Consider the following 57,671-nt stretch of genomic DNA (forward strand, 5'->3'; position numbering starts at 1 on the left):
GATCGTTTCTTGATAACTCAACAGCGTGTCGAGTGATTGATGCCAGATTTTTTGTTTGGTTGATGTTGACGAAGTTTTATCTTCTGTTGATTTCAGCTGGGATTTGATTTTGCAAGATTGTTTTTTTGGAGAGTTTGATCCTGGCTCAGGACGAACGCTGGCGGCGTGCTTAACACATGCAAGTCGAACGATGATGCTCACAGCTTGCTGTGGGTGGATTAGTGGCGAACGGGTGAGTAACACGTGAGTAACCTGCCTTTCACTCTGGGATAAGCCTTGGAAACGAGGTCTAATACTGGATATGACTCTTGACCGCATGGTTGGGGGTGGAAAGCCTTTGTGGTGGTGGATGATGGACTCGCGGACTATCAGCTTGTTGGTGGGGTTGTGGCCTACCAAGGCGATGACGGTTAGCCGGCCTGAGAGGGTGACCGGCCACATTGGGACTGAGACACGGCCCAGACTCCTACGGGAGGCAGCAGTGGGGAATATTGCACAATGGGCGAAAGCCTGATGCAGCGACGCCGCGTGGGGGATGACGGCCTTCGGGTTGTAAACTCCTTTCGCTCGTGACGAAGCCTTTCGGGGTGACGGTAGCGGGAGAAGAAGCACCGGCTAACTACGTGCCAGCAGCCGCGGTAATACGTAGGGTGCGAGCGTTGTCCGGAATTATTGGGCGTAAAGAGCTTGTAGGCGGTTTGTCGCGTCTGCTGTGAAAGCCCGGGGCTTAACTCCGGGTCTGCAGTGGGTACGGGCAGGCTAGAGTGTGGTAGGGGAGACTGGAATTCCTGGTGTAGCGGTGAAATGCGCAGATATCAGGAGGAACACCGATGGCGAAGGCAGGTCTCTGGGCCATTACTGACGCTGAGAAGCGAAAGCATGGGGAGCAAACAGGATTAGATACCCTGGTAGTCCATGCCGTAAACGTTGGGCGCTAGGTGTGGGCCTCATTCCACGAGGTCTGTGCCGTAGCTAACGCATTAAGCGCCCCGCCTGGGGAGTACGGCCGCAAGGCTAAAACTCAAAGGAATTGACGGGGGCCCGCACAAGCGGCGGAGCATGCGGATTAATTCGATGCAACGCGAAGAACCTTACCAAGGCTTGACATACACCAGATCGCAGCAGAGATGTTGTTTCCTTTTGGTTGGTGTACAGGTGGTGCATGGTTGTCGTCAGCTCGTGTCGTGAGATGTTGGGTTAAGTCCCGCAACGAGCGCAACCCTCGTTCCATGTTGCCAGCACGTAATGGTGGGGACTCATGGGAGACTGCCGGGGTCAACTCGGAGGAAGGTGGGGATGAGGTCAAATCATCATGCCCCTTATGTCTTGGGCTTCACGCATGCTACAATGGCTAGTACAGAGGGTTGCGATGCCGCGAGGCGGAGCGAATCCCTTAAAGCTGGTCTCAGTTCGGATTGGGGTCTGCAACTCGACCCCATGAAGTCGGAGTCGCTAGTAATCGCAGATCAGCAACGCTGCGGTGAATACGTTCCCGGGCCTTGTACACACCGCCCGTCAAGTCACGAAAGTTGGTAACACCCGAAGCCCACGGCCTAACCACCTTGTGTGGAGGGAGTGGTCGAAGGTGGGATTGGCGATTGGGACTAAGTCGTAACAAGGTAGCCGTACCGGAAGGTGCGGCTGGATCACCTCCTTTCTAAGGAGCGATACACCTGCGGTCGCCGAGTGTGTGGCCGGGTGTGCTCATGGGTGGAATCATCAATCATGGTGCTGTTGTTCTGGTGCTGTTCGTGTCGTAGTACTACCGGGTTGGTTCCTTCGGGGGCCGGCCGTGGTGTGGAGGCGTGCGGGTGGTGGCAGGCGGGAGTGTCGACACGCTGTTGGGGTTATGAGGAAACGATCGTTGTTTTCTCTTGTTTGGTGGCACCTTCAGGTGTCCGTTCCGCGGTTGGTGGGGCGGGGATCGGTTGGGTGTGTGTTGTTTGAGAATTACACAGTGGACGCGAGCATCTTTGTTTTTGTGGCTCAAGTTTTTAAGGGCGCACGGTGGATGCCTTGGCACCAGGAACCGATGAAGGACGTAGGAATCTGCGATAAGCCTCGGGGAGCCGATAACCAGGCTGTGATCCGAGGGTTTCCGAATGGGGGAACCCACCACGAGATATGTCGTGGTACCCGCATCTGAACTCATAGGGTGTGTGGAGGGAACGTGGGGAAGTGAAACATCTCAGTACCCACAGGAAGAGAAAACAACATGTGATTCCGTGAGTAGTGGCGAGCGAAAGCGGAAGAGGCTAAACCGTAGTTGTGTGATACCTGTCAGGGGTTGCAGCTGCGGTGTTGTGGGGCCGGTCTTTTTCATCTCTGACAGGATGGAGGACAGTAAAAAATCGCGCGTGTAGGTGAAGCATCTTGAATGGTGCGGCGTAGAGGGTGTGACTCCCGTAACCGAAACATGTGTGACTGTCTGGACTGGTACCCGAGTAGCACGGGGCCCGTGAAATCTCGTGTGAATCTGGCAGGACCACCTGCTAAGCCTAAATATTCCCTGGTGACCGATAGCGGACAAGTACCGTGAGGGAAAGGTGAAAAGTACCCCGGGAGGGGAGTGAAATAGTACCTGAAACCGTGTGCTTACAATCCGTCAAAGCCGACATGTGCGGTGATGGCGTGCCTTTTGAAGAATGAGCCTGCGAGTTAGTGCTCAGTGGCGAGGTTAACCCGTGTGGGGTAGCCGTAGCGAAAGCGAGTCCGAAGAGGGCGTATGAGTCGCTGGGTCTAGACCCGAAGCGGAGTGATCTACCCATGGCCAGGTTGAAGCGCCGGTAAGACGACGTGGAGGACCGAACCCACTTAGGTTGAAAACTGAGGGGATGAGCTGTGGGTAGGGGTGAAAGGCCAATCAAACTCCGTGATAGCTGGTTCTCCCCGAAATGCATTTAGGTGCAGCGTCACGTGTTTCTTACCGGAGGTAGAGCTACTGGATGGCTGATGGGCCTCACCAGGTTACTGGCGTCAACCAAACTCCGAATGCCGGTAAGTCAGAGCGTGGCAGTGAGACGGCGGGGGATAAGCTTCGTCGTCGAGAGGGAAACAGCCCAGATCACCAGCTAAGGTCCCTAAGCGTGTGCTAAGTGGAAAAGGATGTGGAGTTGCTGTGACAACCAGGAGGTTGGCTTAGAAGCAGCCACCCTTTAAAGAGTGCGTAATAGCTCACTGGTCAAGTGATTCCGCGCCGACAATGTAGCGGGGCTCAAGCACACCACCGAAGCTGTGGCATTCACACAGTCCCCTAGCTCCCAGGCTTTGTCCTGGTGGTTCAGGGGTGTGGATGGGTAGGGGAGCGTCGTGTGGGCAGTGAAGCGCCGGGGTGACCCAGGCGTGGAGGCCACACGAGTGAGAATGCAGGCATGAGTAGCGCATGACGGGTGAGAAACCCGTCCGCCGAATAACCAAGGGTTCCAGGGTCAAGCTAATCTGCCCTGGGTAAGTCGGGACCTAAGGCGAGGCCGACAGGCGTAGTCGATGGACATCCGGTTGATATTCCGGAACCGGCGAAGAACCGCCCATATCGAATCAGGGGATGCTAACCATCCGAACCCACCGTTTCGCGTGCGTCACCTTTCGGGGTGGGGTACGTGTTGTGTGGGGGAGCGTGGGACCCGATCTTGTAGTAGGTAAGCGATGGAGTGACGCAGGAAGGTAGCCTCCGCGTGGCGATGGTTGTCCACGTCTAAAACTGTAGGGAGTGGTGTAGGCAAATCCGCACCACACATATCCTGAGAGTTGATAGTGACCACGAATGTGGGAAGTAGGGTGATCCTATGCTGCCAAGAAAAACTTCTAGCGAGGTTCGAGCCGCCCGTACCCTAAACCGACTCAGGTGGTTAGGTAGAGAATACCAAGGCGATCGAGTGAATCGTGGTTAAGGAATTCGGCAAAATACCCCCGTAACTTCGGGAGAAGGGGGGCCCGATCCTTGAAACCCCATGCGGGTTAGGGGTGAGGGTCGCAGAGACCAGGGAGAAGCGACTGTTTACTAAAAACACAGGTCCGTGCGAAGAAGTAATTCGATGTATACGGACTGACGCCTGCCCGGTGCTGGAACGTTAAGGGGACCGGTCAGTCACTTCGGTGGCGAAGCTGAGAACTTAAGCGCCAGTAAACGGCGGTGGTAACTATAACCATCCTAAGGTAGCGAAATTCCTTGTCGGGTAAGTTCCGACCTGCACGAATGGCGTAACGACTTCTCCACTGTCTCAACCACGAACTCGGCGAAATTGCAGTACGAGTAAAGATGCTCGTTACGCGCAGCAGGACGGAAAGACCCCGGGACCTTTACTATAGCTTGGTATTGGTGTTTGGTACGGTTTGTGCAGGATAGGTGGGAGACTATGAAGCGGGCACGCCAGTGTTCGTGGAGTCATCGTTGAAATACCACTCTGGTCGTTCTGAGCACCTAACTTCGGTCCGTGATCCGGATCAGGGACAGTGCCTGGTGGGTAGTTTAACTGGGGCGGTTGCCTCCTAAAGAGTAACGGAGGCGCCCAAAGGTTCCCTCAGCCTGGTTGGCAATCAGGTTTCGAGTGTAAGTGCACAAGGGAGCTTGACTGTGAGACAGACACGTCGAGCAGAGACGAAAGTCGGGACTAGTGACCCGACGGTGGCTTGTGGAAGCGCCGTCGCTCAACGGATAAAAGGTACCCCGGGGATAACAGGCTGATCTTGCCCAAGAGCTCATATCGACGGCATGGTTTGGCACCTCGATGTCGGCTCGTCGCATCCTGGGGCTGGAGTAGGTCCCAAGGGTTGGGCTGTTCGCCCATTAAAGCGGTACGCGAGCTGGGTTTAGAACGTCGTGAGACAGTTCGGTCCCTATCCGCTGCGCGCGCAGGAAACTTGAGAAGACCTGTCCCTAGTACGAGAGGACCGGGATGGACGAACCTCTGGTATGTCAGTTGTCACGCCAGTGGCACGGCTGATTCGCTACGTTCGGAAGTGATAACCGCTGAAAGCATCTAAGCGGGAAGCACGCTTCAAGATGAGGTTTCCATCACCCCTTGGGGTGTGAAGGCACCCAGCTAGACTACTGGGTTGATAGGCCGGATGTGGACACACCGTAAGGTGCGTAGCTGACCGGTACTAATCTGCCGACAACTTGACACCACAACCAAAACTTTAAGAGCTTGCTCGCGTCCACTGTGTGATTCTGGAACAACACACCCACCCCACCACCACCCATTACAGGGCGGTCGGTGGCCGGCAGGTCGAATAGTTCCATAGTGTTACGGCGGTCATAGCGAAGCGGGAAACGCCCGGTCCCATACCGAACCCGGAAGCTAAGCCCTTCAGCGCCGATGGTACTGCACACGGGAGTGTGTGGGAGAGTAGGACACCGCCGAACTACCTTTATCAATGCGGGGGTGCGAGATAACCGAACGGTTGTCTTGCACCCCCGCATTCTTTTTGTCTGTCCCGTTCCCGGTGGGAACGTGGGTTGTCGGCCCACGCGCGGGGCGACCGGCGGGCTCACGCGATCTCGTTGTCGCACTAGGGTGCAGACGAGCGATCTATCAGAAGGCAGGTGTCGGCGATGCCCGACGAGGACCAGAACCCCGGAGCAGAGTCGGAGTCGACGCAGCACTCCTCTCGATGGAGTGCAGCCCGCGGTCGTGAAGAAGGCTCCGGCGACGGTTCGGGCGGCGACGACGCGACGTCGCGCAGCCGCGGTGAGCGCCCAGACCAACGTCGCACCGGTGACGGGCAGCGTCCGGACCGGACACGTTCTGGTGGTGGGCGCTCTGGCGGTGCGCCGGAGCGAGGTCGTTCTGGTGGTGGCCGTGCTGGTGGAGCGCCGGATCGGTCGCGTGGTGAGCGCGGGGCAGCGGGCGGCCGGGACGCACGGCAAGGCGGCCGGCCGCCCGGGCCCGGTGGCTCCCGGGATGGGCGCGCATCTGGTCATGCACCGCGTGCCGGTCGCGGCGATGATCGTCCTGAGCGCCGTGACCGGGGTCCGCGTAGCTGGGAGCTCAACTCGCCGGGGCGTGCCTCGGATCGTCCACGCGTGCGTGAGCCGGAGCTACCCGAGGAGATCACCGGCAAGGAGCTGGACCGCCAGGTCTGGACCCAGCTGCGGACGCTGAGCAAGGAGAACGCTCAAGGCGTCGCGCGGCACCTCGTGGCCGCTGCACAGTTCCTGGACGACGATCCGGATCTGGCACTGGAGCATGCGGAACACGCTGCCAAGCGCGCCGGTCGGGTCCCTGCTGTGCGTGAGGCCCTCGGCCTGGTGCGTTACCGGCGTGCGGAATTCGCCGATGCGTTGCGCGAGTTCCGGACGGCTCGCCGGTTGTCCGGCTCGAACCACCTGATCGCCTACATGGTCGACTGCGAGCGTGGCCTCGGCCGTGCCGACCGTGCGCTGGAGCTCGCCTCGTCCGCGGACGCCAGGAATCTGGCCGAAGCCGACAACATCGAGTTGGCGATCGTGGTGTCCGGGGTGCGGCGCGACCTGGGTCAGGCGGACGCCGCGGTCATGGGGCTGCGAATTCCGGCTCTGGACCGCGCCACCAACCAACCGTGGGCGGCGCGGTTGTTCTACGCGTACGCCGACGCGCTGCTGGCGACCGGGGACGAGGAAGGGGCCCGCACCTGGTTTACCAAGGCGATGGAGGCCGACACCGAGGACGAGACGGACGCTGCGGAGCGCCTCGGAATCGGATCCGACGTCGAGATGACCGACCTGCTCGACGAGTCCGACGCATCCGATGACGAGTACGACGCCGTCGGGCGGGAGCGATTCGAAGAGGAGTCCCCGCAGCAGCATCCGTGACTTCAGCGGCTGGGGGCGGTTGCTTCGTACACATCCCCCGACCGCGGCGCCGGCTGTGCACACCCGCGTTCTGATCGCTGTGCCTTCGTCTCTGCTGCGTTCACTCTGTGAGCACAGCAGAGGGACGAGGAGCGGGACATGGCACAAGCAGCGAATGAGGGACCGGGCGCCGGATCGGTGCTGAACGACGTACAGCTGATCGGTCGGATCAGCGCGCCGGCGGAACGCCGGGTGATGCCGAGCGACGATGAGCTGGTCAGTTTCCGACTGGTCGTGGATCGCGACCGGCTTGGCAAGCCCGTGACGGATCGCAAGAGACCGACCGTCGACGTCATCGATGTCGCGTGCTGGACCGCCAGGACCCGCAAGGTGGCGCTCGCGTTGCAGCCTGGAGACGTCGTTCGGGTGCAGGGAGCCCTTCGGCGGCGCTTCTGGAAGGCCGGCGGCGGCGCCGTCAGCCGCCATGAGGTGGAAGCCGCGTCGGTGGCCAGGGTGCGCGGGGTCGGCGCGCGGCGGTGACAATGAGATATGCCCCGTGCCCTGCGTGATCTCTACCCCGGCCTCGTCTGCGACCTCGACGGGGTGGTGTACCGAGGCGCCGACGCGGTGCCGTACGCCGTCGAGGGTCTCTCGGAAGTGGCGTCGACGTCACCTGGGGGCGTCGTGTACGCCACCAACAACGCTTCCCGGCCGCCCGAGCAGGTCGCCGAGCAGCTCCGTTCACTGGGGCTGGCCGTTTCCGGCGACCACGTCGTCAACAGCTCGGTGGCCGGCGCGCAGGTGCTGGCGGGGCGTCTGGCCGCCGGATCGCCGGTATTGGCGGTCGGTGGAGGAGGCGTCGCGGATGCGCTGCGCGGCGCGGGGTTGAGTCCGGTTCTCCCTTCGGAGGTCGCGGAGACGATCAGGCCGGTCAAAGCGGTGCTGCAGGGATATGGTCCCGACGTGCGTGCCAGCGACCTGGCCGAGGTCGCGTACGCCGTCCAGTCCGGAGCGGACTGGGTCGTCACCAACGCCGACCGCACCCTTCCGACCGATCGGGGGATCGCGCCGGGCAACGGATCGCTGGTCAACGCGGTACGGAGCGCGGTCGACATCGACCCCGAGATCGTCGGCAAGCCCGGCCCGTTGATGTATCAGATGGCCGCGCAACGGCTCGGCACCGATCCTGAGCACACCCTCGGCATCGGTGACCGCCTCGAGACGGACATCGCCGGCGCGCATGCGGCGGGAATGGATTCACTGCTGGTGTTCACCGGGGTGCACGGTGTGGCCGATGTCGTCGCAGCCGACCGGCACCTGCGTCCGCGGTACGTCGCGGGGGATCTTCGATCCCTCGGCGAGGTGTACGACGAACCGGTGGCCGACGGTGCCGGCTGGCGGGTGGGCGGTCTGGTCGGTGCGCTGGAGACCTCCGCGCAGCCGAACGTGCGCTTCCAAGGCAGTGATGACGGTGCTGCGCAGGGGCAGGACGGGCTACGGATCGCGTTACACGTGCTGTGGGCCGCACTGGATGACGGCCGGATCTCCCTCAAGGCGGCAGTGTCGGCCACCCAGCGCTGGCAGTAGCGTGGTCGCCCATACGGGCGCGTGCCGCACGTGCCGGACCTACCGCGAAGGAAGCCCGACATGGCATTAGACGGTCTGCGCTCGGCGCTGGCAATGATCACCGGGGTCAGCGAGGCGACCCGCGCGCGTGCGACGGAGGCCGCTGAGGGTCTGCTGGGCCTTCCGGGGATCGGTCCGACGACCGCAAGGGCCGCGCAGGTGACGGGTCAGGTCAGCGCGTTGGCCGACGAACTGGTCGCGGCCGCCGCAGCCAATCGCGCGATGATCTCCGACACCGTCCGGGCCGAGGTCGATCTGCAGTTGCAGCGCGTCGGTCTCACCACGTCCGGCGGACTCACCTCCGCGCGCGACGAGATCGACCGTTTGAAGGCTCAGGTCGCCGACCTCCGGCGGGCGCTGGCCAACCGCGCTCCCGCGACGCCGGTGGACGACGCGACGATCCCGCGCGCCGGCCGCCCGTCGCGTGAAGCGGTCGCCCGCCGTGCCGGCACGACCACCTCCGCGATGACCACCTCTGCGACGAACCGACCATCGAAGGCGGCGACGAAGTCCGCGGCACGTTCGGCGAGCAAGAAGGCGACGCCGGCCGCCGCCACGAAGGCGACGGCATCTGCAACGGCTGCGACGAAGAAGGCGACCCCGTCCGCCGCTCCCACCTCCGTCACCGCGAAGAAGTCTGCAGCGAAGAAGGCCACGAAGGCATCCACAGCGAAGAAGACCGCCACGGCTTCGGGGACGGCGTCGGCCGCGCGTTCGGCGAGTAAGAAGGCGACGCCGTCGGCCGCCACGAGGACCACGAAGACGGCCGCTGCCACGTCGGGGACGGCGAGGAAGTCTGCGGCGAAGACGGCCTCGACGGCGAGCAGGAGGGCGATGCCGTCGGCAGCGACGACCAAGGCCGCGGCGAAGAAGACGACGAAGGCCGCCGATTCCCGGACGGCGTCGGCGGCGACCACGTCGGCCGCACGTTCGGCGAGTAAGAAGGCGACGCCGTCGACCGCGAAGAAGTCCTCCACTGCCAAGAGCGCGGCAACGAAGAGCTCGGCAACGAGGAGCAACGCGGCCAAGAAGACGTCGACGTCCAGCGCGTCCCCTGCGAAGGCGGTCGCACAGAAGTCGACCGCACGGAAGTCGACGCCGTCGACTGCGAGGAAGTCCTCCGCAGCCAAGACGTCGGCTGCCAAGAACACGGCTGCCAAGAACACGGCGGCCAGGAGCACCGCAGCCAAGAAGTCTGCGACGACGTCGGCACCCAGGAAGGCAGCCACGACGAGCGCGACCAAGAAGGCAGCGACGACCAAGGCAGCCACCACCACGCCGACCCCGTCCGCCGACGCCACGAGCACCTCGAGCTCGCCCGCGACGCCGGGCAGCGGAATCCACACGCCGACCGACCCGATCGTGGAGCAGGGCAACACCCGCCATCTCGACGCGGACACGACCGCCACCGCTCCCGCGTACGGCACCGGTGCGCAGGCCCCGATGAGTCGCTCGACCGATGCCGTCGTCGAGCAGGGCAACACCCGACACCTCGACGGTGGTTCGGCCGCCGGCGATTCGGCGGAAGCGACCGGAACGGCCTCCACCGCAGACGCGCCGCGTGTCCCCGCGCCTGCTCCCTCGACCGAGCCCGCCGACGCCGCCGAGTTAGACGTCGCCCCCGCACGCACGACCGGCACGGGATCGGGTGACGACGCGTGAGCCTCGTACCGCCGAGCCCGGCCTCGATGGGCCGGCGCCCCGATGCCCTGCCAGGCGCCGGTGTGGCGGCCGATTCGCAGGGCGTCGCGTCATCCGTGGCGGACCAGTCCGAGGCGGTCCGAGCAGCGCTCGATCTGCAGATCGCTCCGGACATCGACCTCGCCGTGACCACCGAGACACTCGTGGCGGCTCACGATGCGCTGCATCGCCGGTTGAGTGACCTGTCCAGCTGACGGCGGGCCGACGACGCGCCTGGACCAGGCGCTCGTCGCCCGTGGCCTGGCCCGCTCGCGCGCCGTGGCCGCCGACCTGGTGCAGGACGGGCGGGTGCGAGTCGACGGCACGGTCGCCCAGAAGGCCTCGATGCGGGTGTGCGAGGACACCGCCGTCGCCGTCGAGGGAGAACCGGAGCGCTGGGTGGGGCGCGCGGCCTACAAGCTGGTGGCCGCACTGCAGGCCTTCGCCGTTGACCCGTCGGAGGCTCGCTGCATCGACGTGGGCGCCTCGACCGGAGGATTCACCCAGGTGCTGCTCGAGGCGGGCGCTCGCCAGGTGGTCGCTCTCGACGTCGGGCACGACCAGCTCGCCGCAGTCGTCGCGGACGACCCGCGCGTGACCGAGATGTCCGGGGTGAATGTGCGCGATCTGGATCCCGAACGGGTCGGTGGTCCCGCCGATGTCGTGGTGGCCGACCTCAGCTTCATCTCCTTGCGCCTGGTGCTCGGCACCCTGGCCCGGTTCACCGCACCCGCCGGCGACCTCGTCACGCTCGTCAAACCGCAGTTCGAGGTCGGCCGCGAACGCCTCGGACGCACGGGGGTGGTGATCTCGGCGCAGCAGCACGCGGAGGTGCTGCGCAAGGTGGTCGAGCACGCGCAGGCCGTGGCGCTGCACGTGCACGGACTGCTGCGCAGTCCGGTCGTGGGCGGATCCGGCAACACGGAGTACCTGATGTGGGCGCGACCCGTGTCGGAGGGCAAGATGACCGACGTGGCCATCGAGGATTTCGTGAGCGGCGTGGCAGGTGAGCAGCGATGAGCCGCCGCATCGTCCTGATCGGCCACCCGCGACGGGCCGAGGCACTCGACATCGCCATCAAGCTCGTACGTGACCTGGCCGCGGCCGACGTCGAGGTCACCGGCCCGGCCGACGAGCTCGAGGCGTTCGGGGTGCTGCACGAGCCCAACGTCTCGATCGCCGATTGCCGTGAATCGATGGACGGCGCCGAACTGGCCGTGGTGCTCGGCGGGGACGGCACGATCCTGCGAGCAGCCGAGCTGGTGCGCGACATCGGAGTGCCGCTCCTCGGGATCAACCTCGGCCACGTCGGCTTCCTCGCCGAGGCCGACCGCGACGACGTGCACGCCACGGTCAAGAAGATCGTCGAGCGGTCCTGGAGCGTCGAGGAGCGGATGACCCTCGAGGTCGAGGTCAGCATCGACGGTCGGGTCGTCTGGAAGAGCTGGGCTCTGAACGAGGCCTCGGTGGAGAAGCGCGCCCGCGAGCGGATGCTCGAGCTGGTGCTCGAGATCGACGACCGCCCGCTGTCCACCTGGGGAGCCGACGGCATCGTGATGGCCACCCCGACGGGCTCGACGGCGTACGCCTTCTCCGCCGGCGGACCCGTCGTCTGGCCGGGTGTCGACGCGCTGCTGCTCGTGCCCATCTCCGCCCACGCCCTCTTCGCGCGGCCCCTGGTGCTGGACCACAACTCCCACGTCGGCATCGAGCTGCTGGAGCGCACCGGCGCGCACGCCGTCGTCTGGTGCGACGGGCGCCGCTCTTTCGACATCCCGCCGTCGGCCCGCATCGACGTACGTCGCAGCGACCGTCCGGTGCGGCTGGCCCGGCTCTCCACGGCGCCGTTCACCGACCGACTCGTCGCGAAGTTCGACCTGTCGGTGTCCGGATGGCGTGGGATGGGTCCCGCGCCCGGACCCAGCGAGGCCTGATGCTCCAGGAAATCCACCTGCGGGGCCTCGGGGTCATCGAGGATGCGCTGCTGGAGCTGTCCGACGGCCTGAACGTGGTCACCGGCGAGACCGGCGCCGGCAAGACGATGGTCGTGCAGGGCCTCGGTCTGCTGCTCGGCGGCCGGGCCGACCCGGGCCTGGTGCGCGCCGGGAGCGGGCAGGCCGTCGTCGAGGGCGTGGTGCAGGTGGCCGACGGGGATCCGGCGCTGGCCAGGGCTCTCGAGGCGGGCGCCGATGGTGAGGACGCCGTCCGTGACGGCCTCGTCCTGGTGCGCAGCGTGTCCACCGCCGGCCGATCCCGTGCCCACGTCGGTGGCCGCACGGCCCCCATCGGAGTGCTCGCCGAGATCGGGGAGCACCTGGTCGCCGTGCACGGCCAAGCCGACCAGTGGCGTCTGCAACGCCCCGACCAGCACCGCGCGGTGCTCGATGAGTTCGGCGGGACGCCGCTCGCCCGCACGCGCGCCGAGTACGTGGCCCTCTACGAGGAATGGACCGCTGTACGGGCGGAAGTCACCACCCTGCGCGAGGAGTCCCGGGAGCGGGCCCAACGCCTGGAGCTGCTCACCGCGGGTCTGGAGGAGATCGCCGCCGTCGATCCGCAGCCGGGGGAGGACGATGACCTCGCCGCGCAGAGCGAACGGATGCTGCACGTCGACGCGCTGCGGGAGGCTGCCGCCGTCGCTCACGCAGCTCTGGTGGGCGACGACGACGATCCCGAGCGGGCGCCGTACGTCGTCGACCTGGTCTCGCACGCCCGCCAGTCGCTGGCAGGGGAGGGGGAGCACGACGTCGAGCTCGCAGGCCTCGCCGACCGACTGCGCGAGATCGGCATCCTCGCCGGTGAGCTGGGTGCCGACCTCGGCGGCTACCTGGCCGGCCTCGACATCGAACCTGGCCGTCTCGAAGCCGTGCAGCAGCGGCGTGCGGCGCTCGGCAGGCTGACCCGCAAGTACGGCGCCGACGTGGCCGAGGTGCTCGCCTGGGCCAAGGACGCGGCAGCGTCCGTCGACGCGCTCGCCGGCAGCGACGACCGCATCGCCCACCTCGACACCCGGCTCGGGCAGTTGGCGACCCAGCTGGTGGACGCGGCCGACGCGTTGACCGCCGCGCGTCGTACGGCGGCCACGACGTTGCAGGAGCAGGTGGCGCAGGAGTTGACCCATCTGGCGATGGGCGCGGCGCGCATCGAGGTGGTGGTGACCCCGACACCGGGGGAGTACACCGGCCACGGCGTCGACCGGGTCGAGATCATGCTGGCGGCCAACAAGGGCGCCGCGCTGCGCAACCTCGCGAAGGCCGCCTCCGGGGGTGAACTGTCCCGGGTGATGCTGGCCCTGGAGGTGGTCACCGGCTCCGGAGCGGTGCCGACGTTCGTCTTCGACGAGGTGGACGCCGGTGTCGGCGGAGCCGCGGCGCTCGACGTCGGCGCCCGGCTGCAACGACTCGCCGAGCACGCGCAGGTCATCGTGGTCACCCACCTGGCCCAGGTCGCCGCGTACGCCGACCGGCACCTGGTCGTCCGCAAGGAGAGCGACGGACAGGTCACCCAGAGCGATGTCGCCGTCGTCGAGGGCGAGGACCGGCTCGCCGAGCTCGCGCGGATGCTGGGCGGAGTGAGCGACAGCCAGGTCGCCCAGGACCACGCCCGCGAGCTGCTCGACGCGGCACAGGGCCCGAGGTCGCGCGGAACAGGCGTGTCGGCCACGCCCGTAGGACGGCGACGGCCCGTGGATAACGTAGGCTGAGAGCCCGTGGTGGACATTACGAAACACATATTCGTCACCGGAGGCGTTGCCTCTTCACTCGGCAAGGGCCTGACCGCCTCCAGCCTCGGACATCTGCTTCGGGCGCGCGGACTGCGGGTCACCATGCAGAAGCTGGATCCGTATCTGAACGTCGATCCCGGCACCATGAACCCGTTCCAGCACGGTGAGGTCTTTGTCACCGAGGACGGCGCCGAGACCGACCTGGACGTCGGGCACTACGAGCGCTTCCTCGACGTGAATCTCGCGGGCGACGCCAACGTCACCACCGGCAAGGTCTACAGCCGGGTGCTCGCCCGGGAGCGGCGCGGTGAGTACCTCGGCGACACGGTGCAGGTCATCCCGCACGTCACCAACGAGATCAAGACGCAGATGCGCGCGCAGGCCGCCGACGACGTCGACCTGATCATCACCGAGATCGGCGGGACCGTCGGCGACATCGAGTCGCTGCCCTTTCTGGAGGCCGCCCGTCAGGTGCGCCAGGATGTGGGCCGCGACAACGTCTTCTTCCTGCACGTCTCCCTCGTGCCCTACCTCGCGCCGAGCGGCGAGCTCAAGACCAAGCCGACCCAGCACTCCGTCGCCGCGCTGCGGCAGGTCGGTATCCAGCCCGATGGTCTTGTGCTGCGTGCCGATCGGGAGATCCCGGAGAGCATCAAGGCGAAGATCTCGCTGATGTGCGATGTGGACACCGAGGCGTGCGCGGCCGCGATCGACGCGCCGAGCATCTACGACATTCCCAAGGTGCTGCACACGCAGGGGCTGGACGCGTACGTCGTACGCCGCCTCGGGCTGTCCTTCCGGGACGTGGACTGGCACGACTGGGACGAGCTGCTGCAGCGGGTGCACCGCCCGCAGCACGAGGTCGAGGTCGCGCTGGTCGGCAAGTACGTCGACCTGCCCGACGCCTACCTGTCGGTCACCGAGGCCCTGCGCGCCGGCGGATTCCACCACGACGCCAAGGCGCGCATCCGCTGGGTCGCCAGCGACGAGTGCAAGACCCCCGGCGGTGCCCAGAAGGCGCTCGGGGGAGTCGACGCGGTCCTGGTGCCCGGCGGTTTCGGCGTACGCGGCATCGAGGGCAAGCTCGGCGCGCTGCGCTGGGCGCGCGAGAACAAGGTGCCCACGCTCGGCATCTGCCTGGGGCTGCAGTGCATGGTCATCGAGTACGCGCGCGACGTCGCGAAGATCGAGGGGGCATCGTCCTCGGAGTTCGACCCCGATACGCCGGCGCCGGTCGTCGCCACCATGGAGGAGCAGAAGGCCTTCGTCGAGGGCGCGGGCGACCTGGGCGGCACCATGCGCCTCGGCGCGTATCCCGCTCTGCTGGAAGAGGGTTCGGTGATCGCCGAGGCCTACGGCACGACTCGCGTGTCCGAGCGTCACCGCCACCGCTACGAGGTCAACAACGCCTACCGCGAGCAGCTTGCCGACGCCGGCCTGGTCTTCAGCGGCACCTCACCGGACGGCACACTGGTGGAGTTCGTCGAGCTGCCGCGCGACGTGCACCCGTACTACGTCTCGACGCAGGCGCACCCGGAGTTCCTGTCCCGTCCGCACCGCGCGCACCCGCTCTTCGCCGGGCTGATCGGCGCCGCGATCGACGAGCAGCGCGCCAGCCGGCTGGTCGACGTGCCCAGCACCCGACCCGCCGAGACCGCCGTCGCGCCGTGACGTTCGCTGACCGGTACGACCCCCGGCCGGTCGTCTCCTCCGAGCACTCCTTCCACGGGCACGTCTGGGACGTGCGCACCGATGTCGTCGATCTCGGCGACGCGGGCGAGGTGACGCGCGACTACATCGAGCACACCGGAGCCGTCGCGGTCGTCGCGCTGCGCGGCGAGCCGGGCGCCGAGGAGGTGGCGATGATCCAGCAGTACCGCCACCCGGTGCGCACCTACGACTGGGAGATCCCCGCCGGCCTGCTCGACCAGCCCGGTGAGGACCCCCGCGACGCGGCCGCCCGCGAGCTGCGCGAGGAGGCCGACCTCGATGCTCACCGGTGGGACGTGCTGATCGACCTGTTCACCTCACCCGGGGCGTCGTCGGAGAACATCCGCGTATTCCTCGCGCGGGACGTATTTGATGCGACCGCAGAGGGTTTCGAGCGAGAGGGCGAGGAAGCCGGTATGACGACGACCTGGATCCGCCTCGACGACGCGGTCGACGCCGTGCTCGACGGGCGGATGCACAACGGCCCCGGCGCGGCAGCGGTCATGGCGGCGTACATCGCCCGTCAGCGGGACTGGTCCGGGGTGCGCGCCTCCAACGCGCCGTGGCCGTTCCACCCGGCCTACCGGTAGGCACAGGCGTCACCGTGAGCCGCACCCCGTCCTCCCGTAGCGCAGTCGCACCCTTTCAGGTGATGCAGCTGGTGCGCGCCGCAGCGGCTCGGCAGCGCAGCCACGGCGACGCGATCCTGCTGTGCGTGGGGCAGCCGTCGACGCCGGCGCCGCGAGCTGTGCTCGACGCGGTGCACGGCGCGATCGACACCCAGGTGCTCGGCTACACCGAATCCGACGGCATCCCCGCCCTGCGTGTGGCGATCGCCGAGCACTACCAGGCGGCGTACGGCGTGCCGGTCACTGCGCAGGATGTGCTGGCGACCAACGGATCCTCCGGCGGTTTCAGCACGCTGCTGCTGGCCGCGTTCGAGCCGGGCGCGCGGATCGCGATGACCCGTCCCGGCTACCCGGCCTACCGCAACACGGTGCAGGGCCTCGGGTGCGTGCCCGTGGATCTGGTCTGCGGTCCGGAGACCAGGTTCCAGCCGACCGTCGAGCTGCTCGAAGAGCTTCCGCAGCGACCGGACGGGGTCATCATCGCGAGCCCAGCTAACCCCACCGGCACGATCATCGACGCCCGCGAGTTGGAGCGGATCGCGCACTGGTGCGAGGCGAACGACGTGCTGCTGATCTCCGACGAGATCTACCACGGCATCTCCTACGGCCGCGAGTGCGCCAGCGCGTGGGAGTTCTCCCGGGCCGGTGCGGTGATGGGGTCGATCAGCAAGTACCACTCGATGACCGGATGGCGGCTGGGCTGGGCGTTGCTGCCGCCGGAGCTGCGCACGTCGGTCGACCGGCTCCAGGGCAACCTGGCAATCTGCGCGCCGGCCGTGTCGCAGGTCGGGGCTGTGGCGGCGTTCTCCTCGGGCGCTCAGCGCGAACTGCGTTCGCACGTCGAGCGATACGCGCGTAACCGGGACGTCCTGCTGCGTCGGCTCCCAGAGCTCGGGATCACGTCGTTCGCTCCGCCGGACGGTGCGTTCTACGCGTACTGCGACATCGGGCACCTGACGACCGACTCCCTGACGTGGTGCCACGACGTCCTCGCGCGGACCGGCGTTGCGCTCGCTCCCGGCATCGACTTCGACCCGATCGACGGGCACCACTACATGCGGTTGTCCTTCTGCGGCGATACGGCCGACCTGAACGAGGCCCTCGATCGCCTCGCGGCGGTCTGCTGACCGCCTGCCCGCCTCGATTGTCCGCACTTTCGTGCAGACGGTCGCACGGATCTGCGGACACCCGGCACCGCTAGATTGCCGGTGTGGTCTACCTCGCGTACGTGCTGCTCGGCCTGGCCGCGCTCGTGCACGTCTACATCTTCCGGCTCGAGTCGTTCGCCTGGACGGCGCCGCGCACCCGGGCCGCGTTCGGCACCAGCCCCGAGGTGGCGGAGGTCACGCGTGCCCTCGCCTACAACCAGGGGTTCTACAACCTGTTCCTCGCGGTGGTGCTCGCGGCGTCGATCGTGCTTCGGATCGCGGGCCAGACCCAGGCGTCGGTGGCGCTGGCGATCGCCGGCGCCGGGTCGATGGTCGCCGCAGCGCTGGTCCTCGCGACTAGCGACCACTCCAAGATGCGCGCCGCCGCCATCCAGGGTGCCGCGCCGGCACTGGGCCTGATCGCCCTGGCGTTCACCGCCTGAGCTTCGCGCCGGCCGTACGTGGTTGTCCGCATTTTCGTGTAGACGGGGTCACGAATCTGCGGACAACCACGGTCACGAGTCGAGCAGATGCCCCACGAGCGCGACCTGCTCCGACGTCTCGGGGGAGCACCACACCACGCCGTCGTCGACCATGCGGGAGGCGAGGGGGTGAGTACGCGGGTGCGCGGGGCAGGGCGGCCAGTTGCTGCGTCCGGACGACGCTCCGGCCTCCTGGATCAACGACTCGACCCCCTCGGTGGCGGCCCGCACCTTCTCCTGGAGCGACACGTCCTCATGATGGTCGAGCCTCAAACCGACGGCGCTTCAGCTCGAGTCCCGCAGCCACCATCCTTCGAAGTCAGGAAATCCCTCGATCGCAGACCCGGGCAGGAGTCGCAGGCCGTACTCCTCCCAGATCGGCGGCGCGACGTCACGCAGGACCGCGAACTCCGGCGGGAGAGGCTCCGGCAGCTTCGCGCGGTAGTCAGCGTTTTCGTGGCGACGTCGTCGTGATCCTGCGGACAACCGGGAAGCTGTCGTCAGTCGGTGCCGGCGTCGAACGCCGCACGGTCGAGCAGGTCGTCGTCGCCGTCCGCCGCCGGGTTCGCGGAGATCTGCGCCGCACCGCCTGGCTCCATCTCGCCGATGAGCTGGGTCTGCGCACCGAGTTGACCCTGCGCCGCGTACAGCTCGAGCTTGGCGCGGGTGTCGGCGATGTCCAGGTTGCGCATCGTGAGCTGACCGATCCGGTCGACCGGGCCGAACGCCGCGTCCTGGGTGCGCTCCATCGAGAGCTTGTCCGGGTGGTAGGAGAACGCGGGGCCGTCGGTCGCGAGGATCGAGTAGTCCTCGCCGCGGCGCAGCCGGAGCGTCACCTCGCCGGTGACCGCGGAGGCGACCCACCGCAGCAGACCCTCGCGGATCATCAGGGCCTGCGGGTCGAACCAGCGCCCTTCGTAGAGCAGCCGACCGAGGCGGCGGCCCTCCTGGTGATACGACGCCAGGGTGTCCTCGTTGTGGATCGCGGCGACCAGTCGCTCGTACGCGATGAAGAGCAGCGCCATCCCCGGCGCCTCGTAGATGCCGCGCGACTTAGCCTCGATGATCCGGTTCTCGATCTGGTCGGACATACCGAGGCCGTGGCGGCCGCCGATCGAGTTGGCCTCCAGCATCAGATCGACGGAGTCCTCGAAGGCGTTGCCGTTGATGGTGATCGGGCGGCCCCGCTCGAAGGAGATGGTGACGTCCTCGGTCGGGATCGACACCGACTCATCCCAGAAGGGCACGCCCATGATCGGCTGCACGATCTCCAGGCTCGTGTCCAGGTGCTCCAGCGACTTCGCCTCGTGGGTGGCGCCGAGGATGTTCGCGTCGGTGGAGTAGGCCTTCTCCGCGCTGTCCCGGTAGGGCAGGTCGCGCGAGATCAGCCACTGCGACATCTCGTGCCGACCGCCGAGCTCGCCCACGAAATCGGCGTCCAGCCACGGCTTGTAGATGCGCAGCGCGGGGTTGGCGAGCAGGCCGTAGCGGTAGAACCGCTCGATGTCGTTGCCCTTGTACGTCGATCCGTCGCCCCAGATGGACACTCCGTCGTCCTGCATGGCGCGCACCAGCAGGGTGCCGGTGACGGCGCGACCGAGCGGCGTGGTGTTGAAGTAGGTGCGTCCGCCGGAGCGGATATGGAAGGCTCCGCACGCGATCGCGGCCAGGCCCTCCTCGACCAGCGGACGGCGGCAGTCCACGAGCCGGGCGAGCTCCGCGCCGTACTGGCCCGCACGACCGGGCACCGAGGCGATGTCGGACTCGTCGTACTGACCGAGATCCGCCGTGTAGGTGCACGGCACCGCACCGCCCTCGCGCATCCAGGCGACGGCGCACGACGTGTCGAGACCACCGGAGAAGGCAATGCCGACGCGCTCGCCGACGGGCAGGGAATTCAGAACCTTGGACACGCGCACAGGCTAACGGCGCGGTGCCACCCTCCGCCGAGCGCGTCAGATGCCGGGCGGCACCGGCGACAGCTCGATGGCCCGGTTGACCCAGGTCGAGACGATCCGCATCCCCAGATGCTCGTAGAGGGGGAGTGCGCCCGTGCGGCTGTCCGTCGCCAGAGTGGAGCGGGCCGCGCCCTGCTCCCGCAACGTCGCGAAGGTGTCGGCGAGCAGCGCCCGTGCCAGCCCGCGCCGGCGGTGGGTCGCGCGGACGGCGAGGCGCTCGACGTTGCCGGTGCCCTCCTCGAGGACCGCGTACGCCGCGCCGACCACCGTCCCCTCGGCGTCGACGATGACCCGCAGGTGCGACGGCTCGAACCCCGGCCGCCGCACGGTGCGCGCCAGGAAGTCCTCCCGCGAGGCCCTCGCGCGGTCCGACCACTCGAGGAAGGCGTCCTCCATCACCTGCCAGACGTCGTCGTAGTCGCCGGGGGCCGCCTCGCGGACGTGGAATCCGGCGGGGACCGACGCGCCGTTCATTTGCGCCGAGGCGGGCAGCTCCAGATCCCACGCGATCCAGCGCAGCCGGTACCCGTGCCGTTCCAGGAACCGGTCGGCCGCGCTGCCCTGCGGCACCTGCATGCCCACCCGCGCGGCGCCGGCCGCCCGCGCCCGCTCCTGGCACCACCGCGCGAGCGCCGTACCGATGCCCTGCCCGTGCCGGCCGGGATCGACGGCAACGTCGCAGTTGCCGGATCCCGTGTACGCGGCGTACCCGACGAGCCGCCGCTCCTCGAACACCCCGACCGTGCCGGTGGCGGGGTCGAAGCTCGGGCGCTGCCAGTCGGCGACCAGATCCGCGGTCGTGATCTCCGGGTAGCCCAGCGCGGCGGCCTCCTCCGCGCCGATCAGCGCGGCGACCTCGGGAGCGTCCGCGACGCTGAGCGGGCGGGCCGTGAGACCGACGGGCAGATCATCCACGCCGCCCAGTTATGCCGCACCGGCCGTCGGGCTGTCCATCGGTTTCTATCCTGACGACATGTCCGACCCCTGCCCGTGCGGCTCCGGCCTGCCGTACGACGACTGCTGCGGCCCCCTGCTCACCACGACCCGGCTCCCCGGGACCGCGCTCGAGCTGATGCGCTCGCGCTACACCGCGTACTACTACGGCAACGCCGAACACCTCTGGCGCACCTGGCATCCCGCGTCGCGTCCGGCGGAGGTCACCCTCGACCGCGACCTGACGTGGACGGGTCTGCGGATCCTCGACGTGGTCGACGGAGAGCCCGGGGACGACACCGGTGTCGTGGAGTTCGTCGCGTCGTACGACGGCGGGTCGTTGCGCGAGCGCAGCCTCTTCGAACGACGCGGCGGGCGGTGGCTCTACCGGGGCGAGCAGCCCTGATCGTCAGCGGATTCGTGGTGCCGGCGCCAGGAATCCGCTGACAACCGAGGTGCGAGCGGCGGATACCGAGATGCCGTACGCCGTGGGCTTCCGTACGATGGCGGGCGGCCCGCTTCGCTGCGTGCGCCCGTCCGAACGATCCTCGAATCCCCCGCAAAGGAACCCCTGTGCTTCGCACCCAGGAGGCCGGCACGCTACGTGCCGAGCACGCCGACCAGACCGTCACGCTCGCCGGGTGGGTCGCCCGGCGTCGGGATCACGGCGGGGTCGCGTTCCTGGATCTGCGCGACGCCAGCGGCGTGGCCCAGGTCGTCGTCCGCGACGAGGTGCTCGAGGAGGGCGGCGCGCACGACCTGCGCAACGAGTACTGCGTGCAGGTGACCGGGCTGGTGCGGGTGCGCCCCGACGGCAACTTCAACACCGAACTCCCGACCGGTGAGATCGAGGTCGTCGCCTCCGACATCGAGGTGCTGAGCGCGTCGGCCACCCTGCCGTTCCAGTTGGACGAGCGGGTGACCGTCGGTGAGGAGACCCGCCTGAAGTACCGCTACCTCGACCTGCGCCGCCCCGAGGCCGGTGGCGCGATCCGGTTGCGCAGCAGACTCACTCGTGCGGCACGGGACGTCCTCGACGACCGCGACTTCGTCGAGATCGAGACCCCGACCCTCACCCGGTCGACCCCTGAGGGCGCCCGCGACTTCCTGGTGCCCGCACGGCTGTCCCCGGGCAGCTGGTACGCGCTGCCGCAGAGCCCGCAGCTGTTCAAGCAGCTGCTGATGGTGGCGGGGATGGAGCGGTACTACCAGATCGCCCGCTGCTACCGCGACGAGGACTTCCGGGCCGACCGGCAGCCGGAGTTCACCCAGCTCGACATCGAGATGAGCTTCGTCGAGCAGGCCGACATCATCGAGCTGGGGGAGTCGATCGCGAAGGCCGTCTGGGCCGTCGCCGGCGTCGACCTGCCCACGCCGTTCCCGCAGATGACCTACGCCGACGCGATGGACCGCTTCGGCTCCGACAAGCCCGACCTGCGCTTCGGCAACGAGCTCGTCGAGTGCACGCAGCTGTTCGCCGACACCGGCTTCCGGGTCTTTCAGGCGCCGTACGTCGGTGCCGTCGTCATGCCGGGCGGCGCCTCCCAGCCCCGCCGTCAGCTCGACGCGTGGCAGGACTGGGCCAAGCAGCGGGGAGCCCGTGGACTCGCGTACGTGCTGGTCCAGGAGGACGGCACGCTCAGCGGCCCGGTCGCCAAGAACCTGAGCGAGGCCGAGACGTCCGCGCTCCCGGCGCACGTCAGCGCGAAGCCCGGCGACTGCATCTTCTTCGCCGCCGGTCCGGGCAAGAGCGAACGCGCCCTGCTCGGCGCCGCCCGCCTGGAGATCGGCCGCCGCTGCGGGCTGATCGACGAGTCGGCCTGGTCCTTCCTGTGGGTACTCGACGCGCCGCTCTTCGAGCCCGCGTCCGACGCGGTCGCCTCCGGCGACGTCGCCGTCGGTTCCGGCGCATGGACGGCGGTGCACCACGCGTTCACCAGCCCCAAGAAGGAGTTCCTCGACACCTTCGACACCGACCCCGGCAGTGCCCTCGCGTACGCCTACGACATGGTCTGCAACGGCAACGAGATCGGCGGCGGCTCGATCCGTATCCACCGCCGGGACATCCAGGAGCGTGTCTTCAAGGTGATGGGCCTGTCCGACGAGGACGCCCAGGAGAAGTTCGGCTTCCTGCTCCACGCGTTCGCGTTCGGCGCGCCGCCGCACGGCGGGATCGCGTTCGGCTGGGACCGCATCTGCGCGCTGCTCGCCGGGACCGACTCGATCCGCGAGGTCATCGCGTTCCCGAAGTCCGGTGGCGGCTTCGACCCGCTGACCGCGGCGCCCGCGCCGATCACGCCCGAACAGCGCAAGGAGGCCGGGGTCGACGCGAAACCGGCCGCGGCTGTGCGCGACGTGCCCGCGCAGGGTGCACCCGAGGTCAACCCCAGGCAGAGCTGACCCGCACAGCGCTTCGACCGAACCGACCACCGGACGACCCGGTGGTCGGTTTGCGTTTGCGGCCAGGACTGCCGCCCTGGCCGACGACGCAAACCGTCACCCTCGACGCAAACCGTCACCCTCGACGCGAACCGTCACCCTCGACGCAACCGGCGCCGCCGACGGACGCGGGTCAGCGGCTCAGGTCGCGGGGAAGCGAGCCGCGCCGAGCTGGCGGGACTGGGCGACCAGAGCGCCCGTGCTGTCCCAGACGGTGCAGTCCTCGTTGAAGAGTCCGCCGGCCACGTGGTCGGTGTGGGTGCGCACCTGTAGCCACCCGGGAGCGGGCCGGGCGCGCGCGTAGCCGGTGAACTCGATGGTCGGCGCCCAGCCCTGGCTCCCGAGGTCGAAGACCACGGGAGGGAACGCGTCGAGCGCGAGCAGCAACGACAGCGCGTCCGGTTCCCGGTCGTCCTGCAGGCGCAGCCAACCGCGCAGCTCGCCGTGACCGCTCGGCGCGCCGACCGCCCACCCGACCGTGGCCGGGTCCAGGCGCAGATCGAGCCGCTTCAACAGACCCGATTGCGACAGGCTCGGCGGCGCGTCACCGGCGCTCATGCATTCCGAGAGCGGTGCGGTCGGCGGCGGTGAGACGGTCTTGCGGGGTGTGTCGGTGTACCGGTCCAGGTCGCCCAGGGTCAGCAGCGCGCGGAAGCGTTCGACGTCGATCCCGTCGACGGGTTGGGTGACGACGACCTGGGCGCTGCTCATCGAGCGCCCCGTACGCAGGACGGTCGGGCGGGCGTGGATCTGCCCCGGTGAACTCGGTGACAGGAAGATCCCGCTGAAGCTCAGCGTGTCCGTGTGGCCCCCCGCCCGCTGCGAGGCGTCGCCCGTGGCGCGGGCCGCCAGCGCCATCAGCAGGCCGCCGTTGACCGCCTCACCGATTCCCCATTCGTCGGTGAGCGCGCCGACGTAGGCGCCGTCGTCGCCGGGTCCGCTGGTCGTGATTGCATCGTCGAACTCGCTCATCGGGCCATCATGTCGGGCAGGGCTTGCACCCCGGACGCGGGTCCGGGATGTCGTGGCCGGCGGATACGGTGACGGCGTGGCAGACCTGTTCTCCGACCCGGGACGCCCGCGGGGCACGGATCCCTCCGATGTGGCGGGGCTGCCGCCGCTCGCGGTGCGGATGCGCCCGCGGTCGCTTGACGAGGTCCGAGGGCAGAAGGACGTGCTGCGTCCGGGAAGCCCCCTGCGACGGCTGGTCGAGGGTGCCAGCGGGGCAGCGGGAGCGGTGTCGGCGATCCTGTGGGGACCGCCCGGCACCGGTAAGACCACGCTGGCGCACCTGGTGGCCGATGCTGCCGAGCGCACCTTCGTGCAGCTCTCGGCGATCAACGCGGGCGTGAAGGACGTGCGCGCGGTGATGGACCAGGCCGCGCGCGAGCGTGACCTCTACGGCCGCCAGACCGTGCTCTTCCTCGATGAGATCCACCGGTTCAGCAAGGCGCAACAGGATGCGTTGCTGCCCGGCGTCGAGAACCGGCTCATCGTGCTCGTCGCCGCGACGACGGAGAACCCGTCGTTCAGCGTCATCGCACCGCTGCTGTCCCGGTCGGTGCTGGTACGCCTGACGTCGCTGTCGGACGACGACATCGCCTCGCTCCTGCGCGACGCCGTCCAGGACGAGCGCGGCTTCTCGGGCGCGTTCACCCTCGAGGACGACGCCCGCGCGCATCTGGTCCGGATGGCCGGCGGAGACGCGCGCCGGTCGCTGACGGCGCTCGAGGCGGCCGCCGGCGTCGCGCAGGACCGGGCCTCGACACGGATCGAGTTGGCCGACGTCGAGCAGGCCATGGACCAGGCGGCCGTGCGCTACGACCGCGCCGGCGATCAGCACTACGACGTGGCGAGCGCCCTCATCAAGTCCATGCGCGGCAGCGACGTCGACGCCGCGCTGCACTACCTGGCGCGGATGCTCGAGGCGGGGGAGGACCCGCGCTTCATCGCCCGGCGCATCGTGATCGCCGCGAGCGAGGACGTCGGGATGGCGGACCCCACCGCGCTGCAGACCGCGGTGGCAGCGCTGCACGCCGTGGCGCAGATCGGCATGCCGGAAGCGCGGATCATCCTGGCGCAGGCCGTGGTCCACAACGCGATCGCGCCGAAGTCGAACGCGTCGTACAACGGCATCAACGCCGCCATCGCCGACGTACGCGGCGGATTCGGGGGCGCGGTGCCCGCTCACCTGCGGGGCAGCGGGTACGCCGGCGCGGCCGATCTGGGCCACGGCGCGGGGTACCGCTACAGCCACGACGAGCCGAACGGCGTGGGACCGCAGCAGTTCCTGCCCGACGATCTGTTGGGGAAGGCCGACTACTACCACCCGACGGGGCGTGGCTGGGAAGCGAGTCTGGGGGCTCGCTGGGAGGCGCTGCGCGCGGTGATCCGAGGCGAGGACTCGGCACAGTAACGGTTTGGTCACCGTCACGTCTCGGCCGGAAGCGATCGGCTCGCCGTGTGGCATGTTTCATCCCAAGGCGGCCCACCACCCCGCAGGCGGCCTCGTGTTCTGCTCGACGCATCCCTGTCGTGACTGCTCAGGAGGATCTGGCTTCGTGTTCGCGGTCCGTCAACGTCCTGACCCGTCATTCCAGATGAGCGCAGTGGCGGATCCCGTGGTCGGTTCGGTCTCCCGCGGACAGACGTTCCGCAGCACCTCTGCCTGGGTCTACACCATCGTCGTCTGGGCGTTCTGTGCGCTGTGCGCGGTGCTGGCGATCCTGCAGGAGCCGGCCCCGACCGTCGTGCGGGTGGTCCTGTCCTGCGCAACGGCGGCGCTGCTCGCATGGGCGATCCTGCTGCGCCCCCATCTGCGGGTGGGCGAGACCGGCGTCGTGGTCTCCAACGTCTGGCGCACGCACGTCATCCCCTTCGCCGCGATCGCCTACGTGCGAACCCGGGGTCTGGTCGAGGTCGTCGTGCAGCAGGAGGATCGCGAACGGGTCTATCGGTCGTGGAACGCGCCCGGCAACACCTCCCGGGCGCCGCGCATGAGCGACCCGCAGGCCCGCAATCATTTGCGCGGTATGGGTATCTCCGCGCAGGGCCACACCCACGCGCTCAAAGCCGGCAGCGGTGCGGCTGGGCGACTCATCGAGGAGCGGATGGATGCCGCGGCGCCCGGCGCGCCCGCTGGCGTCCGCTCCACCTGGAACGTCGCCGTCGTCGCCGCGGTGCTGACGGCGATCGTCGTGACGGCGGGCTCGTGGGCGCTGTGACGGTCATGCGCGACACGCGGACTCACCGCACCCGGAGACCCACATCGGACCTCCGCCTCGTACATAGTCGCCCTGTGGAACGTCGTCTCGTCAGAAGGAGCGCTCCCCCCGTGCGTCCAGCTGTGCCCCCGTTCTGCCCCGTCGGTGATCTCCCGGGGGCCCGCCCATGAGCCTGTTCCTGCTGCGTCGGTTCATCAACTACGTGATCCTCACGCTGGTGGCGACCACCTTCAGCTACATCCTGGCGAGCACCTTCGAGAACCCTGCGGCGCGCTACCTGGGCAAGAACCCCCGCCCGAGCAACGAGACCATCGCCCGCACCCTGGATCGCTACGGCACCAACCCCAACACGCCGGTTCTGGAACGCACCTGGCACTGGTTCACGCAGCTGGTGTTCCACGGCAACCTCGGCCAGGAGTACGACGGAACGAGCGTGCTGCACGACATGATCGTGCGGTCGGGTGTCAGCCTGCAGCTGCTGCTGATCGGGTCGATCCTCGGAGCGGTGCTCGGTGTAGCACTCGGTGTGTGGGGTGCGGTGCGGCAGTACAAGGCCAGTGATCAGACGGTCACCTACTTGTCGTACCTGATCCTGTCGATACCCGTGTACGTCCTCGGCGTGCTCCTGATGATCGTGGCAACGGAGTTCAACAGCCTGACCGGCACCAACGCCATCGTCTTCACCGGTCAGTACACGCCCGGCACATCGGGTTTCTGGTCGATCCTGCTGGATCGCCTGAGCCACCTTCTGTTGCCGACGATCGCGCTGATGCTCACCAGCGCCGCGTCGTACTCCCGCTATCAGCGCAACGCGATGCTCGACGTGCTGAGCGCCGACTACATCCGGACGGCCCGCTCCAAGGGACGTCCGAGGAACGCGGCGATGATTCGGCACGGCGTGCGGGTCGCGCTGATCCCCATGTCCACGTTCTTCGCCTACAGCTTCGGCCTGCTGGTCGCCGGCTCGATCTTCTTGGAGAAGATCTTCACCTGGCACGGCATGGGCGAGCTGGCCCTGAACTCGGTCAACCAGAACGACATCAACGCCACGACCGGCTCGATCCTGTACGTGGCCGTCCTGATCCTGATCAGCTCCACGCTGTCGCAGATCCTGTATGCCGCGCTCGACCCGAGAGTGAGAATCTGATGACCCTCACCAACCTGGAGATCCTGGAGGAGCCCGAGCCCTCGGCCACGCCGCTCGCCAGTTCGTCCAAGAATGCCGGCAGCGCGAGCCGCGGGAAGCTCATCTGGCTGCGCCTGCGCTCGACGGCGCGCTTCTGGATCGGCGCGATCATCGTCCTGCTGCTCATCCTGTGGGCCATCTTCGGCCCGGCGTTCAGCAAGTTCGGGGCAGGCGATACCGACCTCCTCAACACCGGGGTCGGGCCTAGCGGCACTCACTGGTTCGGCACCGACGGCATCGGCCACGACCTGTACGTCGAGACGGCCCTCGGGCTGCGCATCTCGCTGGTCATCGGTCTGGTGGGCGGTCCGCTCGGCACGATCATCGCTGCGATCGTGGGGGCCTTCGCCGGGTATATCGGTGGCGTCTTCGACAAGGTCGTCTCGTGGTTCATCGACCTGATGCTGGTGCTTCCGTCGTTCTTCATCCTGCTGCTGATCAGCCCGGCGCTGAAGAAGCTCTCGTGGGTCGCCCTGGTCTTCTTCATCCCGGCCTTCGGCTGGATGATCATGGCGCAGGTGGTGCGGTCCTCGACTCGGTCGCTGACCGATCGCGACTTCGTCAAGGCGGCGCGGTTCATGGGGGTCAAGACCGGCAAGATCATCTTCCGCCACATCATCCCGAACGTGGCGTCGCTGCTGATCATCGACGCCACGCTCGGCGTCGTCTACGCCATCAGCTCCGAGACGGCGCTGTCCTACTTCGGCTACGGCATCCAGGCACCGCAGATCTCGCTCGGCACGCTCATCGCCGACGGGACCCCGGGTGCCACGACGCAGGCCTGGCTGTTCCTGTTCCCGACCATCGCCCTGGTCCTGCTCCTCTTCGCCGTCGGCCTCGTCGGCGACGCGTTGCGCGACGCCGTGGACCCGACCTCCGGAGTCACCCGTGACTGATGCGCCCCTGCTCGAGGTCGACAACCTGTCGGTCGAGTTCCAACAGCGCGGAGCACCCGTGGTCAACGCCGTCCGCGGCATCTCCTACCACGTCAACCGGGGCGAGTTCCTCGGCATCGTGGGGGAGTCCGGCTCGGGCAAGTCGGTCTCCTCGATGGCTGTGATGGGCCTGCTGCCCAGCACCGCCCGGGTCACCGGCGACATCCGCTACCGCGGTGAGTCGCTGCTGGAGCGCGACGACAAGGCGCTGTCGAGGCTGCGGGGCAAGGAGATCTCGATGGTCTTCCAAGACCCGCTGTCGGCGCTGACCCCCGTCTATACAGTCGGCAACCAGATCACCGAGGCGCTGAAGCTGCACGACTCCGGCCTGTCGGACAAGGCCGCCGACGCGCGCGTCATCGAGTTGCTCACCACGGTGGGCATCCCGGCACCGGAGCGGCGTGCCAAGGCCTTCCCGCACGAGTTCTCCGGCGGTATGCGCCAACGCGTGATGATCGCGATGGCCATCGCGAACGACCCCGACCTGATCATCGCCGACGAGCCGACCACCGCATTGGACGTCACGATCCAGGCGCAGATCCTCGAGGTGCTGCAGAAGGCCAAGGAGGTCACCGGGGCCGCCGTCGTGCTGATCACGCACGACCTGGGCGTGGTGGCCGGGAACGTCGACCGGGTCGCCGTCATGTACGCCGGACGGCTCGTCGAGACAGGCACGGTCGAACAGGTGCTCACCGCGCCCCGGATGCCGTACACCATGGGTCTGCTGCGGTCCGTGCCGAACATGCAGACCGCCGGCCGCTCCCGGCTGGTGCCGATGGAGGGACGGCCGCCGTCGCTCGCCGCCCTGCCGCCCGGTTGCCCCTTCGAGCCCCGCTGCCCGGCCTCCATCGACGCCTGCAGCACGGCCGAGCCGCCGCTGGTGCAGATCGGCGGTACCGGCCCGGCCGCCCGCCAGGTCGCCTGCGTGCGGGCCGAGGAGTTCGAGCGGGGGACGCTCGGAATCGCCGATGTCTTCCCTCGCCCCGAGCCCGTTCCGCCGGAGGAGCAAGCGCAGGTCAAGGGCGCCACGATCCTGCAGGTCACCGATCTGAAGCGGCATTTCCCGCTGACCAAGGGCGTGGTGTTCCGCAAGACCATCGGCTCGGTCAAGGCCGTCGACGGCATCACCTTCGACATCGAGGAGAAGCAGGTCCTCGGTCTCGTGGGCGAGTCCGGCTGCGGCAAGTCGACCACGATCCTGGAGATCCTCGAGCTGGCCCGTCCGCAGAGCGGCTCCATCGAGCTCAACGGCGTCGACGTCGCGAGTCTGAACTCCTCCGCGCGACTGAAGCTGCGCGGGGACGTCCAGGTGGTCTTCCAGGACCCGATGGCCGCCATCGACCCACGGCTCAGCATCGAGGACATCGTCTCCGAGCCGTTGACCGTGCGCGGCGCGTCCAGATCGGAGCGGTCCGCCAAGGTGCAGGAGCTGCTCGAGACCGTCGGCCTGGACCCGGCGATGTCGGGTCGATATCCCCATCAGTTCTCGGGGGGCCAGCGTCAACGGATCGGCATCGCGCGCGCCCTCGCCACGGACCCCAAGCTGCTCATCCTGGACGAGCCGGTCTCCGCGCTGGACGTGTCGATCCAGGCGGGTGTCATCAATCTGCTGCAGGACTTGAAGGACAGCCGCGGACTGTCCTACCTCTTCGTGGCGCACGACCTGGCGGTCGTGCGCCAGATCGCCGACGTGGTGGCCGTGATGTACCTGGGGCGGATCGTGGAGCTGGGGCGGGCGGACAACGTCTTCAGCCACCCGCAGCACCCCTACACCCAGGCGCTGCTGTCGGCCGTGCCCATCCCCGACCCGCGCATCGAGCGCACCCGTCAGCGGGTACTGCTGGAGGGCGACCTACCCAGCCCGACGCAGGAGATCACGGGCTGCAACTTCCACGGGCGCTGCCCGCTGTTCAAAATTTTGGATGCATCGCGTCAAGAGCGCTGCATCCAGACGGACCCGGGCCTGCGCTCGGTCCACCATTCTTCGGTCGCCTGCCACTTCGCGGAAGAGAATCCGCTGCGGGTCACCGGGGTCGATATCACCGAGAAGGAGAAATCATGAGGGCGAAGTTGACGGTCGCGACGGCTATGGGGGTGGGGCTCGCCCTCTCCCTGTCGGCGTGTGGTGGCAGCAGCAGCGGCGGCGGCGGCAAGTCGTCGTCGGCCACCGGTAGCTCCAAGAGCAGCGGCGGTGGGAGCACCGCGGGCGCGGGCCTGCCGTCGTCGGCGTACACGAAGGCGGCGTACTCCTCGGTCAAGCAGGGCGGCACGCTCACCGGTGAGGTGTCGCAGCTGCCCACGAACTACAACAACTACCAGGCCAACGGTCTGTTGGGTGACACCCAGACGATCCAGAACCCGATCACCCCGGCCGGCGGTGGATTCAACTTCAACGCCGACGGCACGTACAAGATCAACCCCGACTACCTCACCTCCGCGAAGGTCGTGGCGAGCAGCCCGACCAAGATCGAGGTGAAGATGAATCCCAAGGGCGTGTGGTCCGACGGCAAGCCGATCACCTACATGGACGAGGTGAACAACTGGAAGGCCCTGAACGGGACCAACACCAAGTTCGAGGCCGCCACGACCTCGGGTTGGGACCAGATCGCCTCGGTCACCAAGGGCGCCACGAACTACGACTACACCGTCACCTTCAAGACCGCGTACTCCGACTGGGTCGGCTACGTGTACCCGGTGCTGCCGTCGGTCGCCAGCGACACGCCTACGCACTTCAACACGACGTACGCGAGCAAGCAGTACCCGACCAACGGCCCGTTCGTGATCAGCAAGATCGACGCCAGCGCGCAGGTCATCACCGAGACCCCCAACCCCAAGTGGTGGGGTCGTAAGCCCAAGCTGGACAAGATCGTCTGGCGTGTCATCGACCAGAGCTCGATCGGCCAGTCGTTCGTGAACAAGGAACTGGACGTCGTCGACACCCAGGCGAACGCCGACGTCATCAAGCAGGCGTCCGGTCGTAGTGACGCCACCCTGGAGAAGTCCGGTGGCCTCAGCTGGACCCAGCTGACCACCAACGACACCAAGCCGCCGTTCAACGACGTGAACGTCCGCAAGGCGGTCGCCTTCGGCATCGACCGGACGACGTTCGCCAAGGTGGTGCAGAAGGGCCTCACCGTCCCGCCGCAGACGCAGGGCAACGGCATCCTCATGCCCGGTCAGAAGGGGTACGAGGACAACTTCGGCGCCGCCTACCCGTACTCGACCTCCAAGGCCGAGGCGCTGCTGAAGCAGTCGGGTTACACCAAGGGCAGCAACGGCTACTTCGCCAAGAACGGGCAGACCCTCGGGTTCGCGATCCTGGTGCCCTCGGGCACGCCGACCAACGCCCAGCGCGCTCAGCTGATCCAGACCTTCCTGCAGAAGATCGGCATCAAGGTCACGCTGAACACCGTTCCCACGGCGAAGTACTTCAGTGACTACATCCAGACGGGCAACTACCAGGCCAGCAGCTTCACCTGGCAGGGCGGTCTGCTCCCGGTGTCCTCCAGCGAGCCGATCTACTACCCGGCCAACGGTGGTTCGAACTACTCCAAGATCACCGGTCCGAACCAGGGGAAGCTGTGGGCCAAGGCGCTCAGCGACCTCGACCCGACGTCGCGCCTGGCGGACATCGACGCCATCGACAAGGACCTGACGTCCTACGTCGCGATCATCCCCCTCGCGACCACCCCGCTCATCTGGGGTGTCAAGAAGGGCGTCGTGAACTACGGCCCCACCCAGTTCGAGACCATCGACTGGACCCAGGTCGGCTACACCAGCTGATGCACTGACGGCGCTGCGGCGTCGTGACGGGGCCGGGATCCGCTATCGGGTCCCGGCCCCGCCGCGTATCGCGGTCGCCAGGACGCGCGCGACCAGGTCACGATTTGGTTGCACGTCGCCCGGGGTCCTCGATCCGGCACGCTTCCCGTGGCAGCCTTTCTCTGCAGCCCCGGGAAGCGCACTGCAATACGCGTGCGCCGAGGCAGCCAAACCGTAAAATCTCTTGTCTGGAGGCAGATCGCGTTGTCGGTGATCATCGAAAGTCCCGACGCAGCATCCGCACCGGGTGAAGGCGACAGTGCCAAGGAGATCGAGGGCAAGTCGCCCCGGCAACTGGCCTGGATGCACCTTCGGCGCGACAAGGTCACGCTCGGTGCCGGCGTGGTCGCCGCGCTGGGGATCCTCATCGCGATCGCAGCACCGATCCTCGTCAAGCTGGGAGCGATCGACAACGCGAACGACACGCATCCGAATCTGCTGACCGACAGCGGGCAGACCCAGGGTGCGTTCAGCGGCGCCTCGTGGTCCCACCCCTTGGGTGTCACTCCGCAGAACGGTTCGGACCTGCTCGACCGGCTGCTGCTCGGTACGACCTACTCCCTGGTCATCGCCGTGGGCGCCACCGTCATCACGCTCCTGCTCGGCACCATCGTCGGCATCATCTCCGGCTACATCGGCGGCAAGACCGACTACTGGCTGGGCCGCCTGATCGACCTGGTGCTGTGCTTCCCGCAGACGCTGATGCTGTTGGCGCTCGCCCCGACGTTCGTGGACCTGCTGAGCAACCGGTTCGGCGTCCCCGCGGGCGCCACCGCGCACGCCACCTTCGCCATCCTGGTCCTCGGACTCTTCGGCTGGCCGCTGTTCGCCCGCGTGGTCCGCGGACAGGTGCTCTCGCTGCGCCAACGGGAGTTCATCGAGGCCGCCACGAGCCTGGGCGCGACGCGACGCCGGATCTACATCAAGGAGCTGCTGCCCAACCTGTGGGCGCCGTTCCTGGTCTACGGCTCGCTCTACATCCCGCAGTACATCTCCGCCGAGGCCGCACTGGCATACCTGGGAGTGAGCATCCAGCCGCCCACCCCCACGCTCGGCAACATCCTCAACGCCGCGATCGGCTACATCCAGACCGACTCGACCTTCTTCCTCGAGCCGGCCATCGTGATCGTGGTCCTGGTGTTGGCGTTCAACCTGCTGGGCGATGGTCTGCGCGACGCGTTCGACCCCCGATCCGACCGCTGACGCGGCGACTGAACCTAACTGAATGCATCACCTGCAATTCCAATTCCGCATCTCAATCTGAAGGAACATTCATGCTCCGAGCGAACAAATCACTCACGCTGGTCGGTGTCAGCGTGGTGGGCGCTGCTCTTGCCCTCTCCGCCTGCGGCGGTGGCGGCAGCACCAAGAACGGCGGCACCAGCACCAAGAAGGGTGGCACGCTGACCTACCAGTACGCGGGCAGCCCGGTCACCTCGTGGGATCCGCAGAACAGCTACATCGGTGTCGACCTCACGAACGAGTCGCGCCTGTTCTCCCGGAGCCTGGTGCAGTTGTCCACCACGAACACGGTCGCGGCCGCCGCGAAGCCGGTCCCGGACCTCGCGACCAACACGGGCACGAGTTCCAACGGGGCCAAGACCTGGAAGTTCACCCTCAAGTCGGGCGTGAAGTGGCAGGACGGCAGTGCCGTGACCTGTGAGGACGTCAAGTACGGCGCCGAGCGCAGCTTCGCGCCTGCTGCCGCGGGTGGCCCGACGTACGCCAAGACCTATCTGGGTCTGTCCAAGTACGCGGGTCCCGGCACCGCCGGTCAGTCCGACTTCGACAAGCAGGTGACCTGCTCGGGCAACACCATCACCTACAACTTCAAGCTGGCGTGGCCGGACTTCCCGCTGGCGATCGCGTCGCTGCGTGAGTTCGACCCGTACAAGAAGTCGCAGGACAAGGGCACCAAGAGCAACTACACCGTCTTCTCCGACGGCCCGTACAAGCTGCAGGGCTCGTGGGTCACCGGTACCGGCGGCACGTTCGTGCGCAACCCGGAGTACTCGGCCTCGACCGACGGCGTCCGCAAGGCGCTGCCGGACAAGATCATCTTCAAGGACAACACCAACCAGGTCACCACGATCAGCAGCCTGATCCAGGACAACCCTGCTGACCAGGCATCCGTCACGTACATCAACGTGCCGTCGGCCAGCTTCTCGCAGACCACCGGTGCCAACGTCAAGGACCGCGTCGACAACGTGGGCACGACGTACATCGACTACCTGCAGCCGAACATGAAGCGGATGACCAACCCGAAGGTGCGTCAGGCGCTGGCCATGGCCACCGACCAGAACGCGTACATCAAGGCGCTCGGCGGGTCGGCGTACGGAACGGCGGCGTACTCGCTGCTGAACCCGACCGTCACCGGTTACCAGCTGAACAGCACCTTCAAGTCGGAGATCACCGGTAACGCGGCCGCCGCCAAGAAGATCCTGCAGTCGGCCGGCGTCCCGATGCCCTACCCGATCAAGTACACCTACTCCAACAACACCGCGAACGCCACGTCGCAGGCACAGGCCCTCGCGGCCACCTGGGACCAGGCAGGCTTCAAGGTCACGTTGAACGCGGTGTCGGCGCACTACTACCCGACCATCCGGACGCCCAGTGACAACTCGGACGTCTACTGGGCCAGCTGGAGCCAGGACTGGGCGGCAGCGTCCACGATCCTCCCGCCGCTGTTCGATGCGCGCATCAACCTGTCGTCCTCGAGCAAGAGCTCGGACTACGGCAGCTACAGCAGCAACACGGTGAACGGCCTGTTCGACAAGGCCGCTCAGCAGACCAGCCAGTCGGCTGCGGCGTCCGTCTACAACCAGGCGGACGTCCAGTTGGCCAAGGACCTGGCCTACATCCCGCTGGCCCAGCGCAAGTTCGTGCTGGTGTACGGCTCGAAGGTCACCAACTTCCAGGCCGGTCCCGTCACGGCCTCCTACCCCGACCTCGGAGTCATCGGCGTCAAGCAGTAGATCTGAACTGACGGTGGCCGGCCGGGCACATCTCGTGCCCGGCCGGCCACTGGTCGCCATTGACACGGTTCGAGGCCTTCGTCGTATCCAGGAGCCACATGTTCACCTATATCGTCCGCCGCCTGATCGGCGGCGTCGTCATGCTCATCGTCGTCAGCTTCGTGACGTTCCTGCTCTTCTTCTCCTCGGGTACGAATCCAGCGCAGTACACGTGCGGCAAGACGTGTACGCCGGCCATCGTCGAGCAGAACTCCAAGGTGCTCGGATACAACGAGCCGGTCATCGAGCAGTGGGGCCGCTTCGTCCAGGGCATCGCCGTCGGCCGTGACTACCCGGTCGACAAGTCGATGATCAAGGACCCGAACACGATCGTGCACTGCAGCGCGCCGTGCCTCGGCTACTCACCGCAGCTGGCTCAGACGGTGACCCAGACGCTGAAGCCGCGGATCGGAGTGTCCGCGTCCCTGGCGCTGGCGGCGTTCGTGATGTGGATGATCCTGGGCGTCGGCTTCGGGCTGGTCGCGGCGGTGCGCCGCGGTGGACTGCTCGACAAGACACTCGTCGGTGTGGCGTTGATGGCGTACGCCATGCCGACCGTCGTGACGGCGCTGGTCCTCTACCAGTTCCTGGTCATCAAGTGGCAGGTCTTCCCCACGCCGGAGTACGTGGGGATTACCAACAATCCGGCGAGTTGGTTCGTGGGACTGCTCTTACCCGGTCTCACCCTCGCGCTGTTCTACGCGGGTGCCTATGTGCGACTCACGCGGGCATTCATCCTCGAGACCCTGGGGCAGGACTTCCTGCGGACCGCCAAGGCCAAGGGGGTCGCTCCGCGTCGCATCCTCTTCAAACACACGCTGCGGGCCGCGCTCACCCCGATCGTCACCCAGGCAGGTCTGGACTTCGGCGCGGTCCTCGGTGGTGCGATCATCACCGAGAACGTGTTCGGTTACCCCGGTCTGGGGCAGATCGCGGCGCAGTCGGCGGTCACGTTCGACCTGCCCACCACCGTCGGCGTCGTGCTGATCCTCGCGACGTTCGTCATCATCGCCAACCTGGTGGTCGATGTGCTGTACGGATTCATCGACCCCCGTGTGAAACTGGTCTGAGGAAGGCGAACGCATGAGCAACCCAGTGACTGTAGACAAGCCCCGGCACGACGGCGCCGCCGGCGGCCCGTTGTTGAGCGTCAAAGACCTGAAGGTGCACTTCAACACCGACGACGGCGTGGTGAAGGCCGTCGACGGCGTCAGCTTCGACCTCGCGGCCGGGCAGACGCTCGGTATCGTCGGCGAGTCCGGCTCCGGGAAGTCCGTGAGCAGCAGCGCGATCATGGGCCTGCAGCGCGGGACCTCCGCGCGTGTCTCCGGGTCGGTCGTCTTCGACGGTCGTGACCTGATGGAGGTCAGCGACGAGGAGTACCGCGAACTGCGCGGGCAGGACATCGCGATGATCTTCCAGGATCCGCTGTCGGCTCTGCACCCGTACTACACCGTGGGCGCCCAGATCGCCGAGGGCTACCGGGTGCACCACCCGGATGCCAGCAAGAAGGAGGCGCGCGAGCGCACTCTGGAGATGCTGGGCAAGGTGGGGATCCCCAGCCCTGCGCGGCGCATCGATCAGTATCCGCACGAGTTCTCCGGCGGTATGCGCCAGCGCGCCATGGTCGCCATGGCTCTGATCAACGACCCCAAACTGCTGATCGCGGATGAGCCGACCACCGCACTCGACGTGACGGTGCAGGCACAGATCCTCGACCTGATGGTGAGCCTGCAGGACGAGTTCCGGTCGGCCATCATCATCATCACCCACGACCTGGGCGTCGTCGCCGACATCGCCGACGACATCCTGGTGATGTACGCCGGGCGCCCGGTCGAGAAGGGCACCGTGCTCGACACGTTCGCGCGGCCCAAGCACCCCTACACCTGGGGACTGCTCGCCTCGATGCCGCGACTGGACCAGGCACGCGCGGAGAAGCTGGATCCGATCCCGGGCAACCCGCCCTCGCTGATCAACCTGCCGAGCGGGTGCGCGTTCAACCCGCGGTGTGCGCACCGGGACCGGGTGCCCGGTGACAAGTGCCGCACGGTGGAGCCGGAGCTGTTCCAGATCGGGACCCAGCAGGCGCGTTGCTTCCTGACCGATCAGGACCGGGCCGAGATCGCCGCCTCCCACGACGCGAGCACCCACGCGACCGAACAACCGCAGGAGAGTGCATGAGCGAGCAGACACAGGGTGCGCACCGGGCCGGTGGCACCGCCGTCAGCGACCGTGAGGAGCTGCTGGTCGTCAAGGGCCTGCAGAAGTACTTCCCGCAGAAGAAGGCCGGGCTGATCCGGCGTCCCGACGCCCCGGTCAAGGCGGTCGACGGTCTGGACATCACCGTCCGGCGCGGCGAGACCGTCGGCCTGGTGGGGGAGTCCGGGTGCGGCAAGTCCACAGCCGGCCGCACCATGCTGAAGCTGTTGGAGCCCACCGGCGGCACCATCAGCTTCGAAGGCGAGGACATCACCGACGCCAAGGGCACCCGGCTGCGCAAGCTGCGTCGCGAGATGCAGATGGTCTTCCAGGACCCGTACGGGTCACTGAACCCGCGGCACACGATCGGCAGCATCATCGCGTCGCCGTTCGAGATCCAGGCGGTCAAGCCCGAAGGGGGCGTGAAGAAGGCCGTTCAGGAGCTGATGTCCCGGGTGGGCCTCAACCCCGAGCACTACAACCGCTACCCGCACGAGTTCTCCGGCGGTCAGCGCCAGCGGATCGGCGTCGCGCGTGCGATCGCGCTGCGCCCGCAGCTGATCGTGTGCGACGAGCCGGTGTCGGCGTTGGACGTGTCGATCCAGGCGCAGGTCGTCAACCTGCTGGAGGAGATCCAGGACGAGCTGCAGCTGTCCTACATCTTCGTGGCCCACGACCTCTCGGTGGTGCGCCACATCTCCGACCGGGTCGTCGTGATGTATCTGGGCAAGGTCATGGAGGTCGCCGACCGCGACACCCTGTACGAGGCCCCGCAGCATCCGTACACCCAGGCGCTGCTGTCCGCCGTGCCGGTGCCGGACCCCGCGCAGTCGCGGGACCGCGAGCGGATCCTGCTCACCGGAGACCTCCCCAGCCCGCAGCACCCGCCGTCGGGGTGTGTCTTCCGCACCCGGTGCTGGAAGGCGCAGGACGTGTGCGCCACCGAGGAACCGGTTCTGGAGCAGGCCGACGACGGTCGCGATCACCAGCTCGCGTGCTTCTTCCCCTCGATCACCACCGACCGCCCCACTGACAGCACCGCGCCGTCGATGGGTCGGCGCGAGCGCGGCGGCCGCAGCAACATGGCCGACACGGCCGACACGGCCGACACGGCCGACACCGCCGCCACCGACGGCGACGCCAGCTTCGTGGCACCGAGCAGCGGCGACTCCGGCTCCGAGGGACCGACCCGCGTCTGACCCGTTCGATCGCCGCCTGCCCGCACAAACCCGTGCGGGCAGGCGGCGTCGTCGGTTGTAGGGTCGGGCGCGCCGTACTTCACGGGTGGCCCTGCTCGTCGTCGCCGCCCACCGACCAGGAAGCGTCATGGAAACCGCCGAGATCCGTCGCCGTTGGCTCGCCTACTTCGAGGCGCGCGGGCACACCGTCGTACCCAGCGCCTCGCTGATCTACGACGACCCGAACCTGCTGTTCGTCAACGCTGGCATGGTGCCGTTCAAGCCGTACTTCCTCGGCGAGCAGCAGCCCACGTGGGACCGGGCCACCAGCGTGCAGAAGTGCGTTCGCACGGGTGACATCGAGGAGGTCGGAAAGACCTCCCGGCACGGCACGTTCTTCCAGATGAACGGCAACTTCTCCTTCGGCGACTACTTCAAAGAGGGCGCGATCGACTTCGCCTGGGGGCTGCTGACCACCAGCCAGGCGGACGGCGGCTACGGCCTGAACCCGGAGCTGCTGTGGCCGACCGTCTTCCGCGACGACGACGAGGCGTACGCGCTGTGGCGGGACCGGATCGGCGTCCCCGAGGCGCGCATCGTGCGCCGCGACGAGGAGGACAACTACTGGAGCATGGGCGTGCCCGGCCCGGGCGGTCCCAGTTCGGAGATCTTCTACGACCGCGGTGCCCGGTACGGCGCCGACGGCGGCCCGGCGGTCGACGAGGACCGCTTCATGGAGATCTGGAACCTGGTCTTCATGCAGGACGAGCTGTCGGCGTTCCGCACCAAGTCCGACTTCGACATACGGGGACCGCTGCCGCGGCGCAACATCGACACCGGGATGGGCCTGGAGCGGATGGCCTCCGTGCTCCAGGGCAAGGACAACCTCTACGAGATCGACGAGGTCTATCCGGTCCTGGCCAAGGCCGCGGAGATGACCGGCCGCACGTACGGCGCGAAGTCCGGTCATGCCGCGACCAGCTCGCACCCCGACGACGTGCACCTGCGCGTGGTCGCGGACCACATCCGCTCGTCGCTGATGCTGATCGGCGACGGGGTGACCCCCGGCAACGAGGGGCGCGGCTACGTGCTGCGGCGGATGCTGCGCCGCGCGGTGCGCGCGATGCGACTGCTCGGCTACCGCGACCACGCGCTGCCCCAACTGCTGCCGGTCAGCAAGGACCGGATGAAGGCGAGCTACCCGGAGCTGGAGAGCGACTTCGCGCGGATCAGCCAGATCGCGTACGCCGAGGAGGACGCTTTCCGGCGCACCCTCGACGCCGGGACCACGATCCTGGACACCGCCGTGACGAAGGCGAAGAAGGAGCCGTCCCCGCAGCTGTCGGGTGACGCCGCGTTCCAGCTGCACGACACCTACGGCTTCCCGATCGACCTCACCCTGGAGATGGCCGCCGAGCAGGGCGTGCAGGTCGACGAGGCGGGCTTCCGCTTCCTCATGCAGGAGCAGCGCGACCGCGCCAAGGCGGATGCCAAGGCCAAGAAGTCCGGGCACGCCGACGTCGGCGTCTGGACCGAGCTGCTGTCGCTGGGTCGCACGGACTGGCAGGCGTACGAGCACCTTTCGGTCGAGGCATCGATCGTCGGGCTCGTACGCGACGGTGAGCGCCAGCAGGAGCTCGAGCCGGGCGCGACCGGGCAGGTCGTGCTGGACCGCACGAGCTTCTATGCCGAGTCCGGTGGCCAGATCGCGGACTCCGGCGACATCGTCACCGACCAGGGCGTGCTGAAGGTGCTCGACGTGCAGCGCCCGGTCAAGGGACTGGTCGTGCACACCGTGCAGGTGCAGGACGGGCCCGTGCGGGTCGGTGAGCAGGTGCAGGCGAAGGTCGACCCCGACTGGCGGGTCGCGGCCTGTCAGGCGCACTCGGGCACCCACGTGATCCACGCCGCGCTGCGCCAGGTGCTCGGCCCGTCGGCGCTGCAGTCCGGCTCCTACAACAAGCCGGGCTACCTACGGCTCGACTTCGCCTGGGGCTCCGCGCTGTCGCCGGAGACCCGCTCGGAGATCGAGGAGGTCGCCAATCTGGCCGTGCGCAAGGACCTTCCGGTGTCCGCACAGTTCATGACGTTGCCCGAGGCGCGTGAGTGGGGCGCTCTGGCGCTGTTCGGTGAGACCTACGACGAGCAGGTGCGCGTCGTGCAGATCGGCGGCCCGTGGTCGCGGGAGTTGTGCGGTGGCACCCACGTCGCGCACTCCTCGCAGGTGGGCGCGCTGACCCTGACCGGTGAGTCATCGGTCGGTTCCGGCGTACGCCGTGTCGAGGCCTTCGTGGGCATGGATGCGCTGCACTACCTGGCCGGCGAGCGGGCGATGGTGGCCGAGCTGTCCGGACTGGTGAAGGTGCAGCCGGCCGAACTGCCCGCGCGTATCTCCGACTTGCTCACCCGGGTCAAGGACGCGGAGCGGGAGATCGCCAAACTGCGCCAGCAGCAGGTGCTGGCCGGCGCAGGCGACCTGGTCGCGGGCGCCAAGGACGTCTTCGGTGTGCGGTACATCGGCCACGATGCCGGTGCGGCGAGCGCCGACGAGGTACGCGCCCTGGTGCTGCAGCTGCGCGACCAGCTCGGTGACGCGACGCCGGCGGTCGTGGCGATCACCGGTGTCAGCAAGGACCGGCCCGTCGTGGTCGTAGCGACCAACGCGCAGGCCCGCGAATGGGGCGTGCGTGCCGGCAATCTCGTGAAGGTCGCGGCCGGCGTCCTCGGCGGCGGTGGCGGCGGCAAGCCCGACCTCGCCCAGGGCGGTGGCAGCGATGCCGGCAAGACCGGGGACGCGCTGACCCGGGTCGAGCACACGGTGGGCGAGACGGTCACGGCCCGGTGACCCCGATCGATCCTGCCGCGAGGCGGCGATGAGGCCGGGCGCCCGCCTCGGCGTCGACGTCGGATCGGTGCGCATCGGTGTCGCGACCAGCGATCCGGACGCTCTGGTCGCCACCCCGCTGCGTACGGTCCGCCGCGACCCCGCAAGCGTCGCCGACACTGCCGAGGTCGCGCACGAAGCCGGAGAACGCGACGTCCTCGAGATCGTCGTCGGGCTGCCGCTCTCGATGGACGGGGTGGAGCGGGCTGCCGCGCAGACGGCCCGGTCCTGGGCCGTCGCCCTGGCGAAACAGGTGCCGGGAGTGGTCGTCCGGCTGGTCGACGAGCGCTTGAGCACGGTGGACGCACAGCGCGCCCTGCACGCCGCCGGGCGTACGGCCCGCACCAGTCGGGAGATCATCGACCAGCAGGCAGCTGTGCTGATCCTGCAAGCCGCGCTTGACTCCGAGCGTGTTTCCGGACACGCTCCGGGAGAAATCGTCGGCGGCCGCAAACCGCGTACTCGGCAGAGCCGCCGACGCCCCTCGGAAGGAAGGCCCGGATGAACGACTCCCATCTCGGGGATTCGATCTTCGGCTCATCCGGGCGCGGCGCCCAGCAGGGTGGTCGGGACGCGACCGGCCCGCTGTCCGATGCGGACCCGGACGCCACCGGGCCGGTGCCACCCGCGGTGGCAGCCCCGGCCGTGAGCAGGCGCGAAGCGCGTGAGCGCGACCTGCAGCAGCAGGCCCCGGCTCCCCGGCCACGCGAGGCACGGCCCCGCAGACAGCCGGACGACGACGGCCGTCGGCCCGCGGTGCGTGGATGCCTGGCGCTGATCGTCGGTGCGCTCGTGATCGGTGCTGCCCTCATCTTCGCCATCTCGACGCTCGGCTCCTCGTTCCTGCCCAAGTTCGGCGGGGGCGGCGCGCTCGCCGGTGGCGGCGGGGACTACGTGGGCGCGGGCACCGGGAGCGTGACCATCACCGTCGCGCCGGGCGACTCCGGGACGGCGATCGGCGAGACCCTCCAGAAGGCGGGGGTCGTGAAGTCGGCCAGCTCCTTCACCGCGCTCGCCGCTAACAACTCCAAGTTCGCGGCGCTGCAGCCGGGGACCTACCGGCTGCGCAGGCACATGAGCTCCGCCGACGCGCTCGACGTACTGCTGGATCCGAAGGCGAAGGTGTCCGGGGGAGTCACCATCCCCGAGGGTCTGTGGGCCACCGAGATCTACAGCCGTCTGTCCCAGGCGACCAAGGTGCCGCTCGCGGACTACACGAAGGTGCCGGTCGCGTCTCTCGGCCTGCCGGCAGCTGCGCGGGGCCGGGTCGAGGGATACCTCTTTCCCTCGACGTACGACTTCCCGAAGGGCGCGAGCGCCCAGACCCAGCTGCAGGCCATGGTGACCCGCTTCAAGCAGGAGGTGGCGAGTCTCGGGATCCCGCAGAGCCGCCTTGCGAAGGTCACCATCGTGGCCTCGCTGGTGGAGGCGGAGGCCAGTCGTGCACAGGACGGCCCGAAGGTCGCGCGCGTGGTCGACAACCGCATCGCACGCGGGATGCCGTTGCAGCTGGACTCCACGGTGAACTACCTGCTGCACCGCCGCGGCAAGGTGACCACCAGCAACGGCGAACGCGACTCTTCGAGCCCGTACAACACCTACCGCTCCGCCGGACTGCCGCCCGGGCCGATCGACAACCCCGGACTGGCATCCCTCCGTGCGGCGTACCAACCCGCGGCGGGTCCGTGGCTGTACTTCGTGACCGTCAACCTGGCCACGGGCGAGACGGTCTTCGCCTCCGACAGCACCGGGCACGCAGCCGCGGTACGACGTTTCCAGGCCTGGTGCACCGCGCATCCGGGCAAGTGCTGAGCGGTCCACGGGCGGCGGTCCTCGGCCGGCCGGTGGCGCATTCGCTGTCGCCGGTCCTGCACCGGGCGGCGTACGACGCGCTCGGCCTGTCCGACTGGACCTTCGACCTGTTCGACGTGGGCGCGCAGGAGCTGCCGGGCTTTCTCGCCTCGCTCGACGAGCGGTGGCGCGGACTGGCCCTCACGATGCCGTTGAAGGAGGCTGCGCTGGCCCTGGCCGATGTCGCGTCGCCGACCGCGCTGCGTACCGGGGCGGCGAACACGTTGATCCGGCAGGACGATTCATGGCACGCGGACAACACCGACGTCTTGGGGATCCGCGCGGCGCTGCTCGATGCGGGTGTCGCCCCCGGCGCCGGGCGGGCCCTCGTCCTCGGGTCCGGCGCCACCGCCCGGTCGGCCCTGGCTGCCCTGGCGGGGCTCGATCTGCGCGACGTCGTCCTCGCAGTGCGCGGCGAGGCCCGCCCCGAGACGCTGCGGCAGGCCCGTGACGCGGGGATGACGATCAGGGTGGCGCCGCTCGACGATGCCGCCCATCTGCTCACCCAGGTGCCGGTCGCGGTGAGCACCCTGCCGCCCGGCGGGGCCGACGCGGTCGCAGCCACGCTGGGGGAGCGGCAGCTCACCGGGGACGGGGTCCTGCTCGACGTTGTCTACGCCGGGTGGCCGACGCTGCTGGGGACTGCGGCGCGGAGCGCGGGACTCAGCGTCGTGCCCGGCATCGAGATGCTGATCCACCAGGCTGCCGCCCAGGTGCGGTCCATGACGGGCCGGGACGCGCCGCTCGCGGCGATGCAGGCGGCTGGACGGGCGGCGCAGCGCACCCAGGGGGCGTGACAAACTCGGGCGCATGTTGCGTTGGTTGACCGCCGGTGAGTCCCACGGCCCGTCCCTCACCGCGGTGATCGAGGGTCTGCCCGCCGGGATCCCGGTCAGCCGGGAGGATCTGGTCGCCGCCCTGGCCCGCCGCCGGCTCGGATACGGCCGCGGTGCCCGGATGAAGTTCGAGCAGGACGAGGTGCAGTTCACCGGCGGGGTGCGGCACGGCCGCACGATGGGCTCGCCGGTCGCGATCACCATCGCCAACACCGAGTGGCCCAAGTGGGAGACGGTGATGAGTCCGGAGCCGGTCGACGTCGACGACCTCCGGGCCGCCGACGACGTGGGCGCCCCGAAGGAACAGGCCCGGAACAAGGCGCTGACCCGGCCCCGGCCCGGCCACGCCGACCTGGTCGGGATGCAGAAGTACGGCTTCGACGAGGCCCGCCCGGTGCTGGAGCGCGCGTCCGCGCGCGAGACGGCCGCGCGGGTCGCCCTCGGTGAGGTCGCCGCGCGGTTCCTGCAGGCGGCGTACGGCATCCGGCTGGTCTCGCACACGGTCGCCATAGGCGGTGCCGTGGTCGCCGACGACGTACCGCTGCCGGATCCGGACGACGTCGACTCGCTCGACGCCGACCCGGTGCGCACCCTGGACCCGGCCGGATCCGCGGCGATGGTCGCTGCGATCGACGCCGCCAGGCAGGCCGGGGACACGCTGGGCGGAGTGGTCGAGGTCATCGCCTACGACGTCCCGCCGGGCCTCGGTTCCCACGTGCACTGGGACCGGCGGTTGGACTCCCGGCTCGCCGGCGCGCTGATGGGCATCCAGGCCATCAAGGGCGTCGAGGTGGGCGACGGGTTCCGGACCGCGACCCGACCCGGCTCGCAGGCCCACGACGAGATCGTGCGCGAGGACGGCGTCGTACGCCGCACGTCCGGGCGGGCCGGCGGCACCGAGGGCGGCATGTCCACCGGTGAGGTGCTGCGGGTGCGCGCCGCCATGAAGCCGATCTCGACCGTGCCGCGGGCGCTGCGCACGATCGACACCGCGACCGGCAAGCCCGCCACCGCGATCCACCAGCGCTCGGACGTGTGCGCGGTGCCGGCGGCGGGAGTCGTCGCCGAGGCGATGGTCGCGCTCGTGCTGGCGCAGTCGTGCCTGGAGAAGTTCGGCGGCGACAGCGTCGTGGAGACCGCGCGCAACCACCTGAGCTACCTGGAGTCCATCCCGGCCGAGATGCGGACCTGGTGAGCGTCGTCGCGGTCCTGATCGGACCCCCCGGTGCGGGCAAGACCACCGTCGGTCGGCGGGTCGCCGCCCGGTTGCAGGTGCCGTTCGTCGACACCGACCAGCTGGTCGAGCAGGAGGCCGGTGCGAGCATCTCCGACATCTTCGTGGAGCAGGGCGAGCAGGCGTTCCGCGCCCTCGAGGCGGCCGCGGTCGCACGCGGCCTGCAGGGCGACGGGGTGCTGGCACTCGGCGGGGGAGCGGCGATGCACCCGGGCACCGCGGAGCTGCTGCGCGGTGCGCCGGTCGTCTTCCTGGACGTGACGATCAAGGACGCGGCGGGCCGGGTCGGCTTCGACGGTTCACGGCCCCTGCTGGCCGTCAACCCACGCGCCACCTGGACCCGGATGATGGATGCCCGGCGCCCGACGTACGAAGCGCTCGCGACGTGGCGGGTCGACACCGGTGGCCGCAAGATCGCGGAGGTCGTCGCTCAGGTGTCCGAGTTGATCGACCCCGGCTCGACGGAGCGGGCATGACGATCGACCGGATCCCGGTCGGCACCGCGTACGACGTGCTGGTCGGTCGTGGGGTCCTCGCGCAGCTGCCGGCGGTCGTGCCGGACGACGCCACCAGGGTCCTGCTCGTCCACCCGCCGACGCTGGCCGACCGCGCGGACGAGCTGGCCGCTGCGTTGCGCGCGGGCGACCGGTCGGTCCTGATTGCGCAGCTGCCGGATGCCGAGGCCGCCAAGACCGCCGATGTCGCCGCGCGTCTGTGGTCCCGGCTGGGCGAGGCGGGTTTCACCCGCACCGACGTCGTCGTGGGGTTCGGCGGGGGAGCCACCACCGATCTGGCCGGGTTCGTGGCCGCGACCTGGCTGCGCGGCATCCGGGTCGTGCAGGTGCCGACGACGCTGCTCGGGATGGTCGACGCCGCGGTCGGCGGCAAGACCGGCATCAACACCCCCGAGGGGAAGAACCTCGTGGGTGCCTTCCACGAACCGGTCGCGGTGCTGTGCGACCTGGACCTGCTGGCGACGTTGCCGCGGGCCGACCTGGTCGCGGGGCTCGCCGAGGTCGTCAAGTGCGGTTTCATCGCCGATCCGCGCATCCTGGAGCTCGTCACGGCGGACCCGGCGGCGGCGAGCGATCCGGACGGCGAGGTGCTGCCCGAGCTGGTGCGCCGGGCCGTCGCTGTGAAGGCGCAGGTGGTCGCCGCGGACCTCAGGGAGTCCTCGCTGCGCGAGATCCTCAATTACGGCCACACCTTCGCGCACGCCATCGAGCAGGTCGAGCACTACACCTGGCGGCACGGCGACGCCGTCGCCGTGGGAATGGTCTACGTCGCCGAGCTGGCTCATCGGGCAGGGCTGCTCGCCGCGGATCTGGTGGCCGAGCACCGCCGGGTGCTGACCTCGCTCGGCCTGCCGACGGCGTACCGGGACGGCCGTTGGGAGGATCTGCTCGCCGCGATGCGACGCGACAAGAAGACCCGCGGCGACCTGCTGCGCTTCGTCGTGCTGACCGACATCGCGGCGGTGACCCGGCTGGAAGGACCCACGGAGTTCGACCTGCGCGCGGCGTACGACGCGGTCAGCGCCACCGACTGATTCGGGGCAGGGCGTCCCGGCCGGTAGACTGAACCTCACGATCCGGCGGCCGAATCGGCACCCACCCCGACGCAGACACGCGGCATGTGCGCCTGTCTGCGTCGATCCGTGAGTGCGTGGCTCCGGGATCGATCCCCGAGACCTGCACCTGAACTACCGAAGGAAGTCCTACCCGTGGCGAGCACGAACGAACTGAAGAACGGTCTGGTCCTCTCCATCGACCGCCAGCTGTGGTCGGTGGTGGAGTTCCAGCACGTCAAGCCCGGCAAGGGGCCGGCCTTCGTGCGCACCAAGCTCAAGAACGTCCTGTCCGGCAAGGTCGTGGACCGCACGTTCAACGCCGGTGTGAAGGTCGAGACGGCCACCGTGGACCGCAGCGACATGCAGTACCTCTACAAGGACGGGTCCGACTACGTCTTCATGGACGTCAAGACCTACGACCAGGTGACCATCCCTGGCGCGACCGTCGGGACCGCCGCGAACTTCCTGCTCGAGAACAACGAGGCGATCGTGGCCACCCACGACGGCACGGTGCTCTACGTCGAACTGCCGACCTCCGTGGTCCTGGAGATCACCCACACCGAGCCCGGCCTGCAGGGCGACCGCTCCACCGGCGGCACCAAGCCCGCTACGCTGGAGACCGGCGCGGAGATCTCCGTCCCGCTCTTCCTGGAGACCGGCGTCAAGGTCAAGGTCGACACCCGCGACGGGTCGTACCTCGGCCGCGTGAGCTGAGGCGACGGTGGGCGCTCGCACCAAGGCTCGCAAGCGCGCGCTCGACCTGCTCTTCGAGGCCGAGCAGCGCGGTGTCAACGCCGTGACGCTGCTCGACGAGCGGGTCGCGGAACCCGTCACACCGGCACCTTTGCCGGACTACACCGCCGACCTGGTCCGCGGCGTGGTGGCGCACTGGTCGGTCATCAACGAGACCATCCAGACCTACACCGACTGGCCGATGGACCGGATGCCGGCGGTCGACCGGGCCCTGCTGCGGCTCGCGGTCTGGGAGCTCGCGTTCAACGACGACGTACCGGAGAAGGTGGCGATCGCCGAGGCGACCCATCTGGCGAGTGAGCTGTCCACCGACGCCTCGCCGCAGTTCATGAGCGGCCTGCTCACCCAGGTCGCGCAGGTCAAGCACACCCTGGCCTGAGTCGACCCCCTCGGCCCCGACCGGGTGGGGTCGCGGCGCGCTTCATACGGCGCGCGGCGACCCTCGTCGTCCGCCGTCGTCTTCGGTGTGACCGATCCCGGGAAGATCGGCGTGGCGGCTTGCATTTCGCCAGGCTCGTAACCCCCCACGCTGAACGTCGCCTGTGGCACGGTATGGAGGCCCACCAGCCTCACCTGTCACAGGAGTCCCAGTGAAGATCCGTCGTGGATCGTCCGCCGCCTGTCGCGCGGCCCTGATCGGCACCGTCACGGCGACCGCGACCATGGGTCTCGCGGCCGGACCGGCCGGCGCCGATCCCGCACCGGCGCCGTCGCCCGTCCCTCCCGTCACCAGTGCCGCCGCTCCGGTGTCCGCCACCGCGGGCGCCACGGGGACCCGGGTCGTGTCGTACGGCGGGGTGTCCGTGCGGGTGCCGGCCGCCTGGCGGGTCGTCGACCTGGACAAGACCCCCGGCGCCTGCGTGCGACTGGACGTCCCGACGGTCTACACCGGCGCGGCGGCGGCACAGCAGGACTGCCCCGCCCACCTGGTCGGCCGGGCGGACACCCTCTGGATCGCGCCGTCGGCCACTGCCGCGGGCACGCCGAGCGGCCGGGTGGGCACCATGGCCGCACGCGTGATGACCGACGCCACCGCACACGAGCAGTTGGCCGCGGTCGCCGGACGCAAGGTCGTCATCCAGGCGACCTGGGGCACCTCCCGGACGGACGTCGACGCGGCCCTCGCGAGCGTCACGGGCACCACCGGGTCGGTCCCTGCGGCAGCCCTGGCGCGCGCCGCGACGAGCCCGGGCGCATCGGCCGCGCAGGCGGCTGCCACCGCCGGCCCGCAGGCGAGCACCAGCGCCGTGGCCGCATCGACCTCGGCGTTCACCGGGTTCGGGCTGGATACCTGCTCCGCTCCCTCGACCAGTGCCCTCAGCGCGTGGAAGAGCTCGCCGTACCGCGCCGTCGGCGTCTACATCGGCGGCGCGAACCGCGCGTGCGGCGACGGCAACCTGTCCGCGTCCTACGTGTCGGCGGTCAGCAGCGCGGGATGGGGTCTGATCCCGATCTACGTCGGGCTGCAGGCACCGTGCGTCCAGGCCAGCGGCCTGTCCACCATCTCTCCCTCCAGTGCCGCCAGCCAGGGCACCGCGGCTGCCGCCGACGCCGTCGCGAAAGCCCGGTCGTTCGGTATCGGCACCGGCCGGCCCCTCTACTTCGACATGGAGAACTACGGTCTCGGCAGCTCGTGCCGCAACGCGGCGCTGACGTTCCTCTCCGCGTGGACCACCGCCGTCCACCGGTCCGGCTACCTGTCCGGCGTGTACGGGGGCCCGCCCTCGGTGATGAGCGACATGTCCTCCGCCGGCAGCAGCTTCGTCGCGCCCGACCACGTCTGGTTCGCGTACTGGAACGGCCTGGCGAACACCAGTGCCCAGTCGTCGTACTCCCGCTTCTCCGACGCCGAATGGGCGAACCACCAGCGGCTGCACCAGTACGCCGGGAACGTCACCGAGTCCTGGGGTGGTGTGCGGATCAACATCGACGCGAACTGGATCGACGCGCCGCTCGCCGGTAATGCGACGCCCGTCTCGTACGGCAGCAACACCACCGGGCCCGTCGGAGCCGGGTTCTCCCTGACCGGACCGATGTCCTCCTGGCACACGATGACCGGCCAGGGGCTGGGTGGCCACGCGCTCTACACCGGCAGCAGCGGCACCTCCACGGAGGTCAACGGCGCCACATGGTCGAGGTACCTGGGGGCAGGCACCTACAGCGCGATGGCCTACGTGCCGTCCAGCAACAGCAGCGGGCGGGCGCGCTACTCCATCACCGGCGGCGGCGTGTCGACCGGTTCGGTGCTCGACCAGTCCAGCGCCAAGGGGTACCGCTCGGTCGGCACCTTCACGCTGCACTCGGCCGCCACGGTTTCGGTGCACGTCGGCGACAACGGCGGCAGTGCAGCGCACACGCCGTTCGCGGTCGACGCCATGTGGTTCAAGGCGCTCTCGTCGACGACGCCGCCGCCGCCCGCACCGGCCGTACCCGGCCCTTCGTCGCGGCTGTCCGCCACGGTCGGCAGCGGCTCCTCGACGGTCGACTGGGCGGCCCCGACCACCGGTGGCACGGTCGGCAGCTACACCGTCACGGCGTCCCCCGGCGGGCGGTCGGTCAGCGTGGGCGCCGGCGCGCGCAAGGCCACGCTGACCGGGCTCAGCAACGGCACGACCTACCGCTTCACCGTCGTCGCCAAGAACGCCGGCGGCTCGGGGCCGGGCGTCACCACGGGCACCGTCGTGCCGACCGCGTCGACCCGTCTGACCGCCGTCGGTCCCGTGCGGCTGGTCGACACCCGCTTCGGCACCCGTTTCAACGCCGTCCACACGCCGCTCGCTCCCGGGGCGTCCCTGAAGATCTGGGTCAGCGGTCTGGTCGGATCGCCCGTGCCGTCCTCTGCGACCGGCGCCCAGCTGCACCTGAGCGTCTCCACGTCCAGGCCGGGCTGGCTCACCACCCCCGGAGGGGCCGTGGTGTTCGGCGGATCGCAGGTCACCTCCTCCTCGCGGCTCTTCCCGCTGACCGGCCGTTCGGTGACGGTCACCAACCACGGCCCGGCTGCGGTGCACCTGATGATCGACGTCGAGGGCTACGCGTCGACCAGCGGCAGCCGGTGGACGGCGACGACGCACACCCGGATCGTCGACACCCGCGTCGGCACCCGGTCCAACAGCCGACGTACCGCGATCGAGGCCGGCGCCACGGTCACCTTCAAGGTGGCCGGTGCGTCCGGTTCACCGGTCGCCACCGGGTCCGCGAGCGCGCTGCTGAACGTCACCGCGACCTCGGCGGGCTCCGCGGGCTACCTCACGGTGAGCAGCACCAGCACCTCGGTGCTGGCCTTCGGTGCAGGGCGCAGCGTCGCGAGCACGACGCTGGTCCGGCTCGGCTCGTCGGGCACGATCACCGTGACCAACCGCTCGGCGCACAGCCTGCACGTCATCGTCGATGTGCAGGGGTACGGCGGTGCGTCCGGCGGCCAGTGGACCCAGGTGCCGCCGACGCGGATCCTGTCCGGTGTCACTGCCACGGCGGCGTTCTCCCGCGCGGTGCAGATCCCCGCCCGCGGATCGGTCACGGTGCAGGTGCGCGACACCTACGGCACGCCGGTGCCCGGCACGGCGACCGGTGTCGAGGTCGTGCTCGACGCCGAGTCTGCTCAGGCCGCGGGGTATCTGACGAACGGCACGGTCTCCAGCGCGAGCTCGCTGCTGGGCTTCACCGCGGGTGGAGCGGGCACCAACACCGCACTGCTGCCGATCAGCGGCAGGGGCACGGTGACGATCACCAACGTGTCGGGCGGGAGCGTCCGGCTCACACTCGACGTCACGGCGTACACCGGTCCCTGACCCGTGCGCTGCGCGGCGCACCGCGCGGTTGTCAGCGTCTCTCTGGTGGATGCGCCAGACAGACGCTGACAATCACCGGCCGAGCGAGTCCGAACGCGTGGACGCCGTCGGCGGGCGGGCGCTCCCTCCGCTACCATCGGGGCCGACAGACATCCTTTAACGATCCGTCCTGCGAGGCGGCGAAGGAGGTCATGACGCTTGTCGACGCGTCCAGACCGTAAGGCTCCCGGTGCATCCACCGGTCGAGTAGTCCTCTCCGAGAACGAGATCCGTCGCGCCCTGCGCCGTGTGGCGCACGAGTTGCTCGAACGCAACAAGGGCGCCGATGACCTGGTGCTCCTCGGGATCCCGCGCCGCGGTGCCACCCTGGCCGCGCGCCTGGCCGAGGCGATCGCCGAGGTGGAGGGCGTGCACGTGCCCACCGGCGCGCTCGACGTCACGATGTACCGCGACGACCTGCGCCTGCAGCCCATCCGCACCGCCGCACCCACCCAGATCCCGCCCGCCGGCATCGACGACGCCGTCGTCGTGCTCGTGGACGACGTGCTCTTCCACGGGCGGACCGTGCGCGCGGCGCTCGACGCGATCGGCGACCTCGGCCGCCCGCGCGCCGTACGCCTCGCCGTGCTGATCGACCGGGGACACCGCGACCTGCCGATCCGCGCGGACCACGTCGGCAAGAACCTCCCCACCGCGCTGCGCGAACGCGTGCACGTCTCCCTGGTGGAGGACGACGGGATCGACGAGGTGCGCATCGTCGACGCGCCCGCCGCCGACACCTCGGAGGCGACGTCGTGAGGCACCTGCTGTCTGCTGCCGACCTGGACCGGGATCAGGCACTGACCATCCTGGAGACCGCCACCCAGATGCACGACGTGCAACACCGCGAGGTCAAGAAGCTGCCCGCCCTGCGCGGCCGCACGGTCGTCAACCTCTTCTTCGAGGACTCCACCCGCACCCGGTCATCTTTCGAGATCGCCGGGAAGTGGCTGTCCGCGGACGTCATCAACATCTCCGCCAAGGGCTCCTCGGTGAGCAAGGGGGAGTCGCTGCGCGACACCGTCACCACGGTCGCGGCCATGGGCGTCGACGGGCTGGTGATCCGTCACCACGCGAGCGGTGCGCCTGCGCAGGTCGCCGACTGGGTGGACGCCATCGTCGTCAACGCCGGTGACGGCACCCACGAACACCCCACCCAGGCCCTGTTGGACGCGTACTCCATCAGTCGCCGCATCGGCGACCTCGCCGGCAAGCACGTGGTGATCGCCGGAGATCTGACTCACTCCCGCGTGGTGCGCAGCAACCTGCTGCTGCTCAAGACCCTCGGCGCGCAGGTGACGCTGGTGGCCCCGCCGACGCTGATGCCCAGTGGGATCGGCGCCTGGAGCGAGGCGGCGGGCTTCGCCACGACGTACGACTTCGACGCGGTGCTGCCGGACGCCGACGCGGTGATGATGCTGCGGGTGCAGAAGGAGCGGATGACCGGCGGGTACTTCCCGACGCCGCGCGAGTACACCGTCGGCTACGGCCTCACCCGGGAGCGGCTGAAGCTGCTCCCGCCGAACGCCGTGATCGCTCACCCAGGTCCGATGAACCGGGGGCTGGAGATCACCGCCGACGCCGCCGACGAGGCCCGCTCGCTCATCCTCGACCAGGTATCTGCCGGCGTCGCGGTGCGGATGAGCGTGCTCTACCACCTCCTGGGAGGAGCGCAATGATCACCCCACGAAGTTCTCCGCTGCGCTCCGATACTTCGCGGGGACCCCGATCGGAGAAAGCAGTGACTGATTCGTATCTGATCGTGGGCCCGGACGTCGTCGGCGAGGGCCGCGCCGACCTGCTGCTGCAGGACGGCGTCGTCCGCCGCGTGGAGACCGGCTCCGACGCCCCCCGCGACGCCCGGCGTATCGACGCCGACGGCCTCGTGGCGCTGCCCGGCCTCGTCGACTTGCACACGCACCTGCGCGAACCGGGCCGCGAGGACGCCGAGACGATCGCCACGGGGTCCGCGGCCGCGGCCGCGGGCGGCTTCACAGCCGTGCTCGCGATGGCCAACACCGACCCGGTCACCGACACGGCCGAGGCCGCAGAACGGGTACGCGAGCTGGGCCGGCAGGCCGGGCTGGTCGACGTGCACCCCGTGGGTGCCGTCACCAAGGCCCTCGCGGGGGAGCAGCTCGCCGAGCTGGGGCTGATGGCCCGGTCCCGCGCCCGCGTGCGGGTCTTCTCCGACGACGGCAAGTGCGTGCACGACGCGCGGCTCATGCGCCGAGCGTTGGAGTACGTCAAGGCGTTCGGCGGCGTGGTCTCCCAGCACGCCCAGGATCCGCGCCTGGCGGGCTCCGACGCGTGCGCCCACGAGGGCGAACTGTCCGGGCGGCTCGGCCTCCCGGGCTGGCCCGGGGTCGCCGAGGAGGTCATCGTCGCCCGCGACGTGATGCTCGCGCGGCACACCGGCAGCCGGGTGCACATCGCGCACGTCTCCACCGCCGGCTCGGTGGAGGTGCTGCGCTGGGCCAAGGCGCAGGGCATCGCGGTCTCCGCCGAGGTGACCCCGCACCACCTGATGCTGCCGGTCGAGAAGGTCGCGACGTACGACCCGACCTTCAAGGTCAACCCGCCGCTGCGACCCGTCGAGGACATCGCCGCGCTGCGGGAAGCGCTGGCGGACGGCACCATCGACGCGGTCGCCACCGACCACGCACCGCACGCCCGGCACGACAAGGAGCACGCGTTCGCCGAGGCGGCGTTCGGGATGCTCGGCCTGGAGCAGGCGCTGCAGGTCGTGCACACGGTGATGGTGCGCAGCGGGTCGATGCACTGGACGCAGGTGGCGGCCGCGATGTCGACGACGCCGGCTCGGATCGCCGGGCTCGACGATCAGGGCGGTGGCCTCGCCGACGGGGCTCCGGCCAACCTGGTGCTCTTCGACCCCGCTGCACGCGTCACGGTCGACCGAGACGCCTCGCGGTCGCTCTCGTCCAACAACCCCTGGCACGGCATCGCGCTCGACGGCGCGGTGCACGCCACTTTCCTGCGAGGTCGGGCGACGCTGCTCGACGGCGAGGTGCACGCGTGAATCAGCAGACAGCACAGGATCTCTTCGCACTGGACAGGTCGCCCGCGACCCTGGTGTTGGAGGACGGCACGACCTTCACCGGCGAGGCGTACGGCGCGAGCGGCGTCACCTTCGGCGAGGCCGTCTTCTCCACCGGTATGACCGGCTACCAGGAGACGCTGACCGACCCCAGCTACCACCGGCAGGTGGTCGTGATGACCGCGCCGCACGTCGGCAACACGGGCGTCAACGACGAGGACGGGGAGTCGCGACGGATCTGGGTGTCGGGCTACGTGGTGCGCGACCCCGCACTGCGACCGTCCAACTGGCGCTCGGTGCGCACCCTGGAGGACGACCTGAGCGACCAGGGCGTGGTCGGCATCTGCGGGATCGACACCCGCGCGCTCACCCGCCACCTGCGCGAGCGAGGGGCGATGCGCGTCGGCATCTTCTCCGGCGATGCCCTCACCACCGGCGATCTGGTCGCCCGCGTGCAGGACGCGCCCCGGATGGACGGCGCGGAGCTGGCCTCCGAGGTCACGACGCCGACCGCGTACGTGGTGCCGGCGGTGGGGGAGAAGCGCTTCACCGTCGCCGCGATCGACCTCGGCATCAAGGCCGCCACGCCCGCGAGTCTCGCGGCCCGCGGCGTCGAGGTGCACGTGCTGCCGGCGGACACGACGTATGCGCAGATCGAGGCGCTCGCCCCCGACGGGGTGTTCTTCTCCAACGGACCGGGCGACCCGGCGACCGCGCCCCAGGTGGCGCTGCTGCGCGAGGTGCTGCTCGCGCGGATCCCGTTCTTCGGCATCTGCTTCGGCAACCAGCTGCTCGGCCGGGCGCTCGGCTTCGGCACCTACAAGCTGAAGTACGGCCACCGCGGCATCAACCAGCCGGTGCTCGACCGGAGCACCAGCAAGGTCGAGATCACCGCGCACAACCATGGATTCGCCGTCGACGCGCCGCTGGACGGTGACGTGCTGGCGCCCGAGGGTGCGCCGTACGGGCGGGTGCGGGTCTCGCACGTCTGCCTCAACGACGACGTCGTGGAGGGGCTGGAGTGCCTCGACCTGCCGGCGTTCTCGGTGCAGTACCACCCCGAGTCCGCTGCCGGCCCGCACGACGCGGCGTACCTCTTCGACCGGTTCACCGACCTGATGGCCAGCAACAAGGAGAACCACTGATGATGCAGTTACTACGTCGGGGTCCCCGCGAAGTATCGGAGCGCAGCGTAGAACGTCGTGGGGTGGCCTGAGATGCCTCGTCGGGACGACATCAAGAGCGTGCTGGTCATCGGCTCCGGGCCGATCGTGATCGGCCAGGCGTGCGAGTTCGACTACTCCGGCACCCAGGCGTGCCGGGTGCTGCGCGAGGAGGGCCTGCGGGTCATCCTCGTCAACTCCAACCCGGCCACGATCATGACCGACCCCGAGTTCGCCGACGCGACGTACGTCGAGCCGATCAACCCGGCGGTCGTGGAGTCGATCATCGCGGCCGAGCGCCCGGACGCGGTGCTCGCGACCCTGGGCGGGCAGACCGCGCTCAACACCGCGATCGCGCTGCACGAGGCGGGGGTGCTGGAGAAGTACAACTGCCCGCTGATCGGTGCCAACGTCGAGGCCATCGAGCTGGGCGAGGACCGCGAGCGTTTCAAGGGCGTGGTCGCCCGCTGCGGCGCGGAGTCGGCGAAGTCGATCATCGCCCGCACGATCGACGAATGCCTCGCTGCCGCAGAGCAGCTCGGCTACCCGATGGTGGTGCGCCCGTCGTTCACCATGGGTGGCCTCGGCTCCGGGTTCGCGTACGACGAGAAGGGGCTGCGTCGGATCGCCGGCGCCGGCCTGCAGGCCAGCCCGACCACCGAGGTGCTCCTGGAGGAGTCGATCCTCGGCTGGAAGGAGTACGAGCTGGAGGTGATGCGCGACCACGCCGACAACGTGGTGGTCGTCTGCTCCATCGAGAACCTCGACCCGATGGGCGTGCACACCGGCGACTCGATCACCGTCGCGCCCGCGCTCACCCTGACCGACCGGGAGTACCAGCGGCTGCGCGACATCGGCATCGCGGTCATCCGCGAGGTGGGCGTCGACACCGGTGGCTGCAACATCCAGTTCGCCGTGAATCCCGAGGACGGCCGGATCATTGTCATCGAGATGAACCCGCGGGTGTCGCGCTCAAGCGCGCTCGCCAGCAAGGCCACCGGCTTCCCGATCGCCAAGATCGCCGCCAAGATGGCCATCGGCTACACCCTCGATGAGGTCCCCAACGACATCACCGAGCAGACGCCCGCCAGCTTCGAGCCGTCGCTGGACTACGTCGTGGTCAAGGTGCCGCGCTTCGCGTTCGAGAAGTTCCCGGCCGCCGACCCGACCCTCACCACCACGATGAAGTCGGTCGGCGAGGCCATGTCCATCGGACGCAACTTCACCGAGGCGCTGCAGAAGGCGTTGCGCTCGATGGAGCGCTCCGGCTCCTCCTTCCACTGGAACCCCGACGACGAGCCGTCCAAGGAGATGGGGCGCGCGCTGCTGGACCAGGCGCGTACGCCGACCGACGGGCGGATCGTGCTGGTGCAGCAGGCACTTCGGTCCGGTCTGTCCGTCGAGGAAGTGCACGACGCCACCAAGATCGACCCGTGGTTCCTGGACCAGATCGAGCTGATCAACACCGTCGCGCAGCGGGTGCGCACCGCGCCGGAGATGACGCCCGCGCTGCTGCGCCTCGCCAAGCGGCACGGCTTCTCCGACGCCCAGCTGGCGCAGCTGAGCGGCACGCCGGAGGCCGTCGTACGCGGGGTGCGGCACGCCCTCGGGGTGCGCCCGGTCTACAAGACGGTCGACACCTGCGCCGCGGAGTTCGCCGCCAGCACGCCGTACTACTACTCCAGCTACGACCAGGAGAGCGAGGTGTCGCCGCGCGAGCGGCCCGCCGTGCTCATCCTCGGCTCGGGCCCCAACCGGATCGGGCAGGGCGTGGAGTTCGACTACTCCTGCGTGCACGCGTCGTTCGCGCTGCGCGACGCCGGCTTCGACACG

At 68.7% G+C, this 57,671-nt stretch carries 45 protein-coding genes and 3 rRNA genes (1 of these 48 running past the window's edge); 43 read left to right on the plus strand and 5 right to left on the minus strand.

Annotated elements, in window-relative coordinates; translation table 11 throughout:
* Nucleotides 1-122 precede the first annotated feature (122 nt).
* The 6 genes from JOB34_RS05170 (at nt 123) to JOB34_RS05195 (ending at nt 8,359) form a co-directional block, all read left to right on the plus strand.
* A 16S ribosomal RNA gene (locus JOB34_RS05170) occupies nt 123-1,657 on the plus strand.
* 327 nt (nt 1,658-1,984) lie between these two features.
* Nucleotides 1,985-5,127, plus strand: a 23S ribosomal RNA gene (locus JOB34_RS05175).
* Nucleotides 5,128-5,247: 120 nt separating this feature from the next.
* Nucleotides 5,248-5,365: ribosomal RNA gene (gene rrf / locus JOB34_RS05180) — 5S ribosomal RNA — on the plus strand.
* Together the 16S, 23S and 5S rRNA genes form the textbook arrangement of a ribosomal RNA operon.
* Before the next feature lie 660 nt (nt 5,366-6,025).
* Nucleotides 6,026-6,793, plus strand: coding sequence for a hypothetical protein (locus tag JOB34_RS05185; RefSeq protein WP_347813731.1), 768 nt, complete (start codon nt 6,026-6,028; stop codon nt 6,791-6,793).
* 138 nt (nt 6,794-6,931) lie between these two features.
* Nucleotides 6,932-7,312, plus strand: coding sequence for a single-stranded DNA-binding protein (locus tag JOB34_RS05190; RefSeq protein ID WP_208051719.1), 381 nt, complete (start codon nt 6,932-6,934; stop codon nt 7,310-7,312).
* Between the two features lie 9 nt (nt 7,313-7,321).
* Nucleotides 7,322-8,359, plus strand: a complete 1,038-nt coding sequence (locus JOB34_RS05195; RefSeq protein ID WP_208051720.1) for an HAD-IIA family hydrolase — start codon at nt 7,322-7,324, stop codon at nt 8,357-8,359.
* A gap of 371 nt (nt 8,360-8,730) precedes the next feature.
* Here the strand turns inward: JOB34_RS05195 and JOB34_RS05200 are convergent, their stop codons facing one another.
* Entirely contained in the window at nt 8,731-9,705 is a 975-nt protein-coding gene (locus JOB34_RS05200; protein ID WP_208051721.1) for a hypothetical protein, read from the minus strand.
* 55 nt (nt 9,706-9,760) lie between these two features.
* On the opposite strand from JOB34_RS05200, the gene JOB34_RS05205 reads away from it, so the two are divergent.
* From JOB34_RS05205 to JOB34_RS05245, 9 genes are all read left to right on the plus strand, one after another.
* Nucleotides 9,761-10,060, plus strand: coding sequence for a hypothetical protein (locus JOB34_RS05205; RefSeq protein ID WP_208051722.1), 300 nt, complete (start codon nt 9,761-9,763; stop codon nt 10,058-10,060).
* Entirely contained in the window at nt 10,057-10,293 is a 237-nt protein-coding gene (locus JOB34_RS05210; RefSeq protein ID WP_208051723.1) for a hypothetical protein, read from the plus strand. Before JOB34_RS05205 ends, JOB34_RS05210 begins: the two co-directional genes overlap by 4 nt.
* Nucleotides 10,277-11,098, plus strand: a complete 822-nt coding sequence (locus JOB34_RS05215) for a TlyA family RNA methyltransferase (RefSeq protein WP_208051724.1) — start codon at nt 10,277-10,279, stop codon at nt 11,096-11,098. The genes JOB34_RS05210 and JOB34_RS05215 overlap by 17 nt, the downstream gene beginning before the upstream one ends.
* On the plus strand, nt 11,095-12,012 hold the full coding sequence (locus JOB34_RS05220; RefSeq protein WP_208051725.1) for an NAD kinase: 918 nt from the start codon (nt 11,095-11,097) through the stop codon (nt 12,010-12,012). Before JOB34_RS05215 ends, JOB34_RS05220 begins: the two co-directional genes overlap by 4 nt.
* Complete coding sequence (gene recN / locus JOB34_RS05225; RefSeq protein ID WP_208051726.1) at nt 12,012-13,781, plus strand: DNA repair protein RecN; 1,770 nt, start codon at nt 12,012-12,014, stop codon at nt 13,779-13,781. The genes JOB34_RS05220 and recN overlap by 1 nt, the downstream gene beginning before the upstream one ends.
* Nucleotides 13,782-13,787: 6 nt before the next feature.
* On the plus strand, nt 13,788-15,473 hold the full coding sequence (locus JOB34_RS05230; RefSeq protein WP_347813732.1) for a CTP synthase: 1,686 nt from the start codon (nt 13,788-13,790) through the stop codon (nt 15,471-15,473).
* Nucleotides 15,470-16,102, plus strand: coding sequence for an NUDIX hydrolase (locus JOB34_RS05235; protein ID WP_208051727.1), 633 nt, complete (start codon nt 15,470-15,472; stop codon nt 16,100-16,102). Before JOB34_RS05230 ends, JOB34_RS05235 begins: the two co-directional genes overlap by 4 nt.
* 62 nt (nt 16,103-16,164) lie before the next feature.
* Nucleotides 16,165-17,268, plus strand: coding sequence for an aminotransferase class I/II-fold pyridoxal phosphate-dependent enzyme (locus JOB34_RS05240; protein ID WP_208051728.1), 1,104 nt, complete (start codon nt 16,165-16,167; stop codon nt 17,266-17,268).
* Between the two features lie 83 nt (nt 17,269-17,351).
* Nucleotides 17,352-17,732: a DUF1304 domain-containing protein gene (locus tag JOB34_RS05245; RefSeq protein WP_208051729.1), complete on the plus strand. Its 381-nt coding sequence runs from the start codon at nt 17,352-17,354 to the stop codon at nt 17,730-17,732.
* Between the two features lie 72 nt (nt 17,733-17,804).
* On the opposite strand, the gene JOB34_RS05250 is transcribed toward JOB34_RS05245, so the two are convergent.
* From JOB34_RS05250 to JOB34_RS05260, 3 genes are all read right to left on the minus strand, one after another.
* The gene (locus tag JOB34_RS05250) at nt 17,805-18,020 is read right to left on the minus strand and encodes a hypothetical protein (protein ID WP_208051730.1); all 216 of its coding nucleotides are present in this window, start codon (nt 18,018-18,020) and stop codon (nt 17,805-17,807) included.
* Nucleotides 18,021-18,271: 251 nt separating this feature from the next.
* Nucleotides 18,272-19,684: an argininosuccinate synthase gene (gene argG / locus JOB34_RS05255; protein WP_208051731.1), complete on the minus strand. Its 1,413-nt coding sequence runs from the start codon at nt 19,682-19,684 to the stop codon at nt 18,272-18,274.
* A 42-nt stretch (nt 19,685-19,726) separates the two neighbouring features.
* Nucleotides 19,727-20,644, minus strand: a complete 918-nt coding sequence (locus tag JOB34_RS05260; protein ID WP_347813733.1) for a GNAT family N-acetyltransferase — start codon at nt 20,642-20,644, stop codon at nt 19,727-19,729.
* Nucleotides 20,645-20,702: 58 nt separating this feature from the next.
* On the opposite strand from JOB34_RS05260, the gene JOB34_RS05265 reads away from it, so the two are divergent.
* Together JOB34_RS05265 and aspS are read left to right on the plus strand one after the other, a co-directional pair.
* The gene (locus JOB34_RS05265) at nt 20,703-21,068 is read left to right on the plus strand and encodes a YchJ family metal-binding protein (RefSeq protein ID WP_208051732.1); all 366 of its coding nucleotides are present in this window, start codon (nt 20,703-20,705) and stop codon (nt 21,066-21,068) included.
* A gap of 167 nt (nt 21,069-21,235) precedes the next feature.
* A complete protein-coding gene (aspS, locus tag JOB34_RS05270) occupies nt 21,236-23,062 on the plus strand; it encodes an aspartate--tRNA ligase (protein WP_208051733.1) in 1,827 nt (608 codons plus the stop codon).
* 180 nt (nt 23,063-23,242) lie between these two features.
* On the opposite strand, the gene JOB34_RS05275 is transcribed toward aspS, so the two are convergent.
* Nucleotides 23,243-24,073 carry a thioesterase family protein gene (locus tag JOB34_RS05275; RefSeq protein WP_208051734.1) on the minus strand — a complete coding sequence of 277 codons (831 nt, stop codon included), beginning with the start codon at nt 24,071-24,073 and terminating at the stop codon, nt 23,243-23,245.
* An 85-nt stretch (nt 24,074-24,158) separates the two neighbouring features.
* Between JOB34_RS05275 and JOB34_RS05280 the strand changes: the two genes are divergently transcribed.
* From JOB34_RS05280 to carB, 26 genes are all read left to right on the plus strand, one after another.
* A complete protein-coding gene (locus tag JOB34_RS05280) occupies nt 24,159-25,517 on the plus strand; it encodes a replication-associated recombination protein A (RefSeq protein ID WP_243757736.1) in 1,359 nt (452 codons plus the stop codon).
* Between the two features lie 193 nt (nt 25,518-25,710).
* The gene (locus JOB34_RS05285; protein ID WP_208051735.1) at nt 25,711-26,325 is read left to right on the plus strand and encodes a PH domain-containing protein; all 615 of its coding nucleotides are present in this window, start codon (nt 25,711-25,713) and stop codon (nt 26,323-26,325) included.
* Nucleotides 26,326-26,491: 166 nt separating this feature from the next.
* The gene (locus tag JOB34_RS05290; protein WP_208051736.1) at nt 26,492-27,472 is read left to right on the plus strand and encodes an ABC transporter permease; all 981 of its coding nucleotides are present in this window, start codon (nt 26,492-26,494) and stop codon (nt 27,470-27,472) included.
* Complete coding sequence (locus JOB34_RS05295) at nt 27,472-28,407, plus strand: ABC transporter permease (RefSeq protein WP_208051737.1); 936 nt, start codon at nt 27,472-27,474, stop codon at nt 28,405-28,407. Before JOB34_RS05290 ends, JOB34_RS05295 begins: the two co-directional genes overlap by 1 nt.
* Complete coding sequence (locus tag JOB34_RS05300; protein WP_208051738.1) at nt 28,400-30,508, plus strand: ABC transporter ATP-binding protein; 2,109 nt, start codon at nt 28,400-28,402, stop codon at nt 30,506-30,508. The genes JOB34_RS05295 and JOB34_RS05300 overlap by 8 nt, the downstream gene beginning before the upstream one ends.
* On the plus strand, nt 30,505-32,229 hold the full coding sequence (locus JOB34_RS05305; protein ID WP_208051739.1) for an ABC transporter family substrate-binding protein: 1,725 nt from the start codon (nt 30,505-30,507) through the stop codon (nt 32,227-32,229). The genes JOB34_RS05300 and JOB34_RS05305 overlap by 4 nt, the downstream gene beginning before the upstream one ends.
* 249 nt (nt 32,230-32,478) lie before the next feature.
* Complete coding sequence (locus JOB34_RS05310) at nt 32,479-33,471, plus strand: ABC transporter permease (protein ID WP_208051740.1); 993 nt, start codon at nt 32,479-32,481, stop codon at nt 33,469-33,471.
* A 71-nt stretch (nt 33,472-33,542) separates the two neighbouring features.
* Entirely contained in the window at nt 33,543-35,243 is a 1,701-nt protein-coding gene (locus JOB34_RS05315) for an ABC transporter substrate-binding protein (protein ID WP_208051741.1), read from the plus strand.
* Nucleotides 35,244-35,341: 98 nt separating this feature from the next.
* Nucleotides 35,342-36,352: an ABC transporter permease gene (locus tag JOB34_RS05320; protein ID WP_208051742.1), complete on the plus strand. Its 1,011-nt coding sequence runs from the start codon at nt 35,342-35,344 to the stop codon at nt 36,350-36,352.
* Between the two features lie 13 nt (nt 36,353-36,365).
* Entirely contained in the window at nt 36,366-37,463 is a 1,098-nt protein-coding gene (locus tag JOB34_RS05325) for an ABC transporter ATP-binding protein (RefSeq protein ID WP_208051743.1), read from the plus strand.
* A complete protein-coding gene (locus JOB34_RS05330) occupies nt 37,460-38,680 on the plus strand; it encodes a dipeptide ABC transporter ATP-binding protein (RefSeq protein ID WP_243757693.1) in 1,221 nt (406 codons plus the stop codon). The genes JOB34_RS05325 and JOB34_RS05330 overlap by 4 nt, the downstream gene beginning before the upstream one ends.
* Before the next feature lie 127 nt (nt 38,681-38,807).
* Nucleotides 38,808-41,504 (plus strand): alanine--tRNA ligase, encoded by a 2,697-nt coding sequence (gene alaS, locus JOB34_RS05335; protein ID WP_208051744.1) that lies wholly within the window; start codon nt 38,808-38,810, stop codon nt 41,502-41,504.
* Nucleotides 41,505-41,532: 28 nt separating this feature from the next.
* Nucleotides 41,533-42,048, plus strand: a complete 516-nt coding sequence (gene ruvX, locus JOB34_RS05340; RefSeq protein WP_208051745.1) for a Holliday junction resolvase RuvX — start codon at nt 41,533-41,535, stop codon at nt 42,046-42,048.
* Nucleotides 42,045-43,355 (plus strand): endolytic transglycosylase MltG, encoded by a 1,311-nt coding sequence (gene mltG, locus JOB34_RS05345; protein ID WP_208051746.1) that lies wholly within the window; start codon nt 42,045-42,047, stop codon nt 43,353-43,355. The genes ruvX and mltG overlap by 4 nt, the downstream gene beginning before the upstream one ends.
* Nucleotides 43,349-44,191, plus strand: coding sequence for a shikimate dehydrogenase (locus JOB34_RS05350; RefSeq protein WP_347813734.1), 843 nt, complete (start codon nt 43,349-43,351; stop codon nt 44,189-44,191). The genes mltG and JOB34_RS05350 overlap by 7 nt, the downstream gene beginning before the upstream one ends.
* 13 nt (nt 44,192-44,204) lie before the next feature.
* A complete protein-coding gene (gene aroC / locus JOB34_RS05355; RefSeq protein WP_208051747.1) occupies nt 44,205-45,425 on the plus strand; it encodes a chorismate synthase in 1,221 nt (406 codons plus the stop codon).
* Entirely contained in the window at nt 45,422-45,940 is a 519-nt protein-coding gene (locus tag JOB34_RS05360; protein ID WP_208051748.1) for a shikimate kinase, read from the plus strand. The genes aroC and JOB34_RS05360 overlap by 4 nt, the downstream gene beginning before the upstream one ends.
* Entirely contained in the window at nt 45,937-47,013 is a 1,077-nt protein-coding gene (aroB, locus tag JOB34_RS05365; RefSeq protein WP_208051749.1) for a 3-dehydroquinate synthase, read from the plus strand. The genes JOB34_RS05360 and aroB overlap by 4 nt, the downstream gene beginning before the upstream one ends.
* Nucleotides 47,014-47,187: 174 nt before the next feature.
* Nucleotides 47,188-47,748, plus strand: coding sequence for an elongation factor P (efp, locus tag JOB34_RS05370; protein ID WP_179480355.1), 561 nt, complete (start codon nt 47,188-47,190; stop codon nt 47,746-47,748).
* A 7-nt stretch (nt 47,749-47,755) separates the two neighbouring features.
* The gene (gene nusB, locus JOB34_RS05375; protein WP_179480357.1) at nt 47,756-48,166 is read left to right on the plus strand and encodes a transcription antitermination factor NusB; all 411 of its coding nucleotides are present in this window, start codon (nt 47,756-47,758) and stop codon (nt 48,164-48,166) included.
* A gap of 211 nt (nt 48,167-48,377) precedes the next feature.
* Nucleotides 48,378-51,578: a glycoside hydrolase domain-containing protein gene (locus tag JOB34_RS05380; protein WP_208051750.1), complete on the plus strand. Its 3,201-nt coding sequence runs from the start codon at nt 48,378-48,380 to the stop codon at nt 51,576-51,578.
* A 198-nt stretch (nt 51,579-51,776) separates the two neighbouring features.
* Nucleotides 51,777-52,376, plus strand: a complete 600-nt coding sequence (gene pyrR, locus JOB34_RS05385; RefSeq protein ID WP_208051751.1) for a bifunctional pyr operon transcriptional regulator/uracil phosphoribosyltransferase PyrR — start codon at nt 51,777-51,779, stop codon at nt 52,374-52,376.
* The gene (locus JOB34_RS05390; protein ID WP_179480363.1) at nt 52,373-53,296 is read left to right on the plus strand and encodes an aspartate carbamoyltransferase catalytic subunit; all 924 of its coding nucleotides are present in this window, start codon (nt 52,373-52,375) and stop codon (nt 53,294-53,296) included. Before pyrR ends, JOB34_RS05390 begins: the two co-directional genes overlap by 4 nt.
* Before the next feature lie 62 nt (nt 53,297-53,358).
* A complete protein-coding gene (locus tag JOB34_RS05395; RefSeq protein WP_347813735.1) occupies nt 53,359-54,657 on the plus strand; it encodes a dihydroorotase in 1,299 nt (432 codons plus the stop codon).
* A complete protein-coding gene (carA, locus tag JOB34_RS05400; RefSeq protein ID WP_347813736.1) occupies nt 54,654-55,820 on the plus strand; it encodes a glutamine-hydrolyzing carbamoyl-phosphate synthase small subunit in 1,167 nt (388 codons plus the stop codon). The genes JOB34_RS05395 and carA overlap by 4 nt, the downstream gene beginning before the upstream one ends.
* A gap of 72 nt (nt 55,821-55,892) precedes the next feature.
* On the plus strand, nt 55,893-57,671 hold the 5' portion of the coding sequence (gene carB / locus JOB34_RS05405) for a carbamoyl-phosphate synthase large subunit (RefSeq protein ID WP_208051753.1). It continues 1,524 nt past the right edge of the window; only the first 1,779 of its 3,303 coding nucleotides appear in the window; its start codon is at nt 55,893-55,895; its stop codon lies beyond the right edge, outside the window.

This window comes from Allobranchiibius sp. GilTou38 (assembly GCF_017565325.1).
Lineage (GTDB): Bacteria > Actinomycetota > Actinomycetes > Actinomycetales > Dermatophilaceae > Allobranchiibius > Allobranchiibius huperziae.

Bases quoted from the DNA above. Each gene is read 5' to 3' on its own strand.
- JOB34_RS05190 (WP_208051719.1), top strand. From the start codon at position 6,932: ATGGCACAAGCAGCGAATGAGGGACCGGGCGCCGGATCGGTGCTGAAC.
- JOB34_RS05195 (WP_208051720.1), top strand. From the start codon at position 7,322: ATGCCCCGTGCCCTGCGTGATCTCTACCCCGGCCTCGTCTGCGACCTC.
- JOB34_RS05220 (WP_208051725.1), top strand. From the start codon at position 11,095: ATGAGCCGCCGCATCGTCCTGATCGGCCACCCGCGACGGGCCGAGGCA.
- recN (WP_208051726.1), top strand. From the start codon at position 12,012: ATGCTCCAGGAAATCCACCTGCGGGGCCTCGGGGTCATCGAGGATGCG.
- JOB34_RS05240 (WP_208051728.1), top strand. From the start codon at position 16,165: ATGCAGCTGGTGCGCGCCGCAGCGGCTCGGCAGCGCAGCCACGGCGAC.
- JOB34_RS05265 (WP_208051732.1), top strand. From the start codon at position 20,703: ATGTCCGACCCCTGCCCGTGCGGCTCCGGCCTGCCGTACGACGACTGC.
- JOB34_RS05275 (WP_208051734.1), bottom strand. From the start codon at position 24,073: ATGAGCGAGTTCGACGATGCAATCACGACCAGCGGACCCGGCGACGAC.
- JOB34_RS05290 (WP_208051736.1), top strand. From the start codon at position 26,492: ATGAGCCTGTTCCTGCTGCGTCGGTTCATCAACTACGTGATCCTCACG.
- JOB34_RS05295 (WP_208051737.1), top strand. From the start codon at position 27,472: ATGACCCTCACCAACCTGGAGATCCTGGAGGAGCCCGAGCCCTCGGCC.
- JOB34_RS05305 (WP_208051739.1), top strand. From the start codon at position 30,505: ATGAGGGCGAAGTTGACGGTCGCGACGGCTATGGGGGTGGGGCTCGCC.
- JOB34_RS05315 (WP_208051741.1), top strand. From the start codon at position 33,543: ATGCTCCGAGCGAACAAATCACTCACGCTGGTCGGTGTCAGCGTGGTG.
- JOB34_RS05320 (WP_208051742.1), top strand. From the start codon at position 35,342: ATGTTCACCTATATCGTCCGCCGCCTGATCGGCGGCGTCGTCATGCTC.
- JOB34_RS05325 (WP_208051743.1), top strand. From the start codon at position 36,366: ATGAGCAACCCAGTGACTGTAGACAAGCCCCGGCACGACGGCGCCGCC.
- JOB34_RS05330 (WP_243757693.1), top strand. From the start codon at position 37,460: ATGAGCGAGCAGACACAGGGTGCGCACCGGGCCGGTGGCACCGCCGTC.
- alaS (WP_208051744.1), top strand. From the start codon at position 38,808: ATGGAAACCGCCGAGATCCGTCGCCGTTGGCTCGCCTACTTCGAGGCG.
- ruvX (WP_208051745.1), top strand. From the start codon at position 41,533: ATGAGGCCGGGCGCCCGCCTCGGCGTCGACGTCGGATCGGTGCGCATC.
- mltG (WP_208051746.1), top strand. From the start codon at position 42,045: ATGAACGACTCCCATCTCGGGGATTCGATCTTCGGCTCATCCGGGCGC.
- aroC (WP_208051747.1), top strand. From the start codon at position 44,205: ATGTTGCGTTGGTTGACCGCCGGTGAGTCCCACGGCCCGTCCCTCACC.
- aroB (WP_208051749.1), top strand. From the start codon at position 45,937: ATGACGATCGACCGGATCCCGGTCGGCACCGCGTACGACGTGCTGGTC.